At 57.7% G+C, this 57,671-nt stretch carries 52 protein-coding genes (2 of these 52 only partly in view); 43 read left to right on the top strand and 9 right to left on the bottom strand.

Features of this window, described 5'->3' with window-relative positions:
• Positions 1 to 1,264: the 5' portion of an ATP-dependent protease ATPase subunit HslU gene (hslU, locus tag L1A08_RS01625; protein ID WP_238753476.1), read on the bottom strand. 119 nt of this gene lie to the left of the window's left edge; the window shows 1,264 of its 1,383 coding nt (coding positions 1-1,264); its start codon is at positions 1,262 to 1,264; its stop codon lies beyond the left edge, outside the window.
• A 369-nt stretch (positions 1,265 to 1,633) separates the two neighbouring features.
• The gene (gene hslV, locus L1A08_RS01630) at positions 1,634 to 2,194 is read right to left on the bottom strand and encodes an ATP-dependent protease subunit HslV (protein WP_238753478.1); all 561 of its coding nucleotides are present in this window, start codon (positions 2,192 to 2,194) and stop codon (positions 1,634 to 1,636) included.
• Between the two features lie 168 nt (positions 2,195 to 2,362).
• Here hslV and L1A08_RS01635 point away from each other — a divergent pair, with 168 nt between their 5' ends.
• The 4 genes from L1A08_RS01635 (at position 2,363) to crcB (ending at position 5,391) form a co-directional block, all read left to right on the top strand.
• Positions 2,363 to 2,578: a SlyX family protein gene (locus L1A08_RS01635; RefSeq protein ID WP_238753480.1), complete on the top strand. Its 216-nt coding sequence runs from the start codon at positions 2,363 to 2,365 to the stop codon at positions 2,576 to 2,578.
• 105 nt (positions 2,579 to 2,683) lie between these two features.
• The gene (locus tag L1A08_RS01640) at positions 2,684 to 3,817 is read left to right on the top strand and encodes a hypothetical protein (RefSeq protein WP_238753482.1); all 1,134 of its coding nucleotides are present in this window, start codon (positions 2,684 to 2,686) and stop codon (positions 3,815 to 3,817) included.
• A gap of 2 nt (positions 3,818 to 3,819) precedes the next feature.
• Positions 3,820 to 5,004, top strand: a complete 1,185-nt coding sequence (locus L1A08_RS01645) for a PQQ-like beta-propeller repeat protein (RefSeq protein WP_238753484.1) — start codon at positions 3,820 to 3,822, stop codon at positions 5,002 to 5,004.
• Between the two features lie 3 nt (positions 5,005 to 5,007).
• The gene (gene crcB, locus L1A08_RS01650) at positions 5,008 to 5,391 is read left to right on the top strand and encodes a fluoride efflux transporter CrcB (protein WP_238753486.1); all 384 of its coding nucleotides are present in this window, start codon (positions 5,008 to 5,010) and stop codon (positions 5,389 to 5,391) included.
• A 375-nt stretch (positions 5,392 to 5,766) separates the two neighbouring features.
• Here the strand turns inward: crcB and L1A08_RS01655 are convergent, their stop codons facing one another.
• Together L1A08_RS01655 and L1A08_RS01660 are read right to left on the bottom strand one after the other, a co-directional pair.
• Complete coding sequence (locus L1A08_RS01655; RefSeq protein ID WP_238753488.1) at positions 5,767 to 6,336, bottom strand: hypothetical protein; 570 nt, start codon at positions 6,334 to 6,336, stop codon at positions 5,767 to 5,769.
• A gap of 2 nt (positions 6,337 to 6,338) precedes the next feature.
• Positions 6,339 to 7,088 carry a (Fe-S)-binding protein gene (locus L1A08_RS01660; RefSeq protein WP_238753490.1) on the bottom strand — a complete coding sequence of 250 codons (750 nt, stop codon included), beginning with the start codon at positions 7,086 to 7,088 and terminating at the stop codon, positions 6,339 to 6,341.
• Positions 7,089 to 7,438: 350 nt separating this feature from the next.
• On the opposite strand from L1A08_RS01660, the gene L1A08_RS01665 reads away from it, so the two are divergent.
• The 33 genes from L1A08_RS01665 to L1A08_RS01825 all read left to right on the top strand — a co-directional run bounded on the left by L1A08_RS01665 (position 7,439) and on the right by L1A08_RS01825 (position 42,451).
• Positions 7,439 to 9,163, top strand: a complete 1,725-nt coding sequence (locus L1A08_RS01665; protein ID WP_238753493.1) for an ABC transporter permease subunit — start codon at positions 7,439 to 7,441, stop codon at positions 9,161 to 9,163.
• 84 nt (positions 9,164 to 9,247) lie between these two features.
• Positions 9,248 to 10,549 (top strand): CNNM domain-containing protein, encoded by a 1,302-nt coding sequence (locus L1A08_RS01670; RefSeq protein ID WP_238753496.1) that lies wholly within the window; start codon positions 9,248 to 9,250, stop codon positions 10,547 to 10,549.
• A complete protein-coding gene (locus L1A08_RS01675) occupies positions 10,546 to 11,541 on the top strand; it encodes a CNNM domain-containing protein (RefSeq protein WP_238753498.1) in 996 nt (331 codons plus the stop codon). The genes L1A08_RS01670 and L1A08_RS01675 overlap by 4 nt, the downstream gene beginning before the upstream one ends.
• 755 nt (positions 11,542 to 12,296) lie before the next feature.
• The gene (locus L1A08_RS01680; RefSeq protein ID WP_238753500.1) at positions 12,297 to 13,463 is read left to right on the top strand and encodes a hypothetical protein; all 1,167 of its coding nucleotides are present in this window, start codon (positions 12,297 to 12,299) and stop codon (positions 13,461 to 13,463) included.
• A gap of 830 nt (positions 13,464 to 14,293) precedes the next feature.
• Entirely contained in the window at positions 14,294 to 16,114 is a 1,821-nt protein-coding gene (locus L1A08_RS01685) for an RDD family protein (RefSeq protein ID WP_238753502.1), read from the top strand.
• A 345-nt stretch (positions 16,115 to 16,459) separates the two neighbouring features.
• On the top strand, positions 16,460 to 19,024 hold the full coding sequence (locus tag L1A08_RS01690) for a tetratricopeptide repeat protein (protein WP_238753504.1): 2,565 nt from the start codon (positions 16,460 to 16,462) through the stop codon (positions 19,022 to 19,024).
• A gap of 62 nt (positions 19,025 to 19,086) precedes the next feature.
• Positions 19,087 to 19,539 carry a hypothetical protein gene (locus L1A08_RS01695; protein ID WP_238753506.1) on the top strand — a complete coding sequence of 151 codons (453 nt, stop codon included), beginning with the start codon at positions 19,087 to 19,089 and terminating at the stop codon, positions 19,537 to 19,539.
• A 48-nt stretch (positions 19,540 to 19,587) separates the two neighbouring features.
• Complete coding sequence (locus tag L1A08_RS01700) at positions 19,588 to 20,112, top strand: flagellar basal body rod protein FlgB (RefSeq protein ID WP_238753508.1); 525 nt, start codon at positions 19,588 to 19,590, stop codon at positions 20,110 to 20,112.
• 30 nt (positions 20,113 to 20,142) lie between these two features.
• On the top strand, positions 20,143 to 20,544 hold the full coding sequence (flgC, locus tag L1A08_RS01705) for a flagellar basal body rod protein FlgC (protein ID WP_238753510.1): 402 nt from the start codon (positions 20,143 to 20,145) through the stop codon (positions 20,542 to 20,544).
• 35 nt (positions 20,545 to 20,579) lie between these two features.
• Positions 20,580 to 20,888 (top strand): flagellar hook-basal body complex protein FliE, encoded by a 309-nt coding sequence (gene fliE / locus L1A08_RS01710; protein ID WP_238753512.1) that lies wholly within the window; start codon positions 20,580 to 20,582, stop codon positions 20,886 to 20,888.
• Positions 20,889 to 20,936: 48 nt separating this feature from the next.
• The gene (locus tag L1A08_RS01715; protein ID WP_238753514.1) at positions 20,937 to 22,556 is read left to right on the top strand and encodes a hypothetical protein; all 1,620 of its coding nucleotides are present in this window, start codon (positions 20,937 to 20,939) and stop codon (positions 22,554 to 22,556) included.
• Between the two features lie 45 nt (positions 22,557 to 22,601).
• Entirely contained in the window at positions 22,602 to 23,594 is a 993-nt protein-coding gene (fliG, locus tag L1A08_RS01720; RefSeq protein ID WP_238753516.1) for a flagellar motor switch protein FliG, read from the top strand.
• Positions 23,595 to 23,614: 20 nt separating this feature from the next.
• Positions 23,615 to 24,316, top strand: a complete 702-nt coding sequence (locus L1A08_RS01725) for a FliH/SctL family protein (RefSeq protein ID WP_238753518.1) — start codon at positions 23,615 to 23,617, stop codon at positions 24,314 to 24,316.
• 6 nt (positions 24,317 to 24,322) lie between these two features.
• Positions 24,323 to 25,699 carry a FliI/YscN family ATPase gene (locus L1A08_RS01730; protein ID WP_238753520.1) on the top strand — a complete coding sequence of 459 codons (1,377 nt, stop codon included), beginning with the start codon at positions 24,323 to 24,325 and terminating at the stop codon, positions 25,697 to 25,699.
• Between the two features lie 26 nt (positions 25,700 to 25,725).
• Positions 25,726 to 26,169 (top strand): flagellar FliJ family protein, encoded by a 444-nt coding sequence (locus L1A08_RS01735; RefSeq protein WP_238753522.1) that lies wholly within the window; start codon positions 25,726 to 25,728, stop codon positions 26,167 to 26,169.
• A 132-nt stretch (positions 26,170 to 26,301) separates the two neighbouring features.
• Entirely contained in the window at positions 26,302 to 26,991 is a 690-nt protein-coding gene (locus tag L1A08_RS01740) for a hypothetical protein (RefSeq protein WP_238753524.1), read from the top strand.
• 343 nt (positions 26,992 to 27,334) lie between these two features.
• Positions 27,335 to 28,981: a flagellar hook-length control protein FliK gene (locus L1A08_RS01745; protein WP_238753526.1), complete on the top strand. Its 1,647-nt coding sequence runs from the start codon at positions 27,335 to 27,337 to the stop codon at positions 28,979 to 28,981.
• Between the two features lie 34 nt (positions 28,982 to 29,015).
• The gene (locus L1A08_RS01750) at positions 29,016 to 29,507 is read left to right on the top strand and encodes a flagellar hook assembly protein FlgD (RefSeq protein WP_238753528.1); all 492 of its coding nucleotides are present in this window, start codon (positions 29,016 to 29,018) and stop codon (positions 29,505 to 29,507) included.
• 208 nt (positions 29,508 to 29,715) lie between these two features.
• Complete coding sequence (locus L1A08_RS01755) at positions 29,716 to 31,434, top strand: flagellar hook-basal body complex protein (RefSeq protein WP_238753530.1); 1,719 nt, start codon at positions 29,716 to 29,718, stop codon at positions 31,432 to 31,434.
• A 35-nt stretch (positions 31,435 to 31,469) separates the two neighbouring features.
• On the top strand, positions 31,470 to 31,664 hold the full coding sequence (locus L1A08_RS01760) for a flagellar FlbD family protein (RefSeq protein WP_238753532.1): 195 nt from the start codon (positions 31,470 to 31,472) through the stop codon (positions 31,662 to 31,664).
• 63 nt (positions 31,665 to 31,727) lie between these two features.
• Positions 31,728 to 32,507: a motility protein A gene (locus L1A08_RS01765; RefSeq protein ID WP_238753534.1), complete on the top strand. Its 780-nt coding sequence runs from the start codon at positions 31,728 to 31,730 to the stop codon at positions 32,505 to 32,507.
• Between the two features lie 68 nt (positions 32,508 to 32,575).
• The gene (locus tag L1A08_RS01770) at positions 32,576 to 33,289 is read left to right on the top strand and encodes an OmpA/MotB family protein (protein WP_238753536.1); all 714 of its coding nucleotides are present in this window, start codon (positions 32,576 to 32,578) and stop codon (positions 33,287 to 33,289) included.
• Between the two features lie 164 nt (positions 33,290 to 33,453).
• Positions 33,454 to 34,008, top strand: a complete 555-nt coding sequence (locus L1A08_RS01775) for a flagellar basal body-associated FliL family protein (RefSeq protein ID WP_238753538.1) — start codon at positions 33,454 to 33,456, stop codon at positions 34,006 to 34,008.
• A 41-nt stretch (positions 34,009 to 34,049) separates the two neighbouring features.
• A complete protein-coding gene (fliN, locus tag L1A08_RS01780; protein ID WP_238753540.1) occupies positions 34,050 to 34,634 on the top strand; it encodes a flagellar motor switch protein FliN in 585 nt (194 codons plus the stop codon).
• A gap of 148 nt (positions 34,635 to 34,782) precedes the next feature.
• Positions 34,783 to 35,703: a FliO/MopB family protein gene (locus L1A08_RS01785; RefSeq protein WP_238753543.1), complete on the top strand. Its 921-nt coding sequence runs from the start codon at positions 34,783 to 34,785 to the stop codon at positions 35,701 to 35,703.
• A complete protein-coding gene (fliP, locus tag L1A08_RS01790) occupies positions 35,700 to 36,662 on the top strand; it encodes a flagellar type III secretion system pore protein FliP (RefSeq protein WP_238753545.1) in 963 nt (320 codons plus the stop codon). The genes L1A08_RS01785 and fliP overlap by 4 nt, the downstream gene beginning before the upstream one ends.
• A gap of 73 nt (positions 36,663 to 36,735) precedes the next feature.
• Positions 36,736 to 37,002: a flagellar biosynthesis protein FliQ gene (gene fliQ, locus L1A08_RS01795; RefSeq protein ID WP_238753547.1), complete on the top strand. Its 267-nt coding sequence runs from the start codon at positions 36,736 to 36,738 to the stop codon at positions 37,000 to 37,002.
• 80 nt (positions 37,003 to 37,082) lie between these two features.
• Positions 37,083 to 38,075, top strand: a complete 993-nt coding sequence (locus L1A08_RS01800; RefSeq protein ID WP_238753549.1) for a flagellar biosynthetic protein FliR — start codon at positions 37,083 to 37,085, stop codon at positions 38,073 to 38,075.
• Between the two features lie 18 nt (positions 38,076 to 38,093).
• Positions 38,094 to 39,167: a flagellar biosynthesis protein FlhB gene (gene flhB, locus L1A08_RS01805; protein ID WP_238753551.1), complete on the top strand. Its 1,074-nt coding sequence runs from the start codon at positions 38,094 to 38,096 to the stop codon at positions 39,165 to 39,167.
• Between the two features lie 106 nt (positions 39,168 to 39,273).
• Positions 39,274 to 40,677 carry an HD domain-containing protein gene (locus L1A08_RS01810; RefSeq protein ID WP_238753553.1) on the top strand — a complete coding sequence of 468 codons (1,404 nt, stop codon included), beginning with the start codon at positions 39,274 to 39,276 and terminating at the stop codon, positions 40,675 to 40,677.
• A 386-nt stretch (positions 40,678 to 41,063) separates the two neighbouring features.
• Positions 41,064 to 41,441 (top strand): DUF4870 domain-containing protein, encoded by a 378-nt coding sequence (locus L1A08_RS01815; RefSeq protein ID WP_238753555.1) that lies wholly within the window; start codon positions 41,064 to 41,066, stop codon positions 41,439 to 41,441.
• 78 nt (positions 41,442 to 41,519) lie between these two features.
• A complete protein-coding gene (locus L1A08_RS01820) occupies positions 41,520 to 42,278 on the top strand; it encodes a PIG-L deacetylase family protein (protein WP_238753557.1) in 759 nt (252 codons plus the stop codon).
• 11 nt (positions 42,279 to 42,289) lie between these two features.
• Positions 42,290 to 42,451, top strand: a complete 162-nt coding sequence (locus tag L1A08_RS01825) for a hypothetical protein (RefSeq protein WP_238753559.1) — start codon at positions 42,290 to 42,292, stop codon at positions 42,449 to 42,451.
• Between the two features lie 85 nt (positions 42,452 to 42,536).
• On the opposite strand, the gene L1A08_RS01830 is transcribed toward L1A08_RS01825, so the two are convergent.
• From L1A08_RS01830 to L1A08_RS01840, 3 genes are all read right to left on the bottom strand, one after another.
• Positions 42,537 to 45,734, bottom strand: a complete 3,198-nt coding sequence (locus tag L1A08_RS01830) for a cadherin domain-containing protein (protein ID WP_238753561.1) — start codon at positions 45,732 to 45,734, stop codon at positions 42,537 to 42,539.
• Between the two features lie 267 nt (positions 45,735 to 46,001).
• Positions 46,002 to 46,742 carry a metal-dependent hydrolase gene (locus L1A08_RS01835; protein ID WP_238753563.1) on the bottom strand — a complete coding sequence of 247 codons (741 nt, stop codon included), beginning with the start codon at positions 46,740 to 46,742 and terminating at the stop codon, positions 46,002 to 46,004.
• A 27-nt stretch (positions 46,743 to 46,769) separates the two neighbouring features.
• On the bottom strand, positions 46,770 to 47,192 hold the full coding sequence (locus L1A08_RS01840) for a PEGA domain-containing protein (protein WP_238753565.1): 423 nt from the start codon (positions 47,190 to 47,192) through the stop codon (positions 46,770 to 46,772).
• Between the two features lie 217 nt (positions 47,193 to 47,409).
• Between L1A08_RS01840 and L1A08_RS01845 the strand changes: the two genes are divergently transcribed.
• From L1A08_RS01845 to L1A08_RS01865, 4 genes are all read left to right on the top strand, one after another.
• Positions 47,410 to 48,375, top strand: coding sequence for a hypothetical protein (locus L1A08_RS01845; protein ID WP_238753567.1), 966 nt, complete (start codon positions 47,410 to 47,412; stop codon positions 48,373 to 48,375).
• Positions 48,376 to 48,386: 11 nt separating this feature from the next.
• A complete protein-coding gene (locus tag L1A08_RS01850) occupies positions 48,387 to 49,382 on the top strand; it encodes a hypothetical protein (protein ID WP_238753569.1) in 996 nt (331 codons plus the stop codon).
• Positions 49,383 to 49,742: 360 nt separating this feature from the next.
• Positions 49,743 to 50,753 carry a DUF1559 domain-containing protein gene (locus tag L1A08_RS01860; protein WP_315860533.1) on the top strand — a complete coding sequence of 337 codons (1,011 nt, stop codon included), beginning with the start codon at positions 49,743 to 49,745 and terminating at the stop codon, positions 50,751 to 50,753.
• 103 nt (positions 50,754 to 50,856) lie between these two features.
• Positions 50,857 to 51,357, top strand: a complete 501-nt coding sequence (locus L1A08_RS01865; RefSeq protein ID WP_238753571.1) for a carboxypeptidase regulatory-like domain-containing protein — start codon at positions 50,857 to 50,859, stop codon at positions 51,355 to 51,357.
• A gap of 166 nt (positions 51,358 to 51,523) precedes the next feature.
• Here L1A08_RS01865 and ruvB read toward each other — a convergent pair whose 3' ends face one another.
• A complete protein-coding gene (gene ruvB, locus L1A08_RS01870; protein ID WP_238753573.1) occupies positions 51,524 to 52,573 on the bottom strand; it encodes a Holliday junction branch migration DNA helicase RuvB in 1,050 nt (349 codons plus the stop codon).
• A gap of 278 nt (positions 52,574 to 52,851) precedes the next feature.
• Between ruvB and L1A08_RS01875 the strand changes: the two genes are divergently transcribed.
• Positions 52,852 to 56,376, top strand: coding sequence for an MFS transporter (locus tag L1A08_RS01875; RefSeq protein ID WP_238753575.1), 3,525 nt, complete (start codon positions 52,852 to 52,854; stop codon positions 56,374 to 56,376).
• A gap of 54 nt (positions 56,377 to 56,430) precedes the next feature.
• Here the strand turns inward: L1A08_RS01875 and L1A08_RS01880 are convergent, their stop codons facing one another.
• A complete protein-coding gene (locus tag L1A08_RS01880) occupies positions 56,431 to 57,372 on the bottom strand; it encodes a dihydrodipicolinate synthase family protein (RefSeq protein WP_238753577.1) in 942 nt (313 codons plus the stop codon).
• 236 nt (positions 57,373 to 57,608) lie between these two features.
• Between L1A08_RS01880 and L1A08_RS01885 the strand changes: the two genes are divergently transcribed.
• A protein-coding gene (locus L1A08_RS01885) for a hypothetical protein (protein ID WP_238753579.1) crosses the window boundary here: on the top strand, positions 57,609 to 57,671 show its start. 678 nt of this gene lie beyond the right edge of the window; only the first 63 of its 741 coding nucleotides appear in the window; the start codon lies at positions 57,609 to 57,611; its stop codon lies off the right edge, out of view.

A 57,671-nucleotide genomic window follows, 5' to 3' on the forward strand; every position in this document is an offset into this window, starting at 1 on the left:
CTTCAAGCAGTCGTTCGAGCATCGTATGCAGCCGGCGGGCTCCGATGTTCTGCGTCGACTGGTTCACATGATATGCGATGTCGGCCAGCTGTTCGATTCCATCCTGGGTGAACGTCAGGTTCACGCCGTCGATGGCGAGCAGTTGCTGGTACTGAGTCGTGAGGGAGTTGGTCGGTTCGGTCAGAATCCTGAGCAGATCGTCACGCGTGAGATCCTGCAGTTCAACACGGATCGGAAACCGTCCCTGCAACTCGGGCATCAGATCGGCCGGGCGAGCCCGGTGGAACGCCCCGGCGGCGATGAACAGCATGTATTCTGTCTTCACCGAACCATGCTTGGTCTGAACAGTCGTTCCTTCGACGATTGGCAACAGGTCTCGCTGGACACCCTGTCGGCTGACATCGGCGTTCTTCGACTCAGCCGAACCACAGACCTTGTCGATCTCGTCGATGAAGACGATACCGGTGTCTTCGGCGAGTCGAATCGCCTCGGCTGCGATGGCGTCTTTGTCCATCAGCGCCTCGGTCTCCTGTTCGATCAGGATCTTGCGGGCATCCTTGACCGGCATCTTTCGCTTCTGCTGCTTTTTCGGCACCAGCTTGTCGAACATCCCCTGCAGATCCATGTCCATCTGGTCCATCCCCATATTGGAGAAGACCTGCACAGGAGCGTTCTTCTGTTCCACGTGCACTTCGACTTCCCGGTCTTCCAGCGAGCCGTCGCGAAGCATCTGCCGGAATTTCTCCCGAGTGCGGGTGTGCTTGTCGTCCATGTCGTCGGCTTTGACTTCCGGATTCCACGACGTCGGCTGAGCCGGCAGCAGCAGATCGAGCAGGCGATTCTCGACACCCTGTTCGGCTTTCTCGCGGAGTTCTTCCTTCTTCTTCTGCCGAACCAGCAGAATGGACGCCTCAACCAGATCGCGAATCATGCTTTCGACATCGCGGCCGTAGTAGCCAACTTCAGTGTACTTGGTCGCTTCGACCTTGATGAACGGAGCCCCGGTCATGTTGGCCAGCCGACGGGTGATCTCGGTTTTTCCGACCCCGGTCGGCCCGATCATGATGATATTCTTCGGCGTAATCTCCTTCCGCTGCTCATCACTCAGCTTCCGCCAGCGATACCGGTTTCGCAGCGCAATCGCGACCGCCCGCTTGGCATCGTTCTGCCCGACGATATGCCGGTTGAGGGCATCGACGATCTCCTGTGGAGTCATCTCAAGATACGTGCGAGGCGTGGGAGTGGTCGGTGTCGGAGTTGTCATGGAAAGAGTCCGTTATGAAAAAGATCGGCTGCCGGAAAGCAGCGGTTCGAACTGCAGTCCGGCTGACAGCCTATTGTCACGCCCGATCGGGTTTGGTCAAAAGAGAAACCCCACGTGCGGCGTACCATGCCACGCTTCGGGGTGTCGTGCCCACGCTCGTGTGGGCATGGCAGTCTTGTGCGTTCAAGAAGTACTCACCGTTTTCATTCGATCGATGAGGCGTGAGTCCAGTCTTGGGTGAGAACTGGATGTGAGCCGCTTGCTGACCGAATTATTCAACGCTTTACGCTCAGCCCAATTCATCAATTTGCGACCCGCATTGCATGCCTACGCGAGCGTGGGCATGGCACTCACTCATCCTCTGGCAGTCTAATTTGCGGCTGGGAGTTCTTCGATCACCAGGTTGTTATTCGTGTAGATATCAATCTCGGAGGCAATCTGCAGGGATTGTTCCACGATCTCCCGAGCCGAGAGATCGGAATGACGAATCAGTGCCCGGGCGGCTGCCAGGGCGTAGTTTCCGCCGGAGCCAATGCCGATAATGTTGTCCTGCGGATTGACGACATCCCCCTGTCCGGTGATCAGCAGGGAATGTTCGGCATTCACGACGACCATCAGCGCTTCGAGCTTGCGGAGAACCCGGTCGGTTCGCCAGTCGCGGGCCAGTTCGGTCGCGGCTCGGGGAATGTTGCCGGGAAAGTCCTTGGCTTTCGTCTCGAACCGCTCCATCAGCGAGAAGGCATCGGCGGTCGAGCCGGCGAAGCCGACGACGACGTTGCCGTCCAGAATGCGGCGGATCTTCTTGGTGTCCTGCTTCAGAATGCTTTCGCCATAGGTCACCTGTCCATCACCGCCAATGGCGACGACCCCCTTGTGACGCACCGTCAGAATGGTCGTGGAACGGGTTTTGACACGCAGATACTCCGGCATGAGACTCTCATTACTTCAACAGGAAACAGAAACAGACCAACACACAGGCTATCACCCCCTGAGAGGTCGGGCAACTGCGACAATTTGCTTTGGTTCAATTCTCGTTCGCCAGCCGAACGACATTCCGATATCCTGCGAACGCTCAACGATTTTTTCAGGAACCACCTCATGAACGATCCCCAGAAACTCAATCAGCGTGTTGTCGATCTCGAATCGATGATCATGATCCTGCAGCGTGATCTGGAGCAGATGAGCAGTGTCGTTCATGACCAGCAGCGACAGATCGAGGACCTGCAAACGCAGATCGATCACTGGAACGACAAGTTTGCCAGCGACCTGGACGATCTGCCCGATCCGCTCGATGAAAAGCCGCCTCATTATTAATCGGCGAGAGTTGCCAGTCTGGTCGGGCATCCGGTACTTTGACGAGAGTCTGTTTTCCGATCGCCATCGGAACCTCGCTGCCGTTTCATCGGAGGAGCCGAGTCCATGCTGTCGTTTCGTTTCGCAGTCCGGCTGTTGCTGATCGCTCTGATCACCGGCCTGACTGTTCCGCAGTTTGCCGCAGCCGATGTCCGCGAAGACATCGCCGCAGTGCTCAAGGTCGATCATCAGGCCAGGAATATCGATCTGGCTCGTCAAGGCGTCGAGAACCTGCAGAAGTCGGGAATCGATGCTCTGTTGCCGATTCTCAATGGACTGGAGGACGCCAATCCTCTCGCGGCCAACTATTTGCGGAACGCATTCGAGACCGTGGCCAGCGATGCCGTCGCGAATGGCCAGAAGCTCCCCGTCGAAGACCTGCTCAACTTTGTCCGCCGGACGAAGAACCGCGACATCGCCCGGCGACTCGCGTTCGAATGGATTCGCAAGGTCGAACCCGAACAGGCCGAAGAGTTGATTCCGAACTTCCTGGGCGATCCGAGTGCGGAACTTCGTCGTGAAGCCGTGGCTCGACTCCTGAAAGAAGCCGAGCAGATGGAGCCGAACAATCCCGGTCGCCAGAGCCGCTATCTGCAGGCTCTGTCGGGAGCCTCTGATGATGATCAGGTGAAGAAGATTGTCGCTGCACTCAAGGACCTGGACGTCGAAGTCAACGTCCAGGAGCATTACGGATTCCTCAACACCTGGCATCTCATCGGCCCCTTCGACAATCGCGACAAGAAGGGCTTTGATGTCGTTTATCCGCCGGAGAATGAAATCAATCTCGAAGCCGAATACGAGGGACAACTCGGCCCGGTTCGCTGGCAGCAGTTACAGACCGACGATCCTTACGGTCTGCTGAACATCGCTACCGATTTCGGACCGTATAAAGGAGCTGTCGTCTACGCGTACTCCGAGTTTGAATCGGAATACGATCAGCCGGTTGAGTTACGACTCGCCACGCCGAACGCCTGGAAGATCTGGCTGAACGACGAACTGGTCTTCGAGCGGGAAGAGTACCATCGCGGCACCTTCTTCGATCAGTACCGTGTTCCCGCTCGCCTGAAGCCGGGTAAGAACAAGATTCTGATCAAGGTCCTGCAGAACGAGCAGGACGACTCCTGGGCTCAGGTCTACCAGATTCAGTTTCGTATTTGTCAGCCAAACGGAATGGCTCTGCAGCCGGCCGGAAAGGAATAGTCATGAGATACTTCCTCTGTCTGATGCTCCTCGCGCTAAGCACCGTCGCTCAGGCTGACGACTGGCTGCAGTTTCGTGGCACCTCAAGCCCCGGCGTGGTGCAGGGACCGGAACTTCCCGAGTCGTTCGATCAGATTGCCTGGACGGCGGATCTGGACGGCCGCGGCTCGTCTTCGCCAATCATCGTGGGCGACAAAGTCTTCGTCACCGGTTGCGAAGGTCCCCGCCAGGATCGGCTGACCGTTACCTGTTTCGCGGAAGCGGATGGCAAACAGCTCTGGAAACGCGAGTTCTGGGCGACCGGCCGAACCGTCTGCCATCAAAAGATGTCGGTCGCCACGCCCACACCGGCCAGCGATGGCGAGCGGATCTATGCGTCTTACTCGTCGAACGACGTCGCCTGCCTCGACCTTGAGGGCAATCTCCTCTGGTATCGCGGGTTGACCTACGACTTTCCGAATGTGAGTAACAGCCTCGGGATGTCGTCTTCGGTCATCGTGAAAGACGGCACGGTCGTCTGCATGGCCGAGAACGATACGCAGTCGATGACCTTCGGTTTGAACGCCGACGACGGCACCACGAAGTGGCAGCTCGATCGTCCTCGCGGAGCAAACTGGACCTCGCCGATCGCCTGGCCGGGCGAAGAATCGATTGTGCTGTTGCAGTCCTCCAAGGGAGTCACTGCCATCGAGCCCGCGACGGGAAAGACCGTCTGGGAATATCTCGACGGAGCCGCGACGATTCCGTCGCTGACCGCCGTGAATGGTCTGGTGATCGTCCCGTCCCACGGATTAACGGCTCTCAAGCCGGGCGTGAGTGATACGACCGTTCCGGAAATCGTCTGGCAGGCGTCGCAACTGTCTCCTTCCACGCCAAGCCCGGTGGTTACCGAGAATTACGCGTATGTCATCAACGGAGCAGGAGTCTTGAGCTGTGGGGATCTGTCAGACGGCAAGCGTGTCTGGCAATGTCGCATGTCGGGCAAGTTCAGCGCAACGCCGTTGATCTCCGGCGATCGGCTCTACGCCATCAACGAGCAGGGGAATGCTCAGGTGGTACAGCTGACCCCGGAAGGGGGCGAAGTGCTGAATTCGCATGAGTTCGGCGAAACTGTTCTCGCGACTCCCTCGGCTGCCGACGGAGCGATCTATGTCCGCAGCGACAATCATCTGTGGAAGATCAAGTAGAGCATGTGGGTGGATTTCGTCGCGGTCGGACTCGGAGGAGCAGTGGGAGCGATCTCCCGCTACTACCTGTCCGGCGTCATGATTCAACGCTTCCCCGATTTCGAACCAGCCGGGACGCTGCTCGTCAATGTCCTCGGTTGCTTCCTGATCGGCCTGCTCGTCTCGCTTGAACTCGAAAAGGTAACGACGAGCCGCCAGTGGCGCAGTTTCGCGATCACCGGTTGCCTCGGCTCGCTGACGACCTTCTCGACCTTCGGCTATCAGACCGTGGTCCTCGCTCGCGATAAGAGTCTCAACTGGGCCACATTCAACATCGCCGCCAATCTCGTGCTCGGATTGATCGCCGTCCTCGCCGGCCTCATGCTCGGACGACTGTTCGCCAGGTGATGCATGCTGCTCTGGCAATGAGAGCAGTGGGCTGAGAGACGGCACTTCGGAGAAAAACGCCCCCAAGGGTGGCCCTGATAGCTCGGCTATCAGGGCGGCGCAGCCGTGGGAGGATGCTGTTTGGCGAAGGGGAAATTTAAACTTTCCCTTCGCCTTCCCCCTGAAAGAAGACTCTCACCGTGAACCCCGTCCAACTCCGTACTCCGACGGCTGCGCCGCCCCGAAAGAATCTTTCGGGGCCACCCCTGATGGCGACACTGGAGCAGGTAGCCGTGGTTGCTGGTGAGGTGTCGTGGATGGCCCTCTTTTAATCACCGCGGAAGACAGGCCTCTTGTTGCGTGGCACCGCAGAGATGAATCTCTGTGCCATCCTTATCAATTGGCGGAATCCATTTCGTGAATGCGGCGGTCCAGCTTCGTAAAGATCATCCGTTCGAACAATTCCCAGTGTTTCTGTCGCTCTTCCGGGACGTGGTGTCGCAGGTGTTGAATGACGGCGTAGCGCTGGCGGTGGGGCATGCTGTCGATGAACAGCGGGATGCGGCGGTTGTCGCCGTGGACGACGATCACGCGGCTGACCGGCCACCACGACAGGCAGGTGATGTGGGCGAGGCGGATGCGTTTCTTGCCGATCAGCCCCTGCCGCAGGAGTTCGTGGTCGTTAAGAATCCAGTATTCGCGCGTGGTGATTGCCGACAGCAGGAGTAGTCCATTGCCGACGGCCAGGCAGAGGCCGAAGATCCAGCCGTGGGCTTCGATGAGAATTCGCAGGCGGACCGAATCGATGGGCCAGTCGCCGAGAAACTGCAGGTCGGGCCAGAGCAGGGCGAGCATTGCTGCCAGACCGCCGAAGGTAAGCGCGGTCAGGAAGAAAAACGCATTGCGGGCCAGCCGCATGTGGCGGATAGAGAACTCGGGCGATTCCGATCCGCTGGTGTCCGGCATCGTTACTTCTCGATGGGCCGCCCGGCCAGGATCTGAGCGATGTGCATCGTGCGGATCGGCTTCTTCTGCCGTTTGATGAGTCCGTCCATATGCATCAGGCAGGACATGTCGCCGGCCGTGATGACTTCCGCGCCGGCATGTTCATGATCGTGAATCCGGTCGTTGCCCATCATGCAGGAGACGGCTTCCTCGGAAACAGCGAACGTTCCCCCGAAGCCGCAGCATTCGTCCTTCCGGCTCAATTCCACGAGCTCGATTCCGCGGACCTTCTCGAGGAGCGAACGGGCTTTGCTGAACTCGCGGCCCATCACTTCGCTGGAAGAGCCGAGCCGAAGTTCGCGAAGACCGTGGCAGCTCTGATGCAGCCCGACCTTATGCGGGAACTCGACGTCGAACGACTCGACTTTCAGCACATCGGTCAGAAACGCACAGAGTTCGAAGGTCTTGCGGCGAAGTTCCAAGTACTGGGCGTCATCGCCGATCAGATCGTGGTAATGGTTCACGATCATCGAAGTGCAGCTGCCGGAGGGGCAAACGATGTATTCGTATTTCGCGTAGTTCTCGACGAACGACTTAGCGAGCGGCTGGGCGTCATCCCAGCAGCCGGTGTTGGCCATCGGCTGGCCGCAACAGACCGGGGCTTCCGGGATTTCGACTTTACAGCCGTGCTTTTCAAGGAGTTCCAGCGTGGCCCAGGCGACGTCCGGGAACAGCTGATCGATGTAGCAGGGAACGAAGAGCGCAACTTGCATGGGTGTCGATTCTTGAAGGACGGTACGCGAGACGAAGTCGGACTTCAGGTCATGGACGGGTGTGAAGGATCACGAGAGTCGGTGATCGTGTCGGCGGTTTCGCTGTCATCGATCAACCTCTAAAGAGTATTGCGAGACATCCGCGATATCAAACCATCCAGGAGGAGTGGAATTCTGAGGTCGGGTTTGTAAACAGACGATGAACTCCGGGAAAAAGGACCCGTGCTGATTTTCGTTGTGAGTGCATTTCCAGTATTCTCTATGACTTACGCCGCGTGGCCCGGTCCCGCGGCGAGGAAAGATCACGACCGGCATCATTGAAGAGCCGATCCCATAAATTCGGGAGCAGGGTGTTGTTAGCTGGACCAATATTCTCCCGCGAGGCGCTGACCGTCCCGCGACAGTTGAAGACTTATCTCCTTCGAGCGGGGTATCTGTTCGCGTTTTTCGTGCTGCTCTACACCGCCAGTCAGGCGACTTTCGGCTGGCAGCAGTACCGCAGCCTCGGAGCCACGGCTCGCTTTGGGGCCTACGTCTTTCAGATCTTCGCCTTCGTCCAGTTGACCCTGGTCATCTTCGCCGGGTTGCTGTTCTCAGCCGGGAATGTGGCCGCCGAGAAGGATCGAAGAACAATCCTGCTGCTGTTGATGACCGACCTCAAAGATCGGGAACTTGTCATTGGCAAACTGCTGGCGAGTCTTCTGAATGTCTTTACGCTCGTTCTCTGCTCGTTGCCGGTGTTCATCTTCATTCGGATTCTGGGAGGCGTGAGTCTATCCCAGGTGCTCTGGGCACTGGCGATCACCGCGGCTTCAACCTATATGGCAGGAAGCTGGGGCATTTTCGTCGCCTTCTGGCGCGAAAAGACGTTCCAGACGCTCGCCGTCGGACTGCTCGGCTTCGTAGCGTTTCTAGCGGTTGTGGAAGGGCTGACATTTCTCGTCGGGCCGGAGACGACGCTCGGAACCTGGATCGGAGCTCTCGATCCTTATCGAGCATTGCTGACTGTGGTCAGCCCGTTTTCGACCACGAGCATGAGCCGCATCAGCGACTTGAGCATGTGGCAGACGTTCGGCGAGCTGCTGGGACTTGGTGTGCTGCTGAACGTGCTGACGATCGTCAATCTCCGCCGCTGGAACCCGTCGCGAACTCTCTACGTGGCGGCGAAGAAGGACGAATCGGGCGAGCCGACTCGCAAAGCTCGTCAGGTCTGGGAACGTCCGATCGTCTGGCGGGAAATTATGACCAAAGCCTACGGGCGGCGGATCTTCCTCATCAAGCTGGCCTACGTCCTGTTCTCGGTCCTCATCGGCTACAGCCTCTTGTCGGCTGAGACCTCCTCGCTCGTGCTGGGCATGATTTCCTGGCAGGGGCTGGGGTTTGTGTTGCTCGCTCTGCTTTCGCTGATGCTCGTGAACGCGCAGGCGGTCACATCGATTACCAGCGAACGGGACGGTCAGACTCTGGAAGTGCTGCTCGTGACCGAGATCTCGGCTCGCGAGTTCATTTACGGCAAGCTGCTCGGCGTCTTCTACAACGCCAAGGAAGCGATTCTGCTGCCGCTGATTTATATCGCCGTGATGAGTTCGCAGGGGATGATTGCCCCGGTGCAGAGTTTCTATCTCGGGTTCGGTTATCTGATGCTGTGTGCGTTCGCCTCGATGCTCGGCATGCATTCGGCGATTAGTTTTGATAACTCCCGCACGGCGATTGCGAACAGTATGGGGACGGTTTTCTTCCTGTTCATCGGGATCTTCATCTGTATGATTTTGATTGTCGAAGCCCGGTCTTCGTTCGCGTTGCAGTTGCCGAGCTTCCTCATTTTCATTGTTGGGGGAAGTATTGGGCTCTGGGCTTCGCTGACGCATAAGAATCCTTCGCCCGCCCTGACTCTGGCGGCCGGTGTCTTGCCTTTCGGCACGTTTTATGCGATCACCGCCTTTCTGCTGGGCGAATCGTTCAGCGTTTTTCTGTGCGTCTGTGCCGCGTATGGCTTTACCGCTCTGGCGATGCTGATCCCAGCCATCAGTGAATTCGACCTGGCCCTGGGCCGGGCGACGATCGAAAAATCGTAGCGCAGTCGAGGGGGTCACGGTTTCCGTTCGACGTTCCCGGATCTGCAAATGGCAGGCAGGAGTCTGCCCTGAATTCTGAACTCAATGCTTGAAGAAATCTCTCGCTCACTTTCACTGTGGCTGCCCGGCGTCAGCATTATGTTCGCGCTGACGTTCGCGTCCGGATTCTTTTCCGGCAGTGAGACGGCGATGTTCTCTCTGACTCGCGACGATCTGCAGACCTTCCGCAGCGGCAGTCCCTCCGAAAAACACGTGGTCCAACTGCTGGGCGATCCATCCCGGCTGCTGACCGCGATTCTCTTCTGGAATCTGGTCGTTAATCTGTCCTACTTTGCGGTAAGCGTGGTGGTCTCCCGGCGATTGATCTTACACGGCTACGACAGTGCCGGCTGGCTGTTTAGTCTGCTGGGTGTGGTAAGCATCATTCTGTTCGGCGAGGTGATCCCGAAGAGCGTCTCGGTCGTCTTTCCGCGTCCCATCTGCCGGCTGATCGTCTGGCCTCTGCTCGTTTCCATCCGCTCGCTCGATCGCATCCTTCCGGTACTCACGATGATGACTCGCGGACTGCAGCGGGGATTCTGGCCGAATCTGGAAGAAGAGTCACTCATTGATGCCGAGGACCTCGAAAAGGCGGTCGATCTGTCGACGCAGTCGAGCGAGATGATCGCTCACGAACGGAGCATCCTGCATCACATTCTGGATCTCTCGGAGATGGCGATCGAAGAAGTGATGCGGCCTCGCGGAACGTATGTGACCGTGAACGAGCCGACGATCTGGAAAGATCTCGGTTTTGGGACGCCCCCCGGGGGATTCGCGGCGATTGTCGAGCCTGGAACTGATCAGGTGACCGGCGTCTACTGGATGCACGGCACGATTTACCATCAGGCGAAAGGGCTCGAATCGTTCCGGGAATCGGTCGTGTACGTTCCCTGGTGTGCCCACGCCGCCCGCACGCTCAGTCAGATGCGGTCTTCGCTCTGCCACGTCGCCGTCGTCGTCGACGAGTATGGACAGACAATCGGCGTGGCCACGCAGCAGGATCTGCTCGATACGATCTTCACCCCGGTACCGAGCCGAGCCCGAAGAATTCTGCAGCGGGAAGCCATTCTGAAGATCGGCGATGACAAGTACCATCTCGATGGCCTGACGACCCTGCGGTTTCTGTCAGTGCATCTCAACATTCCGTTCGATGCCGATGAAGAACCGAGCGTGACGGTCGCCGGGTTGCTGCATCAGCACTTCCGCCGTTTTCCAGAGATCAACGACGAGATGGTCTGGCAGGGGTGGAAGCTGCGGGTGTTCGATGTTCCGGGACCGGGGCGAGCCCGCGTGTTGCTCGAACCAGCTGCGTTGCCGGAGCAGTCGACATCGGAGGTCAACTCATGATCGTCTGGACGTTGATCATTCTGTTGTTCCTGATCGGTGTGCGGCTGTCGTTTTTCTTCAGCGGTATTGAGACGGCGTTTTACCGGGCCAGCCGGTTGCGCCTTAATATTGATGCCCAGACTGGAGACCAGCAATCGAAGCGGATTCTCCCTTTCGTTGCCGATCCTTCGCAATTCGTGGCGACGATTCTGATCGGCAATAACGTGGCCAACTATGTGACGACCTGCGCCATCGGTTATGGAGCCATCCAGGCCTTTGGGAACCTCTCAGAAGTGGTCGAGGTGGGGGTGACGGTTCTGATCTCGCCCGTAATTTTTATCTTCGGCGAACTGCTGCCCAAAACGCTGCATTACCGGGCTCCGCTGCTGATGCTGAAGCGGAACTTCCTGTTCTTTCAGATGGTCCATATTCTGCTGCTCCCCTTGAGCTGGCCACTGATGATTCTCACCCGCATCTTCCAAAGCGTCGGTGGCGTCCGGCAGCAGCCGATGTTGCGGATTCTCGGGCGTCGACCGCTGGCCAACGTCATCGGGCATGGACGGGATGAGGGGATTGTGACCGAAGTCCAGCACAACCTGATGCAGGGAGTGTTCGTTAACGCCAATAAGCCACTGGAGAGTCTGGTGATACCGGCGGAAATTGCCTTCAGCTTTGAAGACGAACTGACCCATGCCGCCTTGATGAAGCACGCCCGGGATTACGGACTGGCCGATATCGCCGTCACGACCTCGACGGAGGACTCTACCGAAGTGGACTATTTCCGTGTCAGCGATCTCCTGCTGACGCGCGGAGCCTTGCAGGATATCCGTCGCCCCATGCCATCGCTGCAGATCGAGATCTCTCGGCTGGAAGCACTGCTGATTCTGCAGGAACACGACTCCGACCTGGGCGCGGTGTTCGATGGCGACGAACTCATCGGCATCGTCCGCCGTTCTGCACTTGCTGAGACGCTCTACCAGGGCAGCCTGTCCTTATCGGCTGCAGCGCTGTAGTAACCGCCGCCGCTACGTCTGGTTCCGCGACTATATGTAGACCGGTGAGAGTAATGTCAACTCGGGTAGAGGGCGTTCTCTTCTGTCTCAGCCCTCGCGCATACTTCGCGTCACGATCGCTGCTGAAGACGTTCCACACGCATAGTCGGGAACCTCGGCGGCGTCGTCTTCGGTCAGACAACGGGGGTCGAAGCTTCCGACGTCTTGCGAGGGGGAGCGCCCCTTCGGCGGCAGGATGCCGCCGCTACGTCGAGGCCGCCGGTCAGTTTGAGTCGGATCGGTGGTTTTGAGGGGCAGCTTCTGTAGAGGCGAGCGTCGTCGGTTCGCTGCGGGGCATTCTTGAGGCGCAGTTCCGTCAATCGCGGAAATGCCTGAAAAACAGGGGTTTTGATGCGTTCGGTGCGCGCCGGAGAGCCGTTCTTCATGTAATTCTTTCAAGCAGAATCACTTTGCTGGAAACTCTTGACCGTGCCGAGAATGTTGGGCTAAAACCCCCGCCGTCTGGTGAGCACGGAAGTCAAGGATGACTGCAACGCCCATCAGATCCTTTCAAGAACCTGTCTGATTTCAATTCATGACAATTCGAAGTGAACGGTCGCAAGGATGCGACCTGAAGCTTCACCTTTCAGTGTCGGATTCACTCCTGCCCAGAACCCGATGCTCTGATGCGATTTCGAATGTCCACCTAGTTTCGGTTCGCATCTTCTAAGTAACCCGACCTTAAAGAACACTTCTACTCAACCAGGACTGTGCCCATGTCGTTTTTACGATTCCGTCCCTGGACGGCCGCCCTGTCGACAGCTCTGCTGCTGTCGTGCGTTAATCCTGTTCAAGCTCAACTGTTTCGTAACGGACTGTTCGGACAACGTGGCGACGACTGCAACTGCAACGTCGGCCAGCAGGTCTCCTATGCTCCTCAGGTTGCTTACACGCCGCCACAGATGGGCTACGATCCCTGTAACGTCTGCAGCACCCAGCAGGTGGTTTACCGCCAGGTTCCTGTCACGGAGCATCGTCAGGTGACACAGACGGTTCGCAAGCCGGTCATTGAAACCGCTTACGAAGATCGCCAGTTCACCGAATACAAAACGGTTTACGAGAACCGGACCGCCGAAATCCCGACCGTCTCTTATCAGAACGTGACGCAATGTCAGACCGTTCAGCGAGACATGGGACGCTGGCAGTCCTGTCAGCAGCCGATTCAGAAGGTTTCTCCGTGTGCTTATGACAGCAATCCGGGTCTGTTCGGAATGCTGAACCGCACGCGGCAGTCGATCCGAAACGTCTTCACTCCGAGCGTCGCGAATCACCGTTACTACGTGCCCAATGTGGTCGCTCAGACTGTGCCCGTGACCCGTCAGGTCGCAATTCGCGGAACGCAGACCATCAACTACCAGGTGGCTCGAATCGTTCCCGAGACGACGACCCGCCAGGTCGCCGTGCAGAAGATCCGCTGGCAGGAAGAGCAGGTTGTCGCCTCTGTTCCGGTCACAACCTATCGCACGGTGCCTATCGGAACTCAGACAGCGTTCGGCTTTGTGCCCTTCGACGGTTCCAATTCTTCGGTGACCGCTCAGGCTCCGACTCCGGATCCGATTTCGGCCAAAGCGGAAGGACCGACTCCGGTCAAGCGGACCGCTGAGAATGACAACAAGAATGAAGACAAGAAGCCGAAGACCGACGGGACTTTCAGCCCCTTCGGCTCCGGCATGAATGAAAAACCTGAAAACAATGTCCAGCCTGTGTCACACCAGGTTGTTCACTCGAACCACTCCCCGGCTTCCCCAGCCAAACCAGCTGCTCCTTCGATGATTCGATCGAATGGCTGGCGTGCTCGGACCACTCAGTCCGAAACCTCCCCCCTTGTTTCGGGTACGTCGACGGACGGACCTTCCCTCCACGTGGTGCAAACCGCGAACTGATCCCCCTTGAGCGTGTTCGTCTTGCTTGCTCGCTCCCTGTCCCCCCCCCCCTCGCAAGCAGGGCGGATAGCACGTTCACCCCCGCGGCACCGGATTCATTCCGGTGCCCTTTTTTTATTTCTGCTTAGCATCTCCCGCGAGGATGTCCCCCCGGACATTCTCGCGGGATTTTTTTACTGGACTGCACCAGAGTTGAGTATCCGCGAACAGAAGAATGAAGCATCGTCAGCGGGCTCGTGTTTCATGGCGACAGTCAGCTTCAATCGCAACAGCTGTTTTGCAATCAGTATGCCAGTCGAGCCAGGGGGAGTCGAATCGGTTCGCGGTAATGGCCATTCAACTGCGGCGCCTCTTCGCAAGCCGTTCCGAACATGGAGTTTACGCTTGGACTGATTCGCGCTGACAATTTACGTCTGGCAATCCCGTTCCTGTCGGCCTTCCTTTCGACTGCTGTAACAACTGCAATCTACGCCTGGACTTTTGCACGATCTACAGTTGCAGAAGGTCGTGTCTCCGGAGACTTCGTTTTCATGCCTCGCCAGTTCTGATGATCTGTGCAGGTATTGTGCGCAGTGGGAATGATGACCGAGTTCTTCAACAATGCCGGGCGCGTCGTTGCGTTTCGTCTTCCGAAACTGAATAATCGTTGCTTCGCCCGGCTCCCTGAAATCTCGACGGAAGCCAGCCGGTGCCACCTCCGACCCGTCTTACGGTCTCCCTCCCGGTCACGTCCAAGTCCGCGAATCGCTCCGATTCACGACCGGAAGTCGAACGCGGTGTCGTCGGTGAACATAGTCTACACGCTGTCGAATCGGTAACGAGGTTGTTACATGTCGATCAAGTTTCGCTGCCCTGCCTGCAGTCATGGGATCAAAGCTCCTGACTCGGCTGCCGGAAAGGGTGTTCGTTGTCCTCAGTGCGGAGAAAAGGCCCGAGTGCCCGGTGGCAGCTCCGCCAAACCCGCCAGGAAGAAGCGAAGCCGGGAGAAAGAGCCGTCCAGTCAGGACAGCAACGCGTTTCTCGAGAATCTGGATCTGGATCGCATCGTCGACAGCGAGGTCAATCTCTGTCAGAAATGTGCCACGGAAATTCCGCCCGGTGAGACCGCCTGTCCGAATTGCGGCTTCGATCCTATCGAGCTGACAACGGCCGGTCGTCGCCGTAAGAAGATGGCGGCTAAAGGGATCGATCCGGCGACGTTCTATCAGACGATCTGGAAAGACTCCTTCAAGTTCGCCCTCGCTCATATTGGCCAGGCGTTCAAGACCGGAGCGCTTCTGAGCTTTTTCTTTGTCATAGCTTCCATCTGCATCTACTTCCAGACCTGGGTGGCAACCGGGCCCCCCTACGCATTCTGGACGCTGTTGTCGTCGGTTTCGGTTCTGATTCCGCTCGGCTGGTTACTCCATCAGCATCTCGAGATCATTCGACTCACGCTGGAGAAGAAGGACAAGATAAAGAAGATCCGCTTCGACTTTGCCCTTTGCGGCATGCTCGGGCTGAAGTTACTGGCCTGGCTGCTCGTCTACGGTTTGCCATTCTGGATCATCTTCGGCGGACTCGGCATTCTGATCGACTCAAATGGGAACTCGATCGGCGGACCGTTGGGCGCCGGCCTGGCTCTCTTCTCGATCCTGTTGTTCACGCCCCAGGCGATGTCGCACCTGACGATGCCGGTTGAAATGCCGGGTTGGGTGTTTCCCAAGGTCGCCAAGACCCTGCGAATTACCTTCCTGCCCGGCGTGGTCTGGGCGGTCCTGTTTCTGCTGGTCATGATTCCGCCGATTGCCTCCTTCTACGGCGGCTATGCGATTGCCGGCAGTGACTTCGATCAGCTCGTGTCGACCCATCAGAGAAATGCCCGAATTCACCATGCGGTTGTTCAGATCGCTCTCGCCGAAGATACAGGACGCGATGAGAAGAAGCAGGCGGCTCAGGAACAGTACGGCGACCTGGCGGCCGAAGAACCGGCCGACGAGAATCTCAGTGCGGCGGTCCCTCCGCTGGGGATGGGGATCCTCGGCTGCTTCCTGCTGGGATTCGCGAGCTTGGTGAGCGCCCGTGGTAACGGTCTGTTCACGAGTAATCTGCGCAAGGGGCTCGATCTGATCTCTTCGAAGAAGGAGCTCGTTTACCAGCGGAAGGAAGAGGACGACAAGATCCGCACCCGCAAGACGACGCTAGTCGCTCCACCGATTCAACGTGGACTCGCCTGCGCCATCGACATTCTGTTGCTCTGCATTCTCAACGGATCGGTGCTCGGGATGGTGTATTACGTCGCGACGTCGTTCGACATGACCTTTGATTCAGTCTGGCAACGAATGACCGCCATCGCCATTGCCAGTATTGGTCCCACGATCGCCATCGCTCTGTACTTCATTCGCAACGAAAGCGGCTATGAACAGACGTCTCCCGGAAAAGGGGCGATGAAGATGTTCGTCGCGGCGGACGAGCGATGCCAGCCAATCACCGCCGGCCAGGCGACGATCCGCTTTCTCCTGTTCTGGTTCGTGAGCTGCATTGCCACGCTGATGTTCGGCAATCTGATTGCCCTGGCGCGAAAGGACCGAATGACCCTGCACGATTTGCTGTCCGGGACTCAGGTCCGCATGGACAAACCGGTGCCGAAAGAAGAGAAGACGAAGGCCTGAACAGTGCGTCCGACCGGACGTCAGCGTATCAGCGAGTTGTCGCCGGAAAGGCGGCAACTGATGCGGACGAAACCGGCACAGGCCCAATCAAGGGCTTTAGGCTCCGGTCTTCGCTGACTGGAATGAGTCAGTAAAAACTGCAAAGAAACTGGTCATATTGCAGGAATCGGGGATTTTCCCTAAAGATGTCGCCTGCCGTTATTGGAGACCGCCCCTTTCTCCTGGCGATCTCTGCGGCGATGTCTCGTCTTTCCTCCAGTCTCTGCTTCTGCCCGTCAGGCAGGTATGGCCAAATCAGCTCCCAAAGTGGCATCGGAAAAATCCGCGCCCACCCCGGCGACAGGGTTGGCAGCGATCGGTTTCGTACCGATGCTGGCACTGGCGGTCATCACCGGAATCGTCGTTCCTGTGATGGCGTGGATGGCGTTGAAAGAGCCGGAACTGACCCCCTTTGAAAAGACCGTTCAGGCTCTCGAATACCTGCGGGAGGGGCGTACCAAAACGGCCTATCTGGAAGCGATCCAGATGCTTGATGACGGGCTGAACGATCCCGAGGTCGGCGGAGCTCTCGAATTCATTGTCGGCGTCGCCCTCTTTCGCAAAGCCGAACGGGTCACTCAAGAGGCCGCTCCCGGTTATCTGGGCATTACGGAGCCCATCTATCGGCTGTCGATGCGTTATCTGGAGCGTGCGCAGCAAAAATCGATCATGAACGAGTTGGTCTCGGAATGGCGATACACGATTGGCGCCTGCTACTACAAGCTTGGGCACGTGTACGAAGCTCGTGAGATTCTCGAAGCCGCCTACGAAATGGCGGAGGAAAACCGCACCGATATTGCGTTGATGCTCGCTCAGGTCTATCTCGATCCCAACGTGCTCAAATCGTCGCTGGTTCATCCGACGAGCCGGAACGAACAGCAGGAGAAGCGACGGGAAATCATCCAGAATCTCCAGCGGGAATGCCTGCAGGAGGGCGCTCTCAGCGAACGGAACGAAGAACAATTCCTGGCGCTGTACTGTGTCGCCGAACTGCAGCGACAGGACGGGCAAGTCGATGAAGCCGAACAGACTCTGAATCAACTCGAAGAGCTCATGCAGTCGATCGAGCTGACTGAGGAACGGGCCGGCGAACACTCGGACGCTCTCACGATCCTCAAGGCTCGGCTCTTTCTGGACCAGGAGCAGACCGAAGAAGCCCGGGAACTGCTGGAGAAAATTGTCAGCCTAAAGACTGGTCTCGAACAGAAAGCGGTCCTGCAGGGGCACTATCTTCTTGGTCGTTCGTATGCGATTGATCAACGGTATGATCTGGCCCTCGCACATTTCGAGAAGCCGGCTTCCGTCAAGGACTCAGAGGTTTTCTTTCCGGCCAACCTTTACGCCGGCGATATCGCTCGTAAACGCGGCCTGCATGAGGAGTCGCTGGCGTTTCTGATTCGTGGTTTGAATGGCGTCGATTCCACGGAGGTCTTCGCCAATCGGTGGATGGATCTCGACGAAGCACGCGATCTCGTGCAGACGGCCTGGGACGAGTGGGGCAACTCTTCAAGTTACGAGCAGTTCCGTTTCTCGCTCGAACTGGCCAGGCACATGATTCCGCTGTTCACGCAGTCTCATGCCAATCAGCTGATGGCGCTGGTCAGCCGGAAACGAGCCGAGTTGGTCCAGTCCCAGTACGACGCTGTTGCCCACGAGGAAGATCTCGAAAAGCTTCGAGACGTTCGCGATCACTGGAAGCGGGCCGGCCATGCCTACGCCCGGCTGGCCAACAGTTCCCGCGCATCGAGCAACTACGGTCAGATTCTCTGGGAAGCGAGCCAGCACTATCGCCGCGGCAACGACTTCAACAACGCATTGCAAATGTTGGAGATGTATATCGCCTCCAATCCTCGCAGCGGCCTCACCGCGGCCTATATTTTCAAGGCACGTCTTCTGCTCGATCTGGAAGAGTACGACGAGAGTCCCCGCGTTGAGGAAGCGATCGCGACTCTGGAGCAGGCACTCCGAGATTTTCCGAAAGATCAGTTGATCTACGATGCCCAGTTCCTGCTTGGCCGAGCCTACCTGGAGCAGGGGAAGACCGATCGAGCCGCCGAAGTCTGGCGGGCTCTGATCCTGGAAAGCCCTTTGACTCCCGAAGCTCGAGAATGGCAGCAGGCGTTGTTCGCTCTCGGTCGAATGTTGTTTCATGTCACGGAAACACGCCCAGGTTATCTGCTGACCGTGGCCCAGCCGGAACAGCCTGGTGAGCTGGCGGGAAAGGACGAACGCTACGGGCAGGTCGACGAAGCCATCCACTGGCTCGACGAATTCGTGCGGCGAATTCCCGATCACCCCGATGTCCACGAAGCTCGCTGGCTGCTTGCCAAAGGGCTCCGGTTCCGTGCTCGTCGAGCCGAAAACCGCATCCGAACAGCCGAAACCGAGAACACCCGCGTTGAGCTGGAAAAAGAGATCCGGGAATACCTGCAGCGGGCGACCGCCCAGTACAAGGTCCTGGCCGATGAACTGGCGCGGATCGATCAGCGGAACGAATTGACCTCCGCCTCGCGGCAGTTCCTGCGAGATGCCTACTTCGAACCTGCCCACATTCAATTCGACCTGGGAGGATACGATCCTTCCGGCGACTCTTTTCGGCAGGCCATTGATCTTTATAGCAACGCAGCTTTCTACTTCACCGGAAAACCGGTCGTTCTGGTGGCTTATTATCGAATCGCCGAATGCTACCGGCAGCTCGGTGCCTACGCGGAAGCTCGGCGTCAGCTGGAACAGGCCCGCGTCATTCTGAATCAGATTCCCGAACCGTTCCCCGCCACATCGACGAACTTCAGCAAGCAGGAATGGCAACGGCTGCTGGAGCAGTCGGTCAAACTCTACGACCTCACCCTCAACGCCAGTGCGGCTCCCTGAGTCGAGTTTCCGTTTCGAATCGCACTGGACGCCACGTCTTCATACTGAATTTGGATGTTTCCATGACGGCTTCAGCCCTACTGTCAGCCGAGCAAATGTGTCAGCTGATCCAGCGTCGGTTTGAATACAGCCGACTTCTGCTCGAAATCTCAGTCGAACAGGAGTCTCTGATTCAACAGGGACAATACGCCGAGTTAATTGAGATTCTGCTGAAGAAGCAGACGCTGCTCGACGCGTTGCGGACCTGCAGCGATTGTGATCCGCCATTGCCCAGGCAGTGGCATTCCCTGCGGAATCAGTTGCCTTCTGAGGAACGAAGCCGCTGCGAAAGCCTGCTGGAGCAGACAGAGAACGCGCTGGCGAGTCTGATGGACCGCGAGCAGGTTTGTACCGATACGCTGCAGAGACAGAAAGACGACACCCAGACTCAACTGCAGTTGGTCTCAGGAGGGATCGCTGTTCAGAACGCCTATCAGGACGACGATGGGAACAGTCAGTTTGATCGCAACTTCTAGTCACCGAATCCTTTCCCTTCACACGAATCCCCAGCCGGCATTCCACTCATGATCGATCCCTTCCTGCAGCAAACGACGGTTCCACTTCTGGAACGCGTAGCCGCGTTCGGACAGCAGCGTCATGCGGTCCTCGCCGGGAACATCGCCAATATCGATACTCCAGACTATCAACCGCAGGATCTGCCGGTTCAGGACTTCGAACGCGCGCTGCGGCAAGCCGTCGAAGCCCGACGGCAACAGGATGGTTCTCAGCCCTTATTGCCGCCGTCTCTGGGAGTATCTCCCGCAAATGGTAGCCTCTCCCATCTGGTGTGGCAGCAGCCGACATCCGGGATTCAGGGAGCGCCTGCCGTCGGAGACACGCAGCGGCGAACCGAGGACTTCTTCCCGGCCAGCCTCTCAAAAGCCGAACCGGTCCGCCGCAATCTGACATTCCACGACGGAGCCAGTCGCAGCATTGAACAGGAATCGATGGAAATGGTGAAGAACGCCTCGATGCAAAGCTTCGCCATCGAAGTGATGCGGAACCAGCTCAATATCCTCGAAAGCGTAATCAGCGAACGCGTGGTCTAAGACCCCGAGAACTGATACGGAGAATCCGACATGTTTAAGACAATCGATATCATCACCAGTGGCCTGGTTGCCCAGCGGCAGCGGTTGAACACCATTGCGGAGAACGTGGCCAATGTGAACACCACTCGCGATGCCGAAGGAAACGTCGCCCCCTTTCAGCGTCGGTTCGTCGCCTTCTCGGCCGAGAAGACCGAAGGCAAAGCCGCGGGGGTGGAGTTTGACGTTCTGCAGGCCGCAAACGCCGAACCTCGAAGGGTTTACGAGCCTGGTCACCCGGATGCCGACCAGAACGGCTACGTCGACTACCCGAATATCAATCTTGTCACCGAGTTCGTAAATGCGTTAGAAGCATCCCGCGCCTACGAAGCGAACATCGCGTCGTTCAACACCACGCAGAAAATTGGTGATATGACGCTGCGAATTCTCGCCTGAGCCACCTCCCTTCCAGCCTGCGGAACTCAATCCCGATGGTTCCATCAATCAATCCAAATTCTGTCACGTCGCATCCTCTGGTGCAGAGCAATCCCGCCCTGCAACCGACCGAATCGGGGATGCCTGTTGACTTCCAGAAGATGCTCTTCGACAGCATCCAGCAGACCAGCGACATGGCCAACACGGCGGAAGCCAACGTGGAAGCCCGTCTGCTCGGCGAAGACATCACCTCGGCGGAAGTCTTTACGAGCATGCGCAAGGCCGACCTGGCCATGAAAATGATGATGCAGGTTCGCAATAAGCTGGTCAGCGCGTTTCAGGAAGTCCAGCAGATGCGAATGTAGTGTTCGCTGTTTCCCCTCCACTTCTCCCTCCCCTGATCGATCCCATCCATGGAAATCCTGAAACAGACGTTCGGCCAGTTCCGGACGCTATTCATGTCGATGCCGACCAGTCAGCAGATGATGCTGGTTGGAGTGACCGCAGCGGTGCTGGGCGGCTTCGGCTATCTGATGTGGTCCGGTTCGGGTGACGGCAGTTATTCGCCTGTGTCGGTCGGCAAAACGTTTACGGTCGCTGAACTGATTCGCGCAGAGGAAACATTACTGCAGCAGGGGAAGACGGACTTCAAAAGACGAGGCCAGCGACTGCTCGTGCCTGCCGACAAGGTCGAAGAGTACAACGCCATTCTACTCGCCTCGGGAACGCTTCCCCAGAACTGGGCCGAAGAGTGGGAGCAGCAGTACACCGACATCGGACCGTTCGCCAATAACAAGCAGATGGACACCCGCAAGGAAATCGCCCGCGCCAAACTGGCCAGTCAGATGCTGGCGGCGTTGCCCGACGTCGACTATGCCAATGTCGTATGGGATCAGGAAGACAAGGCCCGCTGGCCCGCTCAGCCGAGGACCACGGCGACGGTCTCCGTTCGGCCCAAACCGGGACGCGAGATTCCCTCGTCGCTCGTGCATGCGATTCGCGTTTCAATTTCGGGCATGAAAGCCAACCTGAAACCTGAAGATGTCACCGTGCTCGATCTGGGGCGAGGCATCGCACATCAACAGTCGCTCGACAACGATCCGTATAACGATCGCGTTCTGCAGCGGATTCAGCAGCTCAAGGACATGTACCGCAGAGATATCATGACGGCGATCGACTACATCGATTCCGTTCGGGTCGCGGTGAATGTTGACATCGATAACATCAAGACCTCGGTCAGCCGCGAACAGCTGATGCAGAGCCAGGGCTCGACACTTTACAGCGAGAACGTGTCGGTCAAAGACAACAGCAATCAATTTGCCACTCAGCGGGAGCCAGGCCAGAACGCCAATGGCCCCATGAATCTCGCGGCTCAGCAAACGCCTCGGCAAACTCAGGATTCCTCAACGACGCGGGAATCGATTCTCAGCGCCCCGTCCTACAAGGTCGTTGAACAGGCACTTATCGGGGCTCTGCCGGAGAACGTGCGGGTCTCCGTGGTGATTCCCGAGTCGTATTTTCGGGTCGTGGCGATGCAGTCGGGAGAACTGACCGCGGAAGCGACCGACGAAGAAATCCGGGCCGCCGCGAAGAAGTACGAACCCGATGTCGTTGACGCGGTCAAGGCACGGGTTGCGAAGATCATCCCGATCCCCCAGGGCGGCAACATCGATGATTTCATCGACGTCGGCTCGTACGTCCCCACCCCGGTCGAAGAGCACGTTGTGACAGTGCCCTGGACGGATACCTTTACGTACATGATCACGCAATGGGGCAGCGCCGTTGCTCTGGGTGTGTTCGCGTTGTGGGCGTTCTGGATGTTGAACAAGACCGTTCGCAGTCAGCAGCCGGTCAATATTCCGGAAGACGATGAGCCCGTCGCGGCCATTCGAACCGGCGACGACGAATCTGATGACGAAGAACTGAATCCAAAGAATGATACGAAACGCATCGATCACCTGCAGTCGCTTGTGCGGAAGAACCCCGACATGACCGCGGCGATCATCAGCAACTGGATTCAGGAAGCCAAGTAACCCTGTCCTTCACTTGAGAGATTCATCTTTCCCGGTAAGTCCACCATGGATTCGATTCGCAAATCTGCCATTCTGCTGCTTTCGCTGGAGAAGCCACTCGCCAAGGAGGTGATTGCGCAAATGCCTCGCGAGATTGTGGAGAAAGTGACGCTGCAGATCGCGAAACTGAAGAACGTAACCCGGGAAGAACAGGAGAAGGTTCTCGACGAATACTACTCGGCTGTCCGGGAACGCACGCCGATGGAGCAGGGCGGCATGGCGACCGTCGATGAACTTCTGAAAGACTCGATGGGCGAGATTGGCGGCGCTATCCTGGAAAACGTTCGGCAGTCGATGAACTCGGTCCCATTCGGCTTTCTGCATAAGGTCGGAGCCGACAACCTGCTCACCTTCATCGTGGAAGAACATCCGCAGACGATCGCTCTGATTATGTCGCACCTCCCGCCTTCGCAGGCTGCGGAAGTGCTGAGCGGTCTGCCGGCTAACAAGCAGCTCGACGTGATCCGCCGCATCGCCAATATGGAACAGACGAGTCCGGAAGTGATCGAGGACGTGGAAAAGAGCCTCGAAGTCCGCATGCTCAGCACGATCAACCAGCAGTTAGAGAAAGCGGGTGGCGTGCCGATCGTGGCTGAGATTCTCAACCTCACCGATCGCATGACGAACCGCGGCATTCTCGAAAATCTCGAAGAAGAGGACAACGATCTGGCCGACGAGATTCGTCGCCTGATGTTCGTTTTCGACGACCTGCTCAAGCTGGACAACAAGGCGATTCAATCGCTGCTCAAAGAAGTCGACAACAGCCAGTGGGCTCTGGCTCTCAAAGGCGCGTCGGAAGAGATTCGCGAGAAGATTCTTTCCAACCTGTCGCAACGAGCCTCCGACATGCTGCGGGAAGAAATGGAGTTCCTGGGAGCCGTTCGCGTCAGCGATGTCGAAGCGATGCAGTCTCAGATCGTCGACGCGGTCCGTCGTCTCGAGGATTCCGGCGAGATCGTCGTCTCCAGTGGCAACGCCAGCGAGCAGTTCATTTCCTGACCGGATAGAAGGGTGTGCCGATGACAACTTCGCCCCGGGTCATGAAATCCGCTGCGGTGGCCGATGCAATGGCCGTTGGTCAGTTTAACTATGAAGACCTGCGCGGTCGCTGCGAGAACTATCTCGACTCGGTCCGTCAGCAGGCTCAACAACTGTTGACCGATGCCCAGGACAACGCCGAGAAGATCAAACAGGCCGCCATTAAAGAAGGGCGGGAAGTGGGACTGAAGCAGGGGCTGCTCGAAGCCGAGAAGTCGATCCAGACTCGCGTCAAACAGGAAGCCGCCGCCGCTGTCGATGCGAAACTGAAAACCGTGCTTCCCAGCCTGAAACAGGCCGTTGCGGAAGTTCATCAGATTCGCGATCAGGCTGAATCCTACTGGCATGATCAGGCGATCGATCTTGTGATGGCGATGACCGGGAAGCTGGTTCATCGAATGCTCGAACGTGATCCGGGAATCGGCGTCGAACGCCTGCAGGAAGTTCTCAAGCTTGTTGTCGGTCAGTCCGAACTGCAGATCGAGGTCGCCGAGTCCGACCTGGCGGCTCTGCAGGAGGAACTTGAACAGGTGACCAAACGCGTCAGCCAGACCGGCGTGAAGCTCATCGGACAGGCCGAACTCAAACCCGGCGATTATCGGGTGCTGATGAAATACGGCGAGATCGATGCTCGGGTCGATGTTCAGCTGCAGCGAATTATCGAGGAACTGGTCGGCGAGTAACCCATCATGACAGAGACAGCCAACAACATGTGGACGGAGAAGCTCGAGGGCGTTCTTCCGTACAAGCTGACCGGCCGGATTTCCCGGATTGCCGGAATGGCGGCTCATGTTCGCGGACTGGCTGCCCCGTTGGGGTCGTTGTGCCGAATTGTCAGTCCGAATCGCGGCCCGGTTGAAGCCGAAGTGGTCGGCGTGAACGACGATGAGATCATTATCCAGCCCTACGCCGACCTGATTGGTGTGAAGGGAGGCGATCCTGTCGAACTGCGGCAAACTCGGCAGTCTTTGCGAGTTGGTCAGCAACTGCTCGGGCGGGTCGTCAACGCGCGTGGACGATTCATCGATGGGGGACCTCCTGTGGTTCTTCCGCACACCGTGCCCATTCTGGCCGATCCGGTGTCGCCGTTGCATCGCCCACGAATTGACGATGTGCTCGAGACCGGCGTTAAAGCGATCGATGGCATGCTCACCTGTGGCCAGGGGCAACGTCTGGGGATCTTCGCCGGAAGCGGTGTCGGGAAAAGTACACTGCTCGGGCAGCTGGCCAAGTATGCTCGGGCCGACGTCAATGTGGTCGTTCTCGTGGGTGAGCGAGGTCGCGAAGTTCGTGAGTTTCTGGAACGCGATCTCGGACCGGAAGGGGTTGCCCGGAGTGTCTTGATCGTGGCTACGAGCGAAGAGTCGGCTCTTCTACGACGTCAATGTGCTTACACCGGAACGGCGGTCGCCGAGTACTTCCGCGATCTCAATCTCAATGTGCTCCTGATGATGGACAGCGTGACTCGCTTTGCGCTGGCTCAGCGGGAAATCGGACTCGCAGCTGGTGAGCCGCCCGCGACTCGAGGATTTCCACCCAGCGTGTTTGCTCAACTTCCGCGCCTGCTCGAACGCAGCGGACGAACGGAGCGGGGGAGCATCACGGGGCTCTACACCGTTCTCGTGGAAGGGGACGATACCAACGAGCCAATCTCCGATACAGTCCGCGGAATTCTCGATGGCCACATCGTGCTGTCTCGAGAACTGGCGCATCAATCTCACTGGCCGGCCATCGATGTGCTGGGGAGCGTGAGCCGATTGATGAATGAGCTGGCCAGTCCGGAACATCTCACGGCTGCCCAGAATCTGAAGCGAATGCTCGCGGCTTATCGGCAGTCCGAGGACATGATCAACATCGGTGCCTATCAGGCCGGTTCGAATCCGAAAATTGACCGGGCCATTGCCTTGAAGCCGCACGTCGATCGCGTGTTACAGCAGGCTTCGACCGAGCACGTGCCGATGACGGAAACCATTCAGAAACTTCTCGCGATCGGCAGCCAGGTTGCTCCGGCACCTGCCGTCCCGCCAGGCAACGAACCTCAGCAGCCGACCTCGGCGACTGCCTGACCGAATAACAGATCGTCATTTGAACTATGTCTTTTCAGTTTCGACTTGAATCACTCCTGAAATACCGTCGCCATCAACTTGACCAGTGTCGGCAACTCATGGCCGATGTGTTGCGAGATCAGGAAACATGTACCGCGTCGCTTCAGGATCTCGACGACGATCGAACCGAAACGCTGGAACAGATGCGGACGGCCAGTCTGAGCGGTTCCATCAATGTCCGAAAGCTGGCCTCAATTCGATATGACGTCGCTCAGATTGATGAGCATAAACTGCGGCTACGGGCGGATCACAGCCGTTACGAGAAGCAACTCGAACTCTGTCGTCAGGCCGTCCAACAGGCAGATGCGGCGGTCAAGTCGCTGGAACGCCTGAGAGATAAACAACTTCAACAGCACGATCACAAGGAAGCCCGCAAAACCGAAATCAGCCTGCAGGATGCCTGGGCGTCCGTGAATCTGCGGGCAACCTAGGCTCCCAGGCATTTCTGTTTATTCGGAGACCCTTCGGGAAGGATCACGGACAATCGACGACGGGTCCGTTAAACATTTGCGGGACATCGTCACTCACTCTCTCTCACTCCTTTTTGTAGTCCTTGGTGGACCATGATACGTATTCTTGGCGCAGTGATCGGAATCTTCTCCACGGCGACCCTTCTCACCGTGGCGCTGGTCTTCGTGTATTCGTGGGGCCAGGGACACATGAGCCGTGAGGCTGTGCTGGAGATCGCCGCCATCGTGAAAGGAGAACCGCGGCCGAGCGACCTGCAGAAGGAGGAAGAGGTCGAGATGGAGATGACCTCTTACGATGAGATCGTCCGCAAGCGGACCGAGAAGATCCTCAGCATTGCCGCCCGGGAGAGTGAACTGGCCGTGCTCAAGAAGGCGATCGATGATCAAACGAACCTCGTGATGACCGAACGGCAGAAACTTGAACAAATCAAGAAGACATTCAAGGATGAACTGGAAAAAGAACGGACGGCCCTTGCGGATGAAGCCGTGGCTCAGGCTCGAGCGATCCTGCTGAAGATGGATCCGGAGTCGGGGGTTGAGAAACTCCTGGCGCTTAATACCGATGATGCCGTTCTTTTGCTCAAGGGGATGCCGGAAAAGGACGCCGCCCGGATTCTTGATCAGTTTCGCGAAAGAATTGCCGGGAAAGATCCGATGGAACGCGTCCAAAAAGCCGAAGAAATATACAAGGCAATCTATCGGGGCGAACCACTCATTGACCCAGCCGATCGTGCTCAGCAGGCGTTGATGGATCAACCCGGCGGCGAGATCGAGTCGCGTTGACGGGAGTCAGTGACCGCTGCGGTCGATTGCCCGGTGTCTGAACCGCTTTCAGACATCTTCGGATCGAACCGTTCAGCGAGGCACACGGATGTTGCCCCCACAAGAGAGTCTGCTCAGTTTGAGCACGGTCCTTGCGCGACCTCAAAAAACACAGCTCCCGGATCCTTCGGTCCCTCGGGAGCAGAAGGTCAGTACGCCCGATCGACCATCCTTTGAGGACCAGCTGCGGAATCGCCGATCGACGAAAGTCGACCCGGAACCGAGCTCGCGCGCCGAGCGACCGATACCGGCTGCTGACGATTCGACCAGACGATCAGCCGCTTTGCCCGAGAAATCCCGTCCGGTGGCTCACGCGACTCCGAAACCTGTCGAGAACAGGACGCCACCGAAGTCTCCCGAAGTTAACAACGTTTCGACAGTTGAGCACGAGTCAAATCTCGAAGCGACTTCAGCTCCGATCGGAACGGAACCGAGCACCCCTCCCGTAGAGGCTGCTCTACCGGAATCGAAGCCGCAAGCCGTTCAAGCGGAATCCGATAGTCAGACCGCGACGCCGGTGCCATTGACCTTCCTGCACGCAACTGCGAATCGCTACGCCGAGAAACCGGAGAAGTACGCTCGAACAAACGCGAATACAGAACTGGTCGGGGAACCGCACGAAGTGATCGCCCCGGCGATGTTTCTCCAGGCGATGGCACCGAAATCGAACTCCAGGATCGAAGTGACTCCGGGAGACGGCGAGTCGGAACCAGTCGATACTCAGAATCAGGTCGATGAAGAGACTTTGCTCGCGCTGAGCGTTACGCCAGCAGCCGCACCCATTGAAGATGAAGTCGAGTCGACGTTCGATGACGAAACTTTCGAGTCAGCTCCAGAACAGCTGCCTGAAGGGGACAATGTTGAAGTCAACTCGGTCGCACAGTCAGTAAGCACGATCGAGCGGGCGACCACTGCGAATTCCGCTGCAGGTGCAGTCGACTCCGCGGATGAGCCTGCTGAGGATGAAGTCAACGACGAGCCGTCAGGACAACCGGTCCTGAAGCAGAGTTCCACGGCGAGCGAACAGGAAACAGAGACAAACCTCGCGGAAACCCGTTCGGAAGATCTGGTCGAATCGCCGGTCGTTTCCCGACAGGAATCCGCACAACAGGGCGCTCAGCCGCTGAAGTCCGTCCAGGAGACCACTTCGCCGGAACTGACGGAACCGGAAGCCGATTCCGAACCGGTGAATGAGTCGGGTGAAGCGGTCGAACAACGGACATTCGGACCCCAGACAACCATTTTCGGAAGCAGTGCTCAATCGACCGTACCGCAGCCGAATCAGCCGGTGACGCCATCCAGTGAGTCCCCGTCGACTCCGGTGACTTCCGTCACTCCCACGGCGGTTGACGCGGTGACGACCGAAGCCAGAGACCAGGTGAAGGTTCAGGATGCAACAGCCGGACCACGCGATTCCGCTGCGAATGCCGTTAGCGTTGAGAATCGCACGTCTGTTTCGGCGAGCACAAAGACAGAATCGCCTCGACCAGTCCTGGAGACGACACGAAGTGATGTTCCTCAGAAGTTGGCCGGCTTCCTGCAACAGGCTGCCGAGCAAGGCAAGCCAATGCGGATTCGGCTCAATCCTCCTGAACTTGGGACGCTTCAGATCGAGATCGGTCGCCACCAGGGACAGCTCACGGCTCGGCTGGAAGTCGAGACCGCAGCCGCTCGTTCTGTGATCTTCGAACAGTTGAGCGTACTGCGGGAATCTCTGCAGCAGCAGGGTCTGAAGCTCGATCAGATTCACGTCGAAGTGAACGAGAGTCTGAGTCAGGGATCGGACAGCGGAGTCGATGGAGATTCCGGCAACGGGCAGTTTTCCGAAGACGAAGACCGTCCGCGGGACTTCGGCTACACCTCGGGAGAGCCGGCGGAAGAAGAAACAACGTCTCGACCTTCGATCGTGCGGACCACGGCCGGCGTGACGGAAATTGACGTCGAAGTTTAACCGACGCCCCTCAATAGATAGAAGGCAGGATGCCATGGCTGTTATCGATACAGTGACCAGCCCAACCGGCGAGAAGATCAATATCGTCGATCAGCAGAGTGCGGGTTTCAACGCGCTTGATGCCGAAGCATTTCTCAAGATGCTCATCGTGCAGCTGCAAAATCAGGACCCGACCGAGCCGGTGAGCAACGAAGCTCTGCTGAGCCAGTTGTCGGAAATGCGCAGTCTGCAGGGAGGCATCGAACTTCAGGAAACGCTGAAGACGGTGACCGACACCCAGGCGGCGGCTGCGAAAACATCGTTTGCGTCATCGGCAGCGGCACTCATCGGACGTTTCATCAAGGCTGATATCGAAGTGACTTCGATTGATCCGGTGACCAACGAGGAAACGAAAAGCTCGCAGGCGGTTAGCGGAGAAGTCGAGAGGGCGATCCTGAAAGACGGCAAAGCATATGTTGTCGTCGGTGGAAAGGAAGTGCCGATCGACAAGATCACCACCGTCTCAAACGAGGCGTTTGAAGAGTAGCGAATAACGAACAGAGAGACGCCACATCCGGTGTTAATCTGGGAGAAAAGTACGGATCCTGACGGCGGATGCCGATACAGGATAGGGATGCGTCTGCGATTCCGGCCTGGAGCTTCACTCCGCCGGAAACGCCAGGACGCACGTATCGACAGCGAGCGCTCTCGGGGGAGAGTCGTTCGTCAGGGACGAGTTACTGTCGGGGGAAAAAATGGGACTTACATCCGCGTTGACCACATCGCTGAACGGTCTGGCTCTGAACGAACAGACCATCGACGTTCTGGGAAACAATATTGCCAATGCCGGAACGAACGGGTTCAAAGCCTCGTCCGTGCTCTTTCAGACCCAGCTGTCCCGTACACTTTCAGTCGGCTCGCGTCCATCGGCTGACAACGGCGGTACGAACCCGAAACAGATCGGTCTGGGAGCCACCTCAGCCGCCATCTTCAAGGACTTCTCGCAGGGTTCGATTACGAACTCGACCAGTCCTTCCGATCTTGCCATTCAGGGAGACGGCTTCTTCATCGTGAACGGTCCCGACGGGAACGTCTACTCGCGAGCCGGTAACTTCAACTTGAGTAGTGAAGATACGCTGGTCACTCCCTCCGGATTGCGGGTTCAGGGATACGGCGTGGACGAAGACTTCAATCTCGTGACCACTCAGCTGGCCGATATCGAAATTCCCCTGGGCGATCTGACTGTCGCTCAGCAGACGCGAAATCTGTCGATCAGCGGTGCAGTCCTGTCGACTGGCGAACTTTCCACAATGGGGGCCACGCTGAATTCGCAGGACGCGTTCGTGAATACGGCCGGTGGAACTGTCGGCGGCGGGGACACCGCGAGTGGCGCGACTCTGCTGACTTCGCTGTACAAAGAGGGCGACGCGACTCCACTGTTCAGTCTCGATGATGAGATTACGTTCACGCCTCGCAAGGGGGGGCGAATTCTGGAGTCGCAAACGCTGGCTGTTACATCGACCACCACGCTGTCGGACCTGCTGACGATGATGGACCATACGCTCGGTATCCAGAGCGGTGGTACGGTCCCTCAGGAAGGGGGCCAGAATCCGGGAATCACAATCGACGCCAACGGGCTGATTCAGGTGATTGGCAACCGCGGCTCCGTCAACGATGTCTCCATCACGCTGGGCGATCTGCAGGTCACCAATGGATCGGCCTCGTCGACCGTTGATCTGGCCTTCACGAAAAACCAGTTCGCGGACGGCGAAAGCGCCATCACCGACTTCATCGTGTTCGATTCGCTGGGGCAGGAAGTCAACGTGAAGATGACAACCTATCTCGAATCCCGCGATTCAACATCATCCACGTTCCGCTACTTCCTGGAAAGTGTCGACGACAGCGATTCTGACATCGTATTGGGCAATGGAACGTTCGTTTTCGACGGCGAAGGGATCGTAACGTCCGGCGGGGTTCAGCAGTTCGCGATCGACCGAAATAACACGGCGGCCATCAGTCCGATGCAGATCAATATCGACCTGCGGAGTCTGACAGGGATCTCGACCAAGTCAGCCGGAAGCGCGATTACGCTGCAGGCTCAGGACGGTTCGAGCCCGGGTTCGCTGTCGAGTTTCGTGATCGATGAAACCGGCGTGATCAACGGGATCTTCGACAACGGGATTATCCGCACGCTCGGTCAGGTGGTCCTGGCTCGATTCTCGAACCCGCAGGGTCTGCTCGATAACGGCGATACCACCTTCCTCGAAGGGGTCAGCTCGGGCACACCGTTCCTCGTCACACCGGGGAACTTCGGTGCGGGAACGATTCGAGCCGGTTCGATTGAACTGTCGAATACCGACATCGGGCGAAACCTGGTCGATCTGATCGTCGCTTCGACGAACTATCGAGGAAACGCGCGAGTGATCGATTCGGTGCAGCGACTCGTCGATGAACTTCTGCTCCTGGGCCGATAAGCGAACCCGGTAATTCGTGACTGAAGGAACAGGTCATGATCAAACTGACGCGGCTTAACGGCGAGCAATTCGTGTTGAACGCGGAACTGATCCGGTACATCGAGAGTCGTCCGGATACTTACATCACGCTGACAACCGATGATCGCCTGATCGTGAAAGAAACGGTCGACGAGGTCGTGAAGCGGAGTGTTGACTATTCCCGGTCCGTGCGTCGCATTCCGGGATTGTGATCGGGCGACGTTCGCGGCACAGAGAACTGAAGATCAGCTTAGGTTCCACGCAGAAACTGAGATATGGATAAGGCAACAGTTGGAGGTTTGGTCCTGGCCGTAGGCCTGCTGGCGCTGGCAGTTTTGCTGGCACCGGGAGGCTCGTTCCTCGCATTCTGGGACGCGGCTTCAGCAGCCGTGGTTATCGGAGGGGCGATCGCCGCCACCTGCATCGCGTTTCCATTCGGGGCGCTGTTTCTCACCCCCGGCGTGGTGAAGAAGGTAATGAGCCCCAAGATGCAGGATCTGCGTCCTGTCATTCGCCAGCTGGTCGAATTCTCGGAGATTGCCCGCCGGGACGGAATTCTCGCCCTGGAAGGCAAGACCGAAGAGATTGAGGACCCCTTCATTCTGCTCGGGATTCAGATGGCCGTGGATGGCACTGATGCCGAACTCATGGAAGCGGTGCTGCGAACGGAGATGGAAGCGGTGGCTGCCCGGCACAAGACGGGGAAGTCGTTGATGGAAACCATGGGACGCTATGCTCCGGCATTCGGGATGATCGGAACCCTGATGGGACTGATCATCATGCTCGGAAACATGGATGATCCGGCTGCGATCGGCCCGGGTATGGCCGTGGCTCTGATTACCACACTCTATGGAGCCATGGTCTCGAACATCGTCTGCCTGCCGTTTGCCGACAAACTGGGTTACTACAGTAAACGCGAGCTGGAGGTTCGCGAGGTGATCGTCCGGGGCATTCTCTCCATTCAGGAGGGAGACAACCCCCGCGTGCTCGAGCAGAAGCTCAACACCTTCCTGCCGGTCAACCAGCGTAAGTCCGACGAAGAGGAAGCCGCCTGATTCAGTGAGTCAGCTCGCTGACGGACTTCCCTAGGGGAACGACCGTCCGGACGAAGAAAGGGACCAAGATGTCAGTCATTCAGGATGATCCACCACCGGGAGTTCCCGAGTGGGTCGTCACCTATGGCGACATGATGTCTCTGTTGCTTACGTTCTTCATCATGCTGGTTTCGCTCAGCGAGATGAAGCAGGAGGGGGAGATCCGGGCAATGCTCGATTCTCTGCAGGAACGATTCGGATCCAGTCCGATGGCCGTCAGTGGCGTCCCGGGACCCTCGTTGCAGGAAAACAGCCCCTATAGCAGCTTCAAATCGAAGGGAAGTCGTTCCGAAGACGGAACCAAGCACAAGAGCCAGGATGACGACGGGCACGTCGGTGCGCACAAAACCGTCGACCGGATCAACCATGGAACCATGGTGACGATGGGGGGGCCGACCGGCTTTGAGCCGCAGGGAGCCGGACTGACCGACCAGATTCGCGAGAACCTCGATATTCTGGCGGAAATTATCCGTGACAAACCGAACCTGATCAGCGTCCGCGGCCATGCTTCGCCCGAGCCGCTGCCGGCGGACAGTCCCTTCAAGAATCAGTTTCATCTGTCGTTCAAACGGGCTCAGGCGGTCGCCGACTATCTGATCCACGAGAAGCAAATTGAGAAAGAACGCATTATCGTCAGCGCTTCTGGCGATACCGAACCGCGGAAGCTTACCCGCGATGAGAGTCAGCAATCCGTCAATCATCGGGTTGACGTGTTTTTGATTGACACCTATATAACGCCATAACGCGATGTGCGCAGGCCTTTGAACCTGCAGTCGCGGAGTTTACGCAGGCTGGGCTGTTTATGGCCCACTGCGATTGGGCGTTCGAAGACAATTGCGCCCGCTTCGCCTCTTTTCGCGTCTCTCCGAATCAAGTGGTCTTCTTGTGTCATCAGGGAGGATGAGACATGGCGACGGATGCTGCCGAACCGAACGCACCGCCTGCAGCTGAAGAGGCTGTCGCGGAAAAACCGGCAGGGACCGGCTTCTGGCTGAAACTCGCAGCGGTCGGCGGACTGCTGATGATTGTGATGATCCTTGAGTTTCTGATGCTGTACTTCTTCTTTGGGAAGTCAGACCCGACTCAGATCGATCCCAACGACCCTGCGATTCTCGACGCCGAAACACTCGACGACACCGAGACGGCTGAAATCGACATCTCTCCCGCGTTCAACTGCACAAACAGTCTGTCGCATCAGGGGCAGGCGATTCATATCTCGTTCAATCTGCACGTCGAAGTGCCTTCTCATTTGAGCGACCGGTTCACCGAGGCCAAGAAAAATCACAAAAACAGGATCCGGCAGTCGGTGATCACAATCATCCGCAGCGCCGCGATCGAGGAACTGAATGATCCGAACCTGAGCATGATCAAACGCCAGATTCGTGAAGAGATCAACAAGATCCTCAACCAGAGTTACGTGACCTCGGTCATCATTACTGACTATCGCAAGATGGAACAGTAGGACCCGCACGCAGGTAATTCCTTCAGGAACGGGAGCACGTTGTGGCTGAGAATGAAGACGACTTGCTCGATCCGAGCGAGATCGAAGCGCTGCTCAAGGCAGCCGGCGGCGGAGACCCCGAAACACCTGCCAAGGATAAGAAATCGGGCGGCGGTTCCGGTGCCATCCTCGATCCTTCCGACATCGACGCACTGCTCGCTGAGGAAGATTCGAGCTCCGGGCAGGGCAGTCATCGGACGGAAGATCTGCTCAACGAGGCCGAAGCCAATCTGGCCGCTGCCATTGCATCCGACTTTGGTCAGGGCTCGAAAAAGCGGGGTGACACATCGGGCGCAACGCCTTTCTCGCTGAATAATCTGCATCCGATTCCGGGAGCAGAGGAACGCGGCGAGCTCAATCTGCTGCAGGATGTCGAACTCGATTTGCGAATCGAGCTGGGACGAGCCGAGTTGCAGATTGAAGAAGTCGTCTCACTGAAGGCCGGCAGCGTGGTGCCGTTGGACAAACTGGCCGGGGATCCGGTTGATATTCTGGTCAACGGACGGCTGGTCGCACGGGGCGAAGTCCTCGTGCTGAACGATAATTTCTGCGTCCGCGTTGCCGAGATTCTCGCACCGCAGCGCTAAGTGTGGAATGAAGACGATCCGTCTGAGAGTTCGGGGGAACTCGCAGACTGCAGCGAGGATTGCTGCACAGGGATGGGGACTCGCGACGCGACCGAGATCATCGGCCGTTGCAGGGAAAGGGGCAGGGATGCACTCGAGCAAATCCGGAATGCGTGCTGCGCGTCGCTGTCTGTTGGTCTGTGCTCTTTTGGGTTGTGCTTCGGCAGAGGCCCAGGAGCGGTTCACTCCTGCTGCGGGAACGATCTGGTCCGATTCTCCACTCTCCTGGGAAAGCAACGCGGTTCAACCGGTCGAACCGGAAGCGCCCGCCCGCCAGACCCCCCGAAGCGTTCCCGCGCAATCGAGGCCTGAGATTCTCCTCCCGGAGATCGGTCAAAGCGAACCCGAGTCAGTCACTGCTCAGCGAGTGCCCGAGACCGCTGCTCAACCGATGCCGCCCCAAAGTGATGCGGCGTCTCCAGCCGATGCGCAAGGCGAATCACTTCCGCTGCGAAAACCGACCGGTCGGTTTGCAGAACGGACTGAAGAAGCCGGCGAGAAGCGGGCAACAACCGATAATCTGGTTTTACCCGTGATCGCCCTGGGCGGAGTTCTCGGCTTGATCTTCCTGCTCTCACGGTTTGCCAGAAAGAAAATGCCCTTCGCCGCCCAGCGACTTTCGAACGAAGTATGTGAAGTGCTCGGCCGCCGCCCGATTGATACCCGCCACAGCATCGTCTTCCTGAGAACGGGGCAGAGAATTCTCATTCTCGGCTCCTCGATCGATGGGCTGAACACGCTGGCGGAGATCACTGATCCGGTGGAAGTCGATCAAATCAATGGTCAATGCCGGACAGCCGCCGAGGCCCCGGATATGGGAACATCGTTCCGCATGCTGCTGGCTCGGGGAACCCGTGAATCGGCGGCCGTGAATCTCGATGAACGGCATCGGGAACGCCAGCGGGAGCGTCGCCGCCGGTCCCCTCAGGCCTCGTCGACAGAACGGGAGAACCGTTCCACCGGTATTTCTTCAGAGGACATTGCCGAGCTGGAACGCACCCTCTCTGCCGCCCGGGAGGGACAACGATGAAACCGCGCCCCTTACCGGACTGGCTGCTCAAACGAAAGATGACTCTTTCGCGGTTGGTCGTCATCGGATTGATGATCGTGATTGGAACCAACGCCTGGGGGCAACCCGGTTCGGTCGCCAATCAGTCGATCGGAACGGGAACCGTGACGCCGCAGCTCCCCGTCTCCGAGACCGCGACCGTGAAGGCTCCGGTTGGAGATACGGAATCGGTTTTTCCGGCCGGCTTCGATCCCGACAAAATGATCTCGCCGCAGGGGCTGACGCCGACGCTCAAACTGATGATCATGATGACGCTGCTCAGCCTGGCGCCGTCGATTTTGATCATGACAACCTGCTTCATTCGCATCGTGATCGTTCTGGGTCTGTTGCGGCAGGCGCTCGGAACACAGCAGTTACCGCCGAACCAGGTTCTTCTTTCACTAGGCCTGTTTCTGACCGTGATGGTGATGTGGCCGGTCTGGAAGCAGTCTTATGAAGAAGGGATTCGACCGTATTCGGAATCGGTTTATGAGACGACGGCGGACCAGCAGGCCGGGCTTCAGGAAGCGACCGAACGGGCTCTTAAGCCGATCCGGGCCTTCATGAGCGATCAGATCTATCGGACCGGTAACGAGAATGCGGTCTGGATGTTCATCGACTTCCAGCGTCCCGCTCCCGATTCCCCGGAAGCATCGACCTGGAAGGCGCCCGAGAGTTTTGATGAGATTCACACCACGGTACTGATCCCGGCGTTCATGCTGAGCGAACTGAAGACTGCATTCATCATCGGGTTTCAGATCTATCTGCCGTTCATCATTATCGATATGGTGGTCGCCTCGATTCTCATCAGCATGGGCATGATGATGCTCCCGCCGGTGCTGATTTCCCTGCCGTTCAAACTCCTGTTGTTCATCCTGGTCGATGGCTGGTATCTGACGGTCGAAATGCTGCTCAGCAGCGTTCAACCCTACACCGGATAGCGACTTTCTTGCGAACGTGTGCCACTGGCTCCGCCGGTGCTTTTGATCTTCGATTCCCTGTTGAAACCCAGTCATGACGGTTGACTCCGCAGTTGAAATCACCCGACAGGCCATCGTGCTGTCGTTGCTCGTCGGCACGCCGATTATGGGCATCGCCATGATCGTCGGTCTGATTATCAGCCTGTTTCAGGCCGTGACCCAGTTGCAGGATCAAACGCTCAGCTTCGTGCCGAAGATCCTGGCCATGGTTGGCACTGTGATCGTCCTGATGCCCTGGATCTTCGGCATGATCGTCGAATACACCATTGAACTCTGGCACTCCATCCCCGGAAGTTTGTAGAGAGGCATCAGGCGCCAGAACTCTCGAAACCTGTTAGTCCTCGACCCGAACGTCTGACGCCCAGCGCCTAACACCCAACCATGTTCGAAACGATTGATCAAATCTCTGGCGGAGCGATGACGAACTGGGCGAATCGTCTGTTCGTTGATGCTGCGCTGGGGTACTTCACCACTTTTATGCTGGTGACAGTCCGGCTGAGTGGGTTGATGATCATCGGACCGTTCTTCGGACATACGTCAATTCCCGAACGAGTGAAGGTGCTGTTCGCTCTCGCGCTTGCTTTGATGATCACCCCCTCGCTGCCTGATATTCGGGACCGTGGTTTCGACAAACTCGATCTCGACAAGAATGGTGTACTCAGTGGACGGGAAGTGCCCACGATGTTCGTGGTCGCGGCGGCTGGCGAAGACGCCGAAGAGGCCGAGACGCCGGTCGTGACCCGGAGTGAGTTTCGCGCCAGTGCCGGAGTTCCTTCTACGCTGTTCGATCTGCTCTGGGTTGTCGCAACGGAGCTGGCGATTGGGCTGATCCTCGGACTGGGCGTGGTCATCTTGCTGACCGGACTGCAGATGGCGGGTGAAACCTTCGATCAGCAGACCGGAACGGCGCTCAGCGAGATCTTTAACCCGGCTATGGGGACGACGATTTCCCCGACCGGTCAGCTGTTGTTCTTACTTGGCACGACCGCCCTTCTGGTCATGCCGCCGTTCGACGGGCATCTGATGATGTTGATGAGCCTGCTCAAGACCTTCGAAGTCATCCCTCTGGGAATGGCCTGGATCGATGGCGCATCGCTGGAAGTGCTGCGCAGCCTGATGTCTCAGTCACTGGCACTGGCAGTCCAGATCGCTGCGCCCCTGCTGGCCGCGATGGCGCTTCTTTCGGTCGCCATGGGATTCCTCGGCTACACCGTACCTCAGGTGAACGTGCTCGTACTCGGCTTTCCCATCCGGGCACTGGTCAGCATGGTGATTCTCATCGTCACTCTCTCGGGAGCGGCCGATGCAATCGTCGAAGTGTTCCCGGATGTCCTCGACGCACTCTCTTATTCCCTGATCGCCTCGGACGGCTGACGCTGAGGAAGGAGCCCCATGGCCGATCCAGATCAGGGTGACAAGACGGAAGACCCAACCGACAAGCGACGCAGCGAGACCCGGCAGAAGGGGAACGTGGCGAAGAGTGTCGACGTCAACGCGGCGGCCACGATGCTGGTGGCGACGGGCGGACTGTTGTTTCTCGGCCCGGACATCGGCAAAGGCTTCGCGGAGCTGATGCAGATGTACCTTTCCGGCCCCGTGCTGCTCGAGCTCGACGGAGCAGGGGTCGCGAAGGATCTGCGTGAGATCTTCTTTCATGCCTGCGGCTACGCGCTCCCATTTATCGGACTGATGTTCCTCTGCTCGCTGCTGACGAATCTGGCTCAGATCGGATTTCTGTTCACGACCGAACCGCTTAACCTGAAGTGGAACCGGCTCAACCCGATCTCGGGATTCCAGCGAATCTTCTCCATCGCGAGTCTGGTGCGTCTCGGCACCAGCGTCGGAAAGATCATCGTGATGGCCGGCGTAGCCAGCTGGTTCATCTCCATGAATCTTCCGAAGCTGCTGCTTCTGCTGAATGCCGAACCTGATGTCATTCTCAGCATGATGGGCAGCACAATCCTGGAGCTCTCCTTCCAGCTGGCTCTGGCCATGCTCGTGATTGCGATTCTCGATTTCAGCTTTCAGAAGTGGAAGTACGAGCAGGATCTCAAAATGAGCAAGCAGGAGATCCGAGATGAGATGAAGAACATGGACGGCGATCCTCACATTCGCCAGAAGCGTAAGGAAGCCCATCGCAAGCTGGCCGCCGCCCGGGAACTGGGAGCGGTGCAGCATGCCGATGTCGTCGTCACCAACCCGACGCATATCTCGGTGGCCATTCGCTACGATCCCAAAGTGCGCCCGGCTCCGTATGTGGTCGCCAAGGGAATGGGAGAAGTCGCTCTCAAGATCCGGGAAATTGCCCGCGAGCACGATGTTCCGATTATCGAACGCAAGCCGCTGGCCCGGGCGTTGTACAAGGATGTCAAAGTCGGCCATCCGATTCCGACCGAGCTCTACGAGGTCTTCGTCGAGATCATGGCCTACGTGTATCGACTGACCGGGCGGGAACTTCCGGAGTAGACTCCGCTGACCGGCGGGCCTCTGCTACCCGATCGCATCGAAGCTGCTACAATCCGATTTGATTCACCGCGGACCTCTTATTGACACCACGATTTCAGAAGCTGATATGTCGCACGATTATCTGGCCGAGAGCCTCGTTCACGATCCGATTCACGGGTACATCTCGTTTACGTCCCGGTACGGACTGCCCGACAATGAAGTCTCCGAACAGGAAATCATCGACAATCCGTGGGTGCAGCGGATGCGGCAGATCCATCAGCTGCAGACCGCCTGGTGGGTCTTTCCTTCCGCCGAACATATGCGGTTTCAGCACATCCTTGGCGCCATGCATCTGGCTTCGCGGTGTATCGACGAATGGTACGATTCCCTGGTCGATTCCTGTGAAAGTGTCCCCAGCAAGCCGTACGTTGAGAGCCTTGTTCGCATGGCGGCTCTTTTGCATGATGTCGGTCACGGACCGTTCGGACATTTCTTCGACGATCACTACCTCGACCAGTTCGGTCTGACGCACGAAGTCATCGGCTCCTATCTGATCGAACACGAACTCGGCGATCTGCTGCGCGGCGTGCGTCGCAATCCGCACGGGGTTTTCAAGCCCCTCGAAGTCCTCGACCCGAAACAGATTGGCTGGCTGATTTGCCGTCCCAAAGGAGATGGCGACGATGAAGGGCACCCGAGCTGGCTGCGAAAGCTCCGCTCGCTCTTCAGTGGGATCTATACCGTCGACAATATGGACTTCGTGCTTCGTGATGCCTACATGTCGGGCTACAACACAAAAGCCTTCGACATCTCCCGGCTGCTCCACTACAGCTTCTTCACGCCGCAGGGACTCACCATCCACGCGCGTGGACTGCCGACGCTGATTAACTTCGTCGAAACACGGGCGAATCTTTTCCGAACGATCTACTTTCATCGTACGGTCCGGGCGCTCGACATCGCTCTGGAAGAACTCTTCCCACAGACGATGAAGCATCTGTTTCCGGGAAATCCGCTCGAGCATCTCGACGAGTATTTGCATCTGACGGAACTGTCATTCCTGGTCGATATCGCTCGCTGGTCGAAAAGCAGCAAGCCAGAGATTCAGGAGCTCGGTCGAAAGTGGGACGCGATTCTTCGTCGCGACGTTAGCTGGAAGATGGCCTGTGAGAGGACTTTGAACTTCCACACCGCCGGGGCGGCTCGAATGACGATCTTCTCCGAGCCAGACCTTGTGCTCCGCCGGGTTCGCGAACGGATGCCGAGTAATCTGCGGAACATGGATCTGCGTTTCGACGTCGCACAGCACTATCATCGCCCCAGTGCGCGCCTGCCGGTGCACGGACAGAACTTCCTGCTCGATCCTGCTCAAGGAACGCCTTCTGAACTCAACGACGATGAACTGTTCCGCCAGTTGCCGATCAGCTTTTTGATCTTCCGCATTTACACGCAGGACCACGGGCATGAAGCCCTGCTGAACGCGGCTCTCAATTCCGTGCTCGGCGACGCCACAGACGCCAAGACCAACATGTAGGGCTGGTTTGCACCGGGCCTGAAGTCTTTGCTGCGGACGTCGTATGAAACAAACAATGGCTCCCGCCTCTTTCGAAGCGAGAGCCATTGCTGTACTTCCTCCCTGAGTCAACATCGCTGCCCCGCAGCCTCTCAACCGAAGCTGAAAGGCTGCGACTGCAGTGGGCAACGAAGTGCAGGCCTTCTCCGACTGCTCAAGGCAGCCGGCTTAATAGCTCCATTCCTCCTATCCGAACATAGCTTCCGCCAGCCGCAAGCCCTGAATCCGATGAATTGACAAATCTTCACGATTCTTTCGGCCGGACCGGGTTGCCAGCACTTTCCGTCTTGGAGAGGTCGAACGACTTCGTAGAATTCCAATACACCTTTTGACAGAGAAAGTGCACCGTGAGTACGACTCATCCTGAAACCAACGAGAACCGTATCTGGGCCATGCTCTGCCATGCCGTCACGCTGCTGCGGTTTCTGCCCTTCGTCTGGACGGTGGTGGTGCCGCTGGCGATCTGGCTGGCCAAGAAAGAGACCTCTCCGTTTGTCGATCGACATGGACGGGAATCGCTGAATTTCCAGCTGTCGGTGCTGATCTATCATGCGATCGCGACCGTCGTGTTCTGGATCTTTGGGCTCGTCTGGCTGGCGGTCATGATCATTGAAGTCGTGGCGATCGTGCTCATTCTGGTGGCTTCGATTCGAGCCTCGGAGGGGCGTGAGTTTCGCTATCCGTTCTCCCTCCGGCTGATCCGCAAGACGTCGATTTCGCTCTGAACCAGGCTCGCTGATTGCATCGGACGCGGGTTGGTGTCAAAATCTGCGGGAATCGTTCCCCCAGATTGAGAAGGCCCCATGACGAACTCTCCCCCCCGCATCCTCGCCATTCATGCTCATCCGGACGACATCGAACTGCAGTGTGCCGGTACACTGGCGCTGCTGAAAGATCGTGGCTGCGAAATCGTGTACTGCACGATGACGGCTGGTGATCTCGGCAGCATGGAACTTTCCCAGAAAGAGATCGCGGCCGTCCGCCGCGGTGAAGCCGAGAAAGCCGCCGCCCTGCTCGGAGCTGAGTACGTCTGCGGCGAGTTCGGCGACCTGGCGATCTTCAACGACGATCCCTCCCGTCGGCGTGTGACGGAGATCATCCGCAAGGCTCGTCCCGACATCGTCATCACGGCTCCGCATCGCGATTACCACTGCGATCACGAAGCGACCGGCACCCTCGTCCGCGATGCCTGTTTCGGATCGACGATTCCGAACTACAAGACCCATCAGTGGGATCCGGCTCCGTACCTCGATCATCTGCCGCATCTGTATTACGTCGATCCGGTCGAAGGAACGGACTACTACGGAAATCCCCAGACTCCCGCCTTTGTGATCGATATCAGTTCCAAGATCGATCTGAAGCTCGAAATGCTGGCTTGTCATGCGAGCCAGCGGGACTGGTTGCGTAAGATCCACGGCATGGACGAGTACATCGACAGTTGCCGCCGCTGGAGTGCCACCCGCGGTCAGGAGCATGGCTTCGAATACGGCGAAGGCTTCAGTCAGCACAAAGGCCATCCGTTCCCACACGACAATCTGCTGAAGCAGATCCTCGATAAGTAAGGAATCATCTCATGGAATCGACCAAGACGCCTCACTACGCCGATGACCCGATTCATCCCGACGATGCCTATGCCGGCAAAGTCCTCGGCTGGATCCTCAGCATCTTCTTCGCTTACACGATCGTCACCAGTATTTACGTCGCCTGGTGGACGTGGAAGAGCATCAGCGGCTGATCAGTGACGGCCGGAAACAGCAAGAGAGCCATGGACCGGAAATCGGTCCATGGCTCTCTTTTTAATCAGACGCTCTTTATTCGCGTTACGCGACGGCGTCGTTACGGCGAGCTCCGAGCAGGAGATCGCTCATTCCGTCGAAGAACAGATCGCGGCCCATCGTGTCAATCAGCACATCGAGTTCTTCATCGTCGACGACATCAAGGTCGTCAACGACAGTGGCGACGCGATCCTCGAAGCTGTCGTTGCTGTTCCAGTCTTCAAGGACATTGAGCAACTCGTTGTAGTCATCGTCCTGTTCGGTGGAACCACCGATGAGGACATCCTGACCGCCACCACCCCAGAGGAGATCGTTACCGGTTCCGCCGATGAGAATGTCATCGCCGGAGCTGCCGAACAGGAAGTCGTTACCGTCGCCCCCTACGAGGACATTGGAACCGCGGCCTCCAAGCAGGGTGTCGTCGCCGGAACCGCCATCGATCAGGACTGGGACTTGAATCCGACGTGAGACGCCAACCAGGTCATCGCCGGCTCCCGTGGTGATGATGATCGATTCAATTCCGCTTGTGCTGAAGTAATCGACCTCGCACTCACCGGTGCCGAACTGCGTCAGCACATAGTAGTGCTGGCCGAATCGAACCACCTCGACGACGTCGTCCTCGGCCGAGCCGATCACATACAGATCCGGTCCGATCACGGCGGCACCCTGGACCACAGCCTGAACGGTCTGTGTCTGAGAGACGCCGCCATCTTCATCGAATGCCGTGACAGAAACGGTATAAACACCAGCCGTGGCATAGTCATGGCTCGCTGTGAACGAGTCATTCACCTGGTCCACCGTGGCCTGAGTGATCGTGCCGTCACCCCAGTGGACTTCCACCGTGTGAGTATCTGCCGCGAGCGCCGGATCGATCAGACTTCCAGAGACAGTGACAGTTCCAGCGGCGGCATCTTCATAGTCGGAATTGCTTGAAGTCAGCCCGGAAATTTCGGGGGCGGCATTCAGAATCGACAGAGTCGTCTGCGCCGTCGAGACGTTCGTGCCATCGCTCACTTCGACCGTGACAACGAACGAAGCCAGACCGTCGTTCAGACCGAGAGCTGCGAGATCGCCAGCCGAGAGCACGGGAGCACTTCCGGTTACCATCTCGTCGTAATCGCCGTCTCCATCGATATCCCAACGGTAGCTCAGGCTGGTCGAGTCGGCATCGGTCGAGGCTGATCCATCCAGCGAAAGGCCATCGCCTTCAGTGATCTCGTAGCTGCCGCCAGCGTCGGCGATTGGCGTGGCGTCGTCATCGAGAATCGTGGCTTCGCCGGTGGCGACGTCGAGAACGACATCGTTCGATCCGGAGACGCTGAGCAGGTTGGCCAGGAAGGTTTCGTCGAGTTCGTCCAGATCATCCGGGCTGATGGTCACGACAATGGTCTGAGTTTCCCCGGCCGTACCGGCGAAACTCAGGTTGCCACTCTGAGCCACGTAGTCACTGCCAGCGGTGGCCGTTCCATCGCTGGTCGCGAAAGCAACAGCGAAAGCCTGCTTGATGTCATCCGAGCTGACTACGGTGAAGGTCGCGGTCACTGTGCCAGAATCGCCTTCGGTGACAACCACGCTGTCAATGCCGACGAGCGTCTGCAGATCATTCAGTGAAACCGTGATGTCCGCCGTGGCGGTTTCGAGGCACAGATCTTCGACCTGAACGACGAGATTGAACACGGACTGAGTTTCGTAATCCAGAGCAGCCGCGCTGGCGACAGTAATGACGCCGGTCTGCGGATCGATCGTGAAGGCTCCGTTGTCGTTACCAGAGATAATCGAGTACGTTACGACATCATCAACGTCAGGATCACTGCCGTTGACCGTGCCCACGACAGAACCGGCAGCCGTGTTCTCATCAATCGTGAACGCTGCATCGCTGACTTCCGGGGGATTGTTGACCGGTCCCCGTCCGAACAGGAAGGCGGCTCCGTCGTTCTGGTTCGTGGTCTGACCGTTTTCAGCGCGGGTATCGTCGCCAATGGCGCCCACGATGAGATAGTCCTCGGTCAGATCGAGAGCCTCACCGAAGTTGTCATACGCTCCCGGCGTCGGAGAATCGAAGGTCTCGGTCGGCGTTCCGGGAGTCGCACTGTCGAGATCGAACAGGTAAACGCGTCCCGAGTCGGTGTAGCCGCTTGTGTCCGCGTAACGGGCCGCGATCGCCACCGTCCGACCGGAAACAGAAATTGCTCCAGCGAACTGTCCGCCAGCCGAAGCTTCCGGATGAGCGATCGACAGAGTCGGCTGCGGATTCGGAGTATTCGGAGCCAGGGAACCCAGGTCGTAAACGTAGGCCGCTCCTGTATAGTTATTGTTCCCTTCCGCACCCACGACGAGGGTGTCGCCATCGAGATCGAAGTTCAATCCGAATTCATCCCCGAGGGTTCCGAGTGGATTGTTAATCACCTGAACCTGGGTGAACGAATAGGGGTTGAAGTTCAGATCGTAGATGTACACGCGACCGCGAGCCTGAACGCCCCCGTTCACCGAGGACTGGTTGAACGCTCCAATGGCCAGCCGGTCGCCGGAAATAGCGAGCGTCTGTCGCGAGAAGCCGACGTTATTACTCCCCGGGTTCAGAATCGAGAGGCGATGCGTTACCTGCTGAGCCTGCGTCTGGGGATCCGTGGTCAGCTCGTAGACGAACGCTCCGCCCTGATTGGAGAAGTTCGTCGCATAGTCGCCGACGACAATCTTATTGCCGGAGATGGCAACCGAATCGCCGAACTGTCCGCTGGTCGTGACCGGCAGAATTGCGACTGCGGTGGGATTCGCTGCAGCCAGATCGTAAACGTAAGCCTTACGATCGCCCCGGGCACCGACAACCAGGTTGGTGCCGTCGATCGCCAGGCTGCTGCCGAACAGGCTGTTGTTGTTGCCTGTGGGATTATTCAGCGTGAAAACGGGAACGTCCGGAGTCGCCGAGTCGCGATCGTAGACGTAAACCACTCCGGTGTTCGTGGCGGTGGTACCGTTCGTGACATCTTCAAACTGAGCCGCGACAACGACGTAGTTCTCGGAAACGACGGCACGATTGCCGAACTGGCCGGAGTTTCCAGGATTGCTGTTGGTGGAAAGCAGAGTATCGGGCTCTGCCAGCGAACCCGAAAGCAGAGCGCGGGCTTCCAGGAGTTCGGTGGTCGAGGGGGTCAATTCCGTGCGGTGATTGCGTCGTCGCTTCGCGGGAATCCGTGTCTTTGTTTGAGGGAAATACCGAGAGAACATTGCCGAAACTGGTTTCATGACGTGCAGAATCCTTACTTGTATTGAGGGGAAAACTCGGTGGGGAGGATAGCGCCCCATTGCGATGAATATCTGACAGGCGGGATTAATATCCGGGGTAGGAAAGCCTGCTGCAGAAATTAGATCAAACAACGCAAATGCGAGTTTCGTGGACGATAGTAGCCAGAGTCAATGTGCTCAAGGCAAGATCTCTACACAAATTAGGTTGTCACCGTAGAAGGCGAGAAGTCCCGATCTGCACGGATGAACCGTCGATCATAGGTGGAATTACCTAGTCAAGGTTTCCGGAAACTCCAGCGGGAGCTCAGCAGTTTCCCTGAGGTCGACCGGTTCGACTTCGACGGTCGGCTTTTTCTGTGCTTCCAGATCGAGCACGATATTGCTGGCGACGGCATAGCTCAGCGTGATCAGCAGCCCGTAGGTGATGACGTTGGCCGAGTGGTCTTTTCCAACAAATTTCAGCGCCGTGCCGAACGATTTGCGCAGTTTGAAGCCGATCCCGGTCCACTCGACGCTGTAGGCTTCATCGAGAAGGAGATGGGACATGAAGCCGATGACGATTCCGAGCGCGATCAGCCATTTGGTTGGCACATCAGAATCGCAATGAGCCAGAAATGCGATCTGTCCAGCAATCAGGGCCGCGGGAATGCTGTGGAACATCCCGCGATGGACGGCGACTGCCGAGACCAGCCACGCCCCGCCATACCGGATTATCAGATACAGCGCGATAAATGTCAGGGCTCCCGCCTCGCGCGACGTGGGAAGATGCAACACTTCGAGGGTCTCGCCCAGGATGAGCAACGGGCCGATTGCGGCCAGGACACCGAACAGTTCACGAACCGGACGGGAAGTCTTTGAATCGAGATCGGGAAGCATGCCCCCGAATGCCGTAAGGAACCCGGCCAGGGTCGATTCGATTGGTGTGAAGCCGTAGGCGATGAAGGCCGTCACGCCATAGCCAACTCCGAGCACACCGCTGACGGTCACATGTTCGCGGAAAGAAGCCATGGGGATCTGTCCGTTTCTGCCGGAGAATCAGGGAGTGATCAAAGCATCCGAGCGGAGCTGATCGGCTCGATTCAGCAGGTCGTCGGTGGGAATAATGTTCTTGGGACGCAGCGGCCACGTATATTCGTGACGGTTCGTGATGCTGAACGGCGAGAAATTGTCGGAGAAGAAATCGATCGGAAACCGCTGGTACCACGGCGGCGAGATCTTCTGCAGAATCGTCTCGGTTTCGTAACCGTCCTTCACCAGCTCAATTTCGTACGTGCCGTAATACGTAAAGTCGGTCGAGACCGGCGAAAAACCGAGTCGCTTTCCATTCAGCTTGACCAGGGCTCCGGGAGGGTTGGTACGGATCGTGAGCCGCCGACTGACGCACCCCAGGTTCGGGGTCAGACAGAACGTTATGAGCAGCAGACAGAAGGTGATCCTGAGAATGAGGCGGAAGTCCATTTCCTCTACCAGTCCGGAGGCGGTCGACGGAGGCGGACTTTACTGAAGCAGCCCGATAAGGCCAAGACCGAAATTCATCGGGAACTTGCGGAAACAATTGACTCGTGCACAGGTTTCTATGAGAATCGGCAGCGAAGTTCTCGACCTCCGTTCTCTGCCCGGATTTCAAGCGGCCGAACTTCCGGCCTCTGCGTTCCTCGATCCAGAATTAGCAACTATGACCCGCACCCCCATTCCGGCGACGATTTTCTCACTCCGACCCGTGCGACAAGTTGCGTGCCTGCTCATGATGGGAGCAGTAATTGGCTGCGGGAGCAGTACTTACGAAGAACGCCTCGAATTCACGAAGACGTATTACGACTTCATCGATCGGCTCAATCAGAATCTCGGTCCGGTCTTTTCCAATTACGGAGTTTCCGTGCGGCCTCCAAAGCAGTTTCGCGAGATCGCGGCACCGGCTCCCACTCCCCGTCGTCCCGCGGAAGGGGCTGAAGGAGAGGCAGAACCGGTGGAGGAACGCCGCGACCCACGGCAGCCGATTAATCCCCCGATTGATCTGCCGGGGCTGATCGCCGCCTGGACCGCGAATCTGAATGTGGTCGACAGCGCGGGAGGGACAACCCAGCAACCGGGCTATCTGTACCTGCTCAGCAATTACGATTACTGGCGAACGTTCAAGACCAAAGATGAACTCGGTGATCCTCTGAAGTTTCACGAGGATGTCATGAACACGCTGGTCGATGAGTTGCAGATTCCTCTGGATAACAATGCTCGCGGCACGGCGACCGATCGCGTCAACAAATGGTTCAACGTCAGTCTGCCTGAATCCAAAGATGCGGAGTTTGCTCCCCAGAAAGAGTTCACAGCGATCACGCTGGTTCCCGAAACCGTGCCTGAAGCTGACGAGTTTGGAGCTCCCGAGGAAGGGCCGCCCCCGCCGGGTGAATATCAGGTTTACCTGTACCAGAATGGCGACATGCGAATTGTTCTGGTTTACGCGTTGCCGCGGAATGTCAGCGCAGGGGAGAACCTGCAGAAGCGAATTGAGCTGTCCCTGCAGACGATCGATCTGACGACCGAGAAGCCGGCCGCCGCGCCTGCGGCACGACCAAATGGGCAGGGGACGCCCGCAAATGGAGCCGCTCCCGCTTCCACGCAACCCCGACCGGCTTCACCCTTCTAGTGGCTGAATTCATGGCAGTGGATCAGACGAAACGCAAACGCGGACGACGATTCGTGTTGAGTCGAGTCTTCCTTGTTGTCGGGATGCTCTGCGGATTCGACGCCGCACTCGAAGCCGGCGAGTTGCTTCCTTCCGGGAACAGTCAGATTCGGGCTCCGCTCGGTTCGTCGGAGATTGTGATCACGACCACAGAGCGTCTGGCCGGTGCCATTCATTCCCTGACCTGGAACGACAAAGAGTTTATCGACAGCACCGACCACGGGCGGCAACTGCAGTCGGCCAGCAACTTCGATTTCAACGGGCCGATGATCCCCGAGACGTTCAATCCCACCGAAGCCGGTTCGGTCGCTGACGGAGCGGGTCCAACTTCGACCAGCAGACTGTTGCATCTCATCGCTTCACGAAATCGTCTTCAAACCACGACTCAAATGGCATTCTGGCTGCGGCCGGACGGACAATCGGCCGGGCATCCGGCGCGGAACCAGACGGCGCTTTCCAACCACACGCTGACGAAACGGGTTCAGATTGGTCTGGCCGGATTGCCGCAGGTGATCCAGTATGATGTCACGTTCGGTCTGCCCATCGACGAGATGCATCAGTTCGCCCAGTTCGAAGTGGTGACCGGGTACATGCCCTTCGACTTCGAGCTCTTTCGCACGTTCAATCTCGAAACCGAAGTGGTCGAGCCCCTTTCCGCTGGGCCGGGCGAGCAACGGCATCCGGTCATCTTCTCCACGACCGACGACCGCTACGCCATGGCCTGTGTTTCTTCTCGGGAAGCCTTCGGCGCGGGCTGGTCGGGACCGGGGTACGGACGCTTTCGCTTCGACCGGGCGAAAGTGGTGAAGTGGAACTGCGTTTATCGTTATCGAAACAGCACCGGCGTGGAGCCGGGGGATTATTCCTTTCGTTGCTTCGTCCTCGTCGGCGACCTCGCGATCGTCCTCGAAGGTCTGAAGGAACTGAACGAGCGGGGGCTATTGTCCCGCCCGGTTGATCGACCGTGATGTACAGAGTGAACGAGACGTCTCAGTCACATTCAAATATGTGAATCGGTGTCTGCGCCTCTGACGGGCAGACGTGCATCGTTCACGTGAAATCTGAGATCGCCGCGAAACGCGACGCCTGCATGGCCAGCGATTCTGCTCCAGAGATGTCGAGGCAAATCACCCTGTGTTTCAGGCGATTCTGCCGTGCCTTGAAAGAATGTCTCTGCTCTTTGTCGCGGCGGACTGAAATTGGCGCGGCAGTTGCAACTTCCGTCTTCTGACTTATTTCCTCCCAGGGTTCCCCTAGAGCCTGAATGGACCCGTTTCTCCCTCCCCGGTCAGTCCTGCACTGATGCGCTTTCAAAGGTTGCTCGTGTTATGAAGAAAGTCCGTACAGGTTTCACGCTTATTGAGCTTCTTGTGGTGATCGCAATCATCGCTATCCTTGTTGCATTGCTCCTGCCGGCTGTTCAACAGGCCCGCGAAGCGGCTCGTCGCTCTTCCTGCAAGAACAATCTGAAGCAGATCGGGCTGGCGCTGCATAACTATCACGATACACACAGCGTGCTGCCCTACAGTGCTTCGGCTGACGGAGCCATTACTGCTGGAACGGCTCAGACGGTGACCACGACCTCGTTCACACTGAATCATCGCGGATGGATTCAGGTCCTGCCGTACGTGGAACAGTCCGCTCTCTATGATCAGTTCGATCCGGCTTATCCGACCGGCGAATACGTTCGCAGCGGCGCGTCTCCACTCGTTCAGCCGGCGACAACCATCGAGACCAGCGGAAACGCAGCCGTGGTCAGTCAGAAGATCAACACCTTCCTCTGTCCGTCGGATAGCGGATCGGAATTCTACACCGGCGACAGTGCCAGCTACCGCATTTACCCGGGCGCTAATGCCGACGGTTATCCCGGAGCGAAGACCAGTTACGACTTCTCGGTCCGCCGCGTCAGCAGCGACGCTCCCATGTGGACCAGCGATTCGGTGACAACCCGCCGAATGTTCGGACACTACTCAGCCACGAAGTTCGCCCACATTCAGGACGGACTCTCCAACACGGTCGCCGTCGTCGAGACGACGCTCGACATCAAGGACGGAGTGACGAGCACTTGGGGCTACACGAAATGGGTCGGGAGTGGAGTCGATTTCGCCATGACGCGGGGTATCAACGACTGGCTCTGCTGTGGTTGGAATACGCCGCCGAATGCCAACAACACCTCCGGCAGTCTCGGAACCTGGGGAGCACCGGGAAGTTCGCATCCCGGCGGGATGCAGGTCCTGATGGGCGATGGCTCCGTGCGATTCATCAGCGAAAACATCGACGACACGACTCGAACGAACCTGGCCTACATCAGCGATGGCAAAGTCATCGGCGAGTTTTAGAGCGGATCGCTTTGACATATGTCCGCGCTTTAAGGCGCGGGCACAAAGCGACAGTTCGAGGATGTTCGTTATGCTCACACGTTTGATTGAGGGAAGAAGTGAAATGACGCTCTTTGCAATGCGGAGTCTACCACAGTTGGTTCTGGGTTCGGCTCTTCTGGTTCTGACTGGTTGCGGTTCGGCTGATGAAAGCGAGCTGACTGAACTGGTCCCGGTTTCCGGCCAGGTGTATCTGGATGGACAACCTCTGGCCCGTGCGGGAGTCACCTTTCTTCCGCAGGAAGCCGGTATGGGGCGACCCTGTTTTGGGACGACCGATGAGTCTGGCATGTTCGTCCTGCAGGATGCCGCGGAACGCTCAGGCTGTCCGGTCGGTCTCTGCAAAGTGGTTGTGACGAAATTCGCCCGACCCGATGGAAGTCCGCTTCCGCCCGACATGGACGGAGCCAGTGCCGCGGCTGAAGGAATCGAACACATTCCCCCTCAATACAGCAATGCGGAAAAAACCGTTCTTGAAGCCATCGTTCCCGAATCCGGGGATGAGTTCACGTTCCAGCTGACGAATTCTCCCAGCGGGAAACGTGCCCGTCGCCCAGGTGCCTGAACCTGATTCCTGAATCTCTCCACCGAACCCTTCGGCTGTTTTCAGTCGGAGGGTTTTCTCATGCGCGCTGCTTAGAGCAGTTCGAGACAGAGATGACACTGTCCGTGGAGATGCAAAAGCATTGCACAGCATCTTCGAGCTTTGTCGCCGAGCTCGAGTCGTGCCGTTACTTCAGCGGGGGAATCTTCAGATGTTCCCAGGCGGCTGCTGTGACCATGCGGCCGCGGGGAGTCCGCTGGATGAATCCCTGGCGAAGGAGAAACGGTTCGACTTCGTCTTCGAGCGTGTCGGGCGGGACGTTCATGGAATGGCCGATCGCCTGGATCCCGGCCGGTCCGCCGGTAAAAACGGTGATCAGCGTCATCAGGTAACGACGATCCATCTCCTCGAGGCCGATGGCATCAATCTCGATCATCGCAAGGGCTTCGCGAGCCACGTCGCCGGAAATCGGACCGGCTTTCTGTCGGACCTGCGCGAAATCCCGCGTCCAGCGAAGGAGGTTGTTGGCTTTGCGAGGCGTACCCCGACTGCGGGTGGCAATTTCCTGGGCGGCGTCCTCGGTCAGCTCCGTGCGAAGTTTCCGAGCGTTGCGGATCAGGAGGGTCGTTAAATCGTCGTGTTCGTAGAAATCAAAGTGAGCCCGATTCACAAACCGATCCCGCAGCGGAGCGGTCAGCATGCCGCTGCGCGTGGTTGCTCCCACGATGGTGAACGGCTTCAGGCTCATGTTGACGGTCCGCGCGTTCAGCCCGTCGCCCAGAGCGATGTCGACGCGGAAGTCCTCCATGGCCGGATAGATGAATTCTTCAACCGCTGGCGGCAGCCGGTGAATTTCGTCGATGAAGAGCACCGATTTCTCGCTGGCCCGGGTGAGATACGGGAGCAGATCCTTGGGAGCCCGTAATGTCGGGCCGGAGGTAATCTGGAAGTCGCTGCCGAGTTCTTTCGGCAAGACCATGGCCAGAGTCGTTTTGCCCAGTCCCGGAGGGCCTTCGAGCAGCAGATGTCCCAGAGCATCTCCCCGGGTCTGGGCCGCTTCGAGCATAATGCGGACTCGCTCGATGACCTTTCGCTGGCCGATGACTTCTTTCAGAGACTGGGGCCGCAGATCGTCATCGAGTTCCGGATTATCGATCGAGAACTCGGGTGATTTCCTGACCGGTTCGGGTTCAGGAGCCTGCTGTTCCGATCCAGTGACTACCGTTTTGCGCGCCATCCCTGTTCGACTCTTCCTGTTTCGCCACTGATGTCGGACAGCCGCCGGGAATGGTGACTGGCCGTTCGGAGCCCGGCTCCGTTGTCCGTGGAGGATAAAGGATACCCCCGGAGCGATACAATCGCATCTGCACAGTCTCATCGGCACAGCGCGTTGCGACTCCCATTCACCGCAAATTCAGTATAGCAAGCAAAGTCTCAATACGTTCAAATAAAGCCGCATTTACGCGGATCCGCCCAGGCGATCCATTCTTCCTCTTTGATGTCATGGTTTCGAATATGGATGATTCGATCGAACCAGTGGCCGACGACACTGAATATCGTCGGGAGCTGACCGGACTCAGCTTCCTGGCCCTGCTGGCGACGCAGTTTTTCACGGCTTTCAACGACAACCTGTTTCGCTGGCTGGTCGTGCCGATCGGGCAGAACATTCTTGGCGACAGCGAAGCTCTCGCCTGGGGAGCTGTTCTGTTCACACTTCCGTATCTGATCTTCGCTCCGACAGCGGGGTTCCTTGCCGACCGGTTCGCCAAACGCAAGGTGATCATCGCCTGCAAGTTCGTCGAAATCGCAGTTATGCTGCTTGGCGTGGCGGCGATCTGGTACTCGAATATCTATCTGCTGATGTTCCTCGTGTTCTGCATGGGAACCCAGAGCGCACTGTTCTCGCCCGCCAAAATTGGGGCCATTCCGGAGCTTCTCTCCGTTCGTGCGCTCTCGGAGGGCAATGGGCTGATGGCGATGGTGACCATTGCCGCCTGTGCTCTGGGAACTTTTGCCGGACTGAAGATCTACGACCTCAATTACGAAGCGGGCGTGCTGATCGCCCTCTGGCCCATCGCGGTGGCTCTGTTGGGAATCGCGGTTGTCGGCTTTTTCGTCAGTCTGCTGGTTTACACGAATCCGGCTGCAGATCCGAGCCGGAAGTGGACGCTGAATCCGATCGAAGAATTCCGTCCCAGTCTGCGGCGTCTGTTCTGTGATCCTCCGCTGGCCCGGACCGCCCTCGGCATTGCGTTCTTCTACTTCCTGGCGATTCTGTATCAGGTGAACATCGACGCCTTCGGCGAGCATACGCTGCTGTTGACCAAGGGCGATATTGCCTTGCTGATGCCAATGCTCGTGCTGGGCATTGGTGTGGGAAGTGTAGCCGCCGGCTGGATGTCGGGCGGAATTATCCAGTTGGGAATGGTGCCAGTTGGAGCGATGGGCATCGCGTTTTCGACGATGTACCTCGGCATCATGGGGTGGGGCGTCGATCCGGCCAACGCGGGACCGGAGTTTCAGACCACAGCGATCTGGCTCTTTGTGCTCGGAGCTCTCGGGAGCTTCTTCTATATCCCGCTCGAATCGTTCCTGCAGCATCGCAGCCCGAATGCCGTACGTGGCTCCATCCTTTCGGCGACCAACGCGCTCACCAACGGCTTCATGCTGCTGGCGATGGCGATGTTCTACATCCTCCGGGAAACACTCGATCTCAGCCCCCCCTGGGTCTTTTTCATCGCTGGTCTGCTGACGCTTCCGGTAATCGTCGCGAGTTTCGCCTTCCATGCCGTCGATTTCTGTCGTTTCCTGCTGCGGACCATTTTCAACTGCATGTATTCGGTGCACCTGCATGGGTTCGACAAGATTCCGGAGGACCGTGGGGCTCTGCTGGTTCCCAATCATGTCTCGTGGATGGACGGACCGTTGCTGTGCGGGTTCGCTCCACGATTTGTACGGTTTATGATTTACTCGGACCATACCCGCAGACCCGTGCTGAACCAGTTTGCGGCACTGTTTCGCGTCATTCCCCTGTCTCCCACCGATGGCCCGAAAGCGATCATCAAATCGCTCAAGGATGCACGAAACAGCGTGCAGAGCGGGGAACTGGTCTGCATCTTCCCGGAAGGGGGGATCTCGCGGACCGGGCGGCTGATGACCTTCAACAAGGGGGTTCTCAAAATCGTTCAGGGGACCGACGTACCGGTTTACCCGATGTACATTCACGGCATGTGGGGCAGCCGGCTCAGCTATCGCGGGGGAGGATTATTCAAGAGCCCGTGGCGCTGGCGTCGTCGCATCGACATCTATGTCGGTGACGCTCAGACCAATGTCGAAAACCCTGGCCAGTTGAGACAGGCCGTCGAAGAGATTGCCGCGACGTCGATGCAGGATCAAATGGTTCGTCAACCGGTCCTGGCCCGTCAGTTCGTGCAGCAGTGTCGCAGCAGCCTGTTCCGCAACAAGGCCGCCGATTCGTCGGGAGCCGAACTGACCGGTGGCAAGCTGCTGGCGGCGACAATCGCCTTCAAACGGGTGTTGCAGCGGGAAGTCTTTCATGAAGACGAGCAGCGCGTCGGCGTTCTGTTGCCCCCCTCTGTGGGCGGCGTTCTGGCGAATACTGCGCTCGCTCTCTGCGACAAGGTCTCGGTGAACCTGAATTATACACTCGACGATGCGGTCATGAATCACTGCATTCACGATGCCGGCCTGAAGCACGTCCTCACCAGCAAAAAGTTCCTCGAAAAGAAGCCGATGGAACTCAATGCCGATTTCGTCTTTCTCGAGGATCTCAAAGAGCATGTGACCGGCGTCGACCGGTTGCTTGGGGCATTGCAGGCCTATCTGTTACCGGCTGGCATCATCGAACGGATACATGGCCTCGACCGGATCGAACTCGATGACTGCCTGACGATCATTTACACGTCCGGCTCCACCGGAGAGCCCAAGGGCGTCATGCTGTCGCAGTTGAATGTGCTCTCCAATGTCGCCGCAGTGGACTACATGTTCACGCTGAAGAAAGACGATACGCTGATTGGCGTGCTGCCCTTCTTCCATTCGTTCGGCTATACGATTTCCATGTGGCTTGTGCTGGCGATGAAGCCGGCTGGGGCCTATCACTTCAATCCGCTCGATTCGCGACAGGTCGGAAAGCTGGCCGAGAAGTATCGCGGAACGATCATTCTGGCCACGCCAACGTTCCTTCGCTCCTACTGTAAGCGAGTCACACCGGAACAGTTCCAGCATCTGTGGCTGGTCGTCGTGGGAGCCGAGAAGCTTCCGGTCGATCTGGCTGAGTGTTGTCAGGAACAATACGGCGTGAGCCCGATTGAAGGGTACGGTTCCACGGAGATGTCTCCTCTGGTCGCGGCGAATCAGCTGGACTATCAGGACAGCGTCACCACGCAGCAGGCAAACCGACTGGGCACGGTCGGGCAGTGCGTTCCGGGCGTGTTCGCCAAAGTGGTCGATCCCGAAACATATGAGGAACGGCCACTTGAAACGGAAGGCCTGCTCTTCGTGACCGGACCGAACGTGATGCTCGGTTATCTGAACCAGCCGCAGAAGACCGCTGAAGTCGTGATCGACGGCTGGTACAACACGGGAGACTTCGCTCGTATCGACCAGAACGGCTTCATCACACTGACAGGTCGTCAGAGTCGCTTCTCCAAAATCGGCGGCGAGATGGTGCCGCACATTCGCATCGAAGAGACGCTGAACACGATTTTGAACCGGATTTGCCCGCTTGAAGGCGACGCGGAAGAGGGAATGCCTCTGATTCGCCTCGCCGTCACAGCCGTCCCCGATGAGAAAAAGGGCGAGCGCATTGTCGTCCTGCATCTGCCTCTGGGAGAAGCTTGCGAAAAACTGATTCGCGAAACCCACCAATGCGATCTGCCCAACCTGTGGCTGCCTTCCAAAGACAGCTATATCGAGGTCGATGAGATCCCTCTGCTCGGCACCGGAAAAATGGACCTGAAGGGCATCAAAGTGCTGGCCCTGGAACGCTGCTCGCCAGTCGGTTCATCCGCCGAAGACTAAGAACCGTCTAGGGCCTGGCCGCAATATCGGACAGGCCCGGCTGGCCGTAACCCTCTACAGCCAGCGTTCCATCCGGTCGAGAATTTCCTGCAGGACGAATCGATCGGACTCCGGGCGGCGAGCGCTGTCGGGGTGAGTTTCGTCGGTTTCAATCCAGTTCCGCAGGTGCAGGAACTGGGCGGCGTTGTGCTTGTAGGCCGGAACGGGAACGCGAAACGCAAAGTGGCCGAGGTACTGCAGGGTGTCGTTGAGTTCGTAAAACTCGTCGTTCCCCTCAAGCCAGAACTTGTCCCGCAGGGCGAACAGATCGGGGGCAAAGGTCGACAGGCCGAGAAGATAATCGGAGCCGTATATCACCATGTCGATCGCCAGATCGTTGCCGGTGAGCACGAGGAAGTCGGGACGGACCTCGTTACGCAGTAACAGGCGATCCCACTCCAGCCGACGTGAGAGCGAGGAATGCTTGGCTCCAATACATTGGGGGATGCCGAGCAGACTGCGATAAAGATCGAGTGAATAAATCTTCCCGAACGGGGCGAACATCGTTCCCAGTTCGAAGCCGATGTAGCGATCCGTATATTGTCCGAGCCTGCGATAACGCTCGGCGATCTCGGCATCACTTCCGGCGGTCAGTCCGTACGACTGAAACAGAACGGGGATTCCGCCAAAGCTGTCAATCAGCTGCATCTCACGAGCGTATTCCTCTTCGCGAAAAGCTTCTTCCGGCCGGTCGCCCACGAATGCTCCGGCGACATAATCGCCCCCAGAAACGATCTCGCGAGTTCGTGACAGGACTTCCGTTTTAAGCGTCGTGTCAATCAGATTTCCGTAGCCAGTGTCCATATTCACGGCGGGCGCCAGTCCGGCGGCGGCCGTGCGTTCAACGTGCGCTTCAAATCCAGGCCAGTCCACCGCTCCGGTCGAAGTAAACGGTAGCAGGATTGCCGAGAATCCTCTAATCTTACGGTTCGGAACGATCATCTCATGAGGAGTCATGCTGTTTCCCGTCTTTCATCAGGCTGTCTGGGCGATGCAGGATTTCCGGGGCAGGCCGGCACGGCGACAGAATACTCTGCCGGAGTCGAAATCTCCACAAGGTCCACCACGTCGTCCGAGTTTTTAGGGCGTTCGCTGTTGCGTTACCGGTTGCTATTGCGATAATAGCGACTTCAGGAATCAACTCTTCAAGCGACTGCATCCTCCGACACCAAGATGAAAAAGTTGAGCATTCGATGCCGAAAAAGACCGCTTCCCGCCTTTGGATTCAGGGACGAGTTCCAAGTGGGTACTGGGAT

It is taken from the genome of Rubinisphaera margarita (assembly GCF_022267515.1).
Taxonomy (GTDB): domain Bacteria; phylum Planctomycetota; class Planctomycetia; order Planctomycetales; family Planctomycetaceae; genus Rubinisphaera; species Rubinisphaera margarita.

Excerpts from the sequence above, each read along its gene's own strand:
- hslV (WP_238753478.1), bottom strand. The coding sequence starts at position 2,194 with ATGCCGGAGTATCTGCGTGTCAAAACCCGTTCCACGACCATTCTGACG.
- L1A08_RS01635 (WP_238753480.1), top strand. The coding sequence starts at position 2,363 with ATGAACGATCCCCAGAAACTCAATCAGCGTGTTGTCGATCTCGAATCG.
- L1A08_RS01640 (WP_238753482.1), top strand. The coding sequence starts at position 2,684 with ATGCTGTCGTTTCGTTTCGCAGTCCGGCTGTTGCTGATCGCTCTGATC.
- L1A08_RS01645 (WP_238753484.1), top strand. The coding sequence starts at position 3,820 with ATGAGATACTTCCTCTGTCTGATGCTCCTCGCGCTAAGCACCGTCGCT.
- crcB (WP_238753486.1), top strand. The coding sequence starts at position 5,008 with ATGTGGGTGGATTTCGTCGCGGTCGGACTCGGAGGAGCAGTGGGAGCG.
- L1A08_RS01655 (WP_238753488.1), bottom strand. The coding sequence starts at position 6,336 with ATGCCGGACACCAGCGGATCGGAATCGCCCGAGTTCTCTATCCGCCAC.
- L1A08_RS01660 (WP_238753490.1), bottom strand. The coding sequence starts at position 7,088 with ATGCAAGTTGCGCTCTTCGTTCCCTGCTACATCGATCAGCTGTTCCCG.
- L1A08_RS01670 (WP_238753496.1), top strand. The coding sequence starts at position 9,248 with ATGCTTGAAGAAATCTCTCGCTCACTTTCACTGTGGCTGCCCGGCGTC.
- L1A08_RS01675 (WP_238753498.1), top strand. The coding sequence starts at position 10,546 with ATGATCGTCTGGACGTTGATCATTCTGTTGTTCCTGATCGGTGTGCGG.
- L1A08_RS01680 (WP_238753500.1), top strand. The coding sequence starts at position 12,297 with ATGTCGTTTTTACGATTCCGTCCCTGGACGGCCGCCCTGTCGACAGCT.
- L1A08_RS01685 (WP_238753502.1), top strand. The coding sequence starts at position 14,294 with ATGTCGATCAAGTTTCGCTGCCCTGCCTGCAGTCATGGGATCAAAGCT.
- L1A08_RS01695 (WP_238753506.1), top strand. The coding sequence starts at position 19,087 with ATGACGGCTTCAGCCCTACTGTCAGCCGAGCAAATGTGTCAGCTGATC.
- L1A08_RS01700 (WP_238753508.1), top strand. The coding sequence starts at position 19,588 with ATGATCGATCCCTTCCTGCAGCAAACGACGGTTCCACTTCTGGAACGC.
- flgC (WP_238753510.1), top strand. The coding sequence starts at position 20,143 with ATGTTTAAGACAATCGATATCATCACCAGTGGCCTGGTTGCCCAGCGG.
- fliE (WP_238753512.1), top strand. The coding sequence starts at position 20,580 with ATGGTTCCATCAATCAATCCAAATTCTGTCACGTCGCATCCTCTGGTG.
- L1A08_RS01715 (WP_238753514.1), top strand. The coding sequence starts at position 20,937 with ATGGAAATCCTGAAACAGACGTTCGGCCAGTTCCGGACGCTATTCATG.
- fliG (WP_238753516.1), top strand. The coding sequence starts at position 22,602 with ATGGATTCGATTCGCAAATCTGCCATTCTGCTGCTTTCGCTGGAGAAG.
- L1A08_RS01725 (WP_238753518.1), top strand. The coding sequence starts at position 23,615 with ATGACAACTTCGCCCCGGGTCATGAAATCCGCTGCGGTGGCCGATGCA.
- L1A08_RS01730 (WP_238753520.1), top strand. The coding sequence starts at position 24,323 with ATGACAGAGACAGCCAACAACATGTGGACGGAGAAGCTCGAGGGCGTT.
- L1A08_RS01735 (WP_238753522.1), top strand. The coding sequence starts at position 25,726 with ATGTCTTTTCAGTTTCGACTTGAATCACTCCTGAAATACCGTCGCCAT.
- L1A08_RS01740 (WP_238753524.1), top strand. The coding sequence starts at position 26,302 with ATGATACGTATTCTTGGCGCAGTGATCGGAATCTTCTCCACGGCGACC.
- L1A08_RS01750 (WP_238753528.1), top strand. The coding sequence starts at position 29,016 with ATGGCTGTTATCGATACAGTGACCAGCCCAACCGGCGAGAAGATCAAT.
- L1A08_RS01755 (WP_238753530.1), top strand. The coding sequence starts at position 29,716 with ATGGGACTTACATCCGCGTTGACCACATCGCTGAACGGTCTGGCTCTG.
- L1A08_RS01760 (WP_238753532.1), top strand. The coding sequence starts at position 31,470 with ATGATCAAACTGACGCGGCTTAACGGCGAGCAATTCGTGTTGAACGCG.
- L1A08_RS01765 (WP_238753534.1), top strand. The coding sequence starts at position 31,728 with ATGGATAAGGCAACAGTTGGAGGTTTGGTCCTGGCCGTAGGCCTGCTG.
- L1A08_RS01770 (WP_238753536.1), top strand. The coding sequence starts at position 32,576 with ATGTCAGTCATTCAGGATGATCCACCACCGGGAGTTCCCGAGTGGGTC.
- L1A08_RS01775 (WP_238753538.1), top strand. The coding sequence starts at position 33,454 with ATGGCGACGGATGCTGCCGAACCGAACGCACCGCCTGCAGCTGAAGAG.
- L1A08_RS01785 (WP_238753543.1), top strand. The coding sequence starts at position 34,783 with ATGCGTGCTGCGCGTCGCTGTCTGTTGGTCTGTGCTCTTTTGGGTTGT.
- fliP (WP_238753545.1), top strand. The coding sequence starts at position 35,700 with ATGAAACCGCGCCCCTTACCGGACTGGCTGCTCAAACGAAAGATGACT.
- fliQ (WP_238753547.1), top strand. The coding sequence starts at position 36,736 with ATGACGGTTGACTCCGCAGTTGAAATCACCCGACAGGCCATCGTGCTG.
- L1A08_RS01800 (WP_238753549.1), top strand. The coding sequence starts at position 37,083 with ATGTTCGAAACGATTGATCAAATCTCTGGCGGAGCGATGACGAACTGG.
- flhB (WP_238753551.1), top strand. The coding sequence starts at position 38,094 with ATGGCCGATCCAGATCAGGGTGACAAGACGGAAGACCCAACCGACAAG.
- L1A08_RS01810 (WP_238753553.1), top strand. The coding sequence starts at position 39,274 with ATGTCGCACGATTATCTGGCCGAGAGCCTCGTTCACGATCCGATTCAC.
- L1A08_RS01820 (WP_238753557.1), top strand. The coding sequence starts at position 41,520 with ATGACGAACTCTCCCCCCCGCATCCTCGCCATTCATGCTCATCCGGAC.
- L1A08_RS01825 (WP_238753559.1), top strand. The coding sequence starts at position 42,290 with ATGGAATCGACCAAGACGCCTCACTACGCCGATGACCCGATTCATCCC.
- L1A08_RS01830 (WP_238753561.1), bottom strand. The coding sequence starts at position 45,734 with ATGAAACCAGTTTCGGCAATGTTCTCTCGGTATTTCCCTCAAACAAAG.
- L1A08_RS01835 (WP_238753563.1), bottom strand. The coding sequence starts at position 46,742 with ATGGCTTCTTTCCGCGAACATGTGACCGTCAGCGGTGTGCTCGGAGTT.
- L1A08_RS01840 (WP_238753565.1), bottom strand. The coding sequence starts at position 47,192 with ATGGACTTCCGCCTCATTCTCAGGATCACCTTCTGTCTGCTGCTCATA.
- L1A08_RS01845 (WP_238753567.1), top strand. The coding sequence starts at position 47,410 with ATGACCCGCACCCCCATTCCGGCGACGATTTTCTCACTCCGACCCGTG.
- L1A08_RS01850 (WP_238753569.1), top strand. The coding sequence starts at position 48,387 with ATGGCAGTGGATCAGACGAAACGCAAACGCGGACGACGATTCGTGTTG.
- L1A08_RS01860 (WP_315860533.1), top strand. The coding sequence starts at position 49,743 with ATGAAGAAAGTCCGTACAGGTTTCACGCTTATTGAGCTTCTTGTGGTG.
- L1A08_RS01865 (WP_238753571.1), top strand. The coding sequence starts at position 50,857 with ATGACGCTCTTTGCAATGCGGAGTCTACCACAGTTGGTTCTGGGTTCG.
- ruvB (WP_238753573.1), bottom strand. The coding sequence starts at position 52,573 with ATGGCGCGCAAAACGGTAGTCACTGGATCGGAACAGCAGGCTCCTGAA.
- L1A08_RS01875 (WP_238753575.1), top strand. The coding sequence starts at position 52,852 with ATGGATGATTCGATCGAACCAGTGGCCGACGACACTGAATATCGTCGG.
- L1A08_RS01880 (WP_238753577.1), bottom strand. The coding sequence starts at position 57,372 with ATGACTCCTCATGAGATGATCGTTCCGAACCGTAAGATTAGAGGATTC.